Here is a 57671-nt window from a genome sequence, read left to right on the forward strand (position 1 = left end):
GAAGGATATTAGCCCTCACCGTTTCTTCCCTGACAAAAGAGCTTTACAACCCGAAGGCCTTCTTCACTCACGCGGCATTGCTGGATCAGGCTTTCGCCCATTGTCCAAAATTCCCCACTGCTGCCTCCCGTAGGAGTCTGGACCGTGTCTCAGTTCCAGTGTGGCTGGTCGTCCTCTCAGACCAGCTACTGATCGTAGCCTTGGTGAGCCTTTACCTCACCAACTAGCTAATCAGATATCGGCCGCTCCAGGAGCACAAGGTCCGAAGATCCCCTGCTTTCATCCTTAGATCGTATGCGGTATTAGCGTAACTTTCGCTACGTTATCCCCCACTCTTGGGTACGTTCCGATATATTACTCACCCGTTCGCCACTCGCCGCCAGGTTGCCCCGCGCTGCCGTTCGACTTGCATGTGTAAAGCATGCCGCCAGCGTTCAATCTGAGCCAGGATCAAACTCTTCAGTTCAATCTCTGTTTGTTGGCATTTCTGCCACCCTACCTTGCGGCAGGGGTCGCTCACTCAAAATACTGACCGTTACTCATTGCTGAGCAACGTATTTCTTTTTTGTGAACATTTGATAATTTAAGTAATCAAAGACCGAAGTCTTTGGCACCTTCATCAAACGCCCACACTTATCGACTGTTAATTTTTAAAGAACTTTATTCGGTGCTTCATCTGCCGTTTGCTTCGAATCGTTTTGTTCGCTGCAGCAGAGGAATGAGATTATGCTCGACCTGCTGAGCTTCGTCAACAGCTTATTTTTCAGTTGTGTGACAAATTTGACGCCATGTCTACACGAAACTGCTTCGCTACTCCCGCAGCGTGACGGTGGTGTAGTTCGGGTCAGCTTTGATCTTCTCTTGTGTAAAGGGAAGGCGTGGCCAGCTCTTGCGCGAATACAGCAGCGTCTGGTCGGCATACCACGGCGACGTGGGATCGACTGACTGCCCATACGTCAGCATCGCCTGCGCCACAGGCCCCTGCTCGTCGAACGTCACGGTCTGCAAATAGCTCTGACCCCAGTGCGCGCCGACATAGCCTTGTGCCGTCAAGCCACTGCGCATCGTCAGGGACCCATACGTACCTTCCTGATTCCCATTGCCGCCGTGCAGTGGAATACGCACGCCATTGCGTGGTTCGACCTGATAGTCGCCCAGGCGGCCATCAAGTGGCACGCCGAGCCATTGCAGCTTGTCGGCCGCTGTCCTGAGCGCTACCAGCATGGCAGGCATGGCCGCCGGCGCCACGCCGGCCGGCGTATTGACCGGATCCGCCGGATCGAACGGCCGTGCCCATTTGTTCGGGATCGCTGTTGCCAGCGCCCAGAATTCGCGGAACAGCACGGCGCCCCGGCTATCGAGATCGGCGCGCCGGTCCCACGCTTGCAGCGTCGTGCAGGCTTGATGCATCAGCGTGCTGCTCGCGCTGCTGCAGGCCGTCAACAACTCGGGCAACACCAGCTCAGCCGCATAGACGCGGTTCGAGAACGCCAGCGCCTGCATGTCAGCGAGGGTCAACTTGTTGCGCTGGGCCAGCAGATCCTCGACCTGGCGAAACCCGATCCGCGTGCGCAGGCTTTGCTCGGCATTCACGCGTCCGTACAGCGGCGAATAGCCCAGCGGCGCCGGACCAGTCAGCAGCGCCTTCGGATTGGTCAGCCAGTAACTGTCATTCGAATTGCCAACGTAATCGGTGCGCATCATCCACGGCGCCGTGGCCGGTGCGTAAATGCCGGCCGGCGCGCCCACATCCTGCCCCCAGCCGCAGCTGCTCTTTGATCCGTCGAACAGCAGCGCCGCCTGCAGCAACAGGCAACCGTTGACGAACTTGTCCGCATTCATGTGCGGCACGACACTGGCGTCCGCATACAGCGTATTGCCGTCACGGTCGGCCGCCACCGTGTTCACCCATGGCAATCCCACCACGTTGTCGAGCGAATCCTTCAGCGTGCGCACACTGGTGGCGGTGCCAATGCCCAGCCATTGCTCGAGCATCCGGGTATTGCTGCGATTCGGGTCTGCCAGCACATAAGCAGCCTGAGCGGTCCACGTCAGGCCCGCAGCCGGCCGGCTGATGACGGCACCCTGGTGGCTGAAATAAAAGGTTTTGGTACGCCGGCCGATCAGGCCATCGGGCAGCAGCGCCTCGACCGTCACCGTTTTCGACGTCATCGTGCGCCGCGCACCGTCATAGAGATACGTGGTGCCAGTGGCGTCGCCGGGATCCAGCGCCAGCCGGAACGTGGTGAAGTGATTGGCGAACGTAACCGTGTGACTCCAGGCGACGTCACGGTTGAAGCCGATGACGACGGCTGGCACGCCGCCGATGATCACACCCATCGCGTCGTAACGCCCCGGCACGGTCAGGTGGGCCTGATAGAAGCGGTCGGTCGTGGTCCACGGATAGTGCGGGTTGCCAAGCAATAGCCCGCGCCCATTGGCGGACAAGTCCTTGCCCACCGCCAGCGCATTGCTGCCGAAGCCTTGCCGGTTGAGCAGATCGAGCTGCGCGACCAGCGACGACGCGTCGATCTTTCGCGGCGCCAGTTTGGCCAGCGTCACAGGTACGCCGGGAACCCGGCCAGCCGCAACGAAGTCTCGGGCAAAGGCCTGGCCCGATGCGTGCAGTGCCTTCTCCGCCACCACCAGCATCATGTCGTCGAGTGAAATCGGGCGCACCCATTTCGTGTTGGCACAGGCCGCCGGCAGCTTGCTTCCCGCATCCTTCAGGTACCGGTTATAGCCTTCGACATAGCCTTCAAGCAGGTCGCGTGGCTCACGGGTGCCGCTGGCATACCCCGCGCGCAATTGCTCGATGTCGAGGTAACCCTTGAAGAAGAAGTCGCTGTCCTCGTTGTTCAGGTCCATGAACCCGCTGCCGCCGCCATACTCGTCCCCGGTACGCTGGCGTGGCCGTGCGTCGCCGCCAAAGAACAGCGAGCGCTCACCGCGCACGGTCAGCACCGCATCGGCGAACATACAGACATTGTCCTGGGCATAGGCATACGCCAGGCCATAGCCGAGGCTGCGGAAGTCGTCGGCCCGGACATGTGGCACGCCATGCGTGGTGCGGGCGACGTCCACGTTGATGCGGGCGGCGGTGGCTGGGGGCGGCGGCTGAACGGCGGGGTCGTCATCATGATCCCGACCACAGGCGCCCAGCGCCAGCACGAGTGACATTGCAAGGAGGCGACGGGGCGCAGCAGGATGACGACGTTGCATGAGAGACGCTTTCTGCGGCAGGCGCCGCGCGATCGAACCATGACGAAGTAAAACTAATGCAATACTTTAATCCTAAAATAGTGCCGATGTGCTATTTCTCTCGCATGGACGCGGCATCAACGCGACAAAGCGGCACGCCAAAGCAAAAAAGCCCACCAGACACCTGGTGGGCTTTCTCTATATAACTAGCCTGACGATAAACTACTTTCACACTGGTTGCAGCACTATCATCGTCGCAAAATCGTTTCACGGTCCTGTTCGGGATGGGAAGGGGTGGGACCGATTTGCTATGGTCATCAGGCATAACTTGCTGGAAAACTGTTCCTCTACTGGGCAACAGGCTTCCTGAATTCCGGCTCGCATTCTAACAAGCAATTTCCAATACCGCCAGTTTTATCGCACACCCCATCAAAAACGCGGCAACGGCTGCACCGCACCAGCCTGCAAGCCGGCCTGGCGCATCGCCACCTGCACGGCCTCGATGCGCGCGGCCATCGACGGATGCGACGCCAGGTAATGCACCACGGCCGGCGTTGCCCCCTCCTCGCGCTGCAAAGTGGCAAACAATTCGGTGGCGCCGCCAGCATGCCCGTAGCGACATTGCAGGATAGCCAGTGCCTTTGCATCCGCAGCGGCTTCGCGGCCCCGCGAATACCCCGACTCACCCAGATGCTGCGCTGGGGCCAGCACGCCTGCCGTCCCGCTGCCGTCACCCGTGAGCACGGTGGCAGCAGCAATCAGCACCACGCGCCGGCCGACTGCGCGCAGGTGATCGCGGTTGGCCATGTGCGACAGCTCATGGGCCAGCACGAACGCCATGCCGTTTTCGGACTGCACACTGTCGAACAGCGCCGAGAACACCACCACCACGCCGCCTGGCGCGACCATCGCATTGGGCGTGTCCGAGCGGTTCACCCGCACCGTGACCGGCCCGCTGACGCCGGCGCATTGGCGCATGCCATCAACCAGGCCCTGGGCCCAGGCTTCGCGCGAGCGCATCGCCGGCTCGCTCGCGGGCGGCGTCCATGCCACCATCTGCGTCAACTGTGCCTCGGTCTCCGGTCCCATCCGGTCCACCACCACATCGACCAGCCAGCCCAGCACCAGATAGCCCACCACCACCGCCGCCGACAGCCCGGCCAGAATCAACAGGAAATCCTTGAGCGGATGGCCAGGCGTGACGTTGTCGTTGTGTTCGGGCAGCGAAGCCTGGTATTTCATGGTGCGGCGCTCTGTTCTGCGTAATAGATGGCGGTGCCGTAGGCCAGGACCTCGACACCATTGATCTGCCGCTGGTTGCCCGTCAGCGGCATCGTTTCAAGGCGCACGTTGACGATCTCATGGGCGCCCGGACAGCTTTCCTTCAGCCGCAGCACCGCTTCACGCTTGGCGCGATCGAGCAGCGTTTCATACGACTGCACCGGCCCGCCCACCAGCGAGCGCAGCGCCGACGCCGCCTTCTTGAAGTGGTCGACTGCCACCACCACGCTACCCGTGACCAGTTCAGTGCGCGCCACCGGCCCAGACCCAAGCAGGGTTTTCAGCGACGTGGCCGGCAAGTGCAGCCACGTTTTTTCCCTGGCGATGATGGAGCGGTAATGCCTGGCTTCGGCCATGCGTCCGAAGACGTAGCCCAACCCGATCGGCACCGACCAGAAGACAATCAGGAAAATTAAGTCCATCAGCCCACCGTCACTGCAGTGCCGTAGACATAGATCTCGGCGGCGCCGGCTGCCACCGACGAGGTCGAGAAGCGCACATTGACGACGGCGTTCGCTCCCATCTGCGTGGCTTGCGCCTGCATGCGCTCGGTGGCCTGCGCGCGCGATTCTTCCAGCAACTCGGTGTAGCCCTTGAGCTCGCCACCAACCATGTTCTTCAGCCCCGCCATGATGTCGCGGCCCACGTGCTTGGAGCGCACCGAGCTACCGGAGACAACACCGTGGCACGCCGTGATGGTCTTGCCCGGAACGGTTTCGATATTGGTCATGAACATGGAAGGCACTTTCTGAATAAGGGGTCGCCGATTGTAGGCGCCAATCTTTATTAGAAGCAATGCCGAATGCATAGTCACGCGATTGACTGCAGCATCACAGTAAAATACCGCCTTCAAACCCCCTCAGCCTGCCGCCACCATGTCGATCCTGCTTACCACCCTGAACGCCCGCTACACGCACGCCTCGCTCGGACTGCGCTACCTGCTGGCCAATATGGGGCCACTGCAGGACCAGACCCGCATCCAGGAATTCGTCACCGGCGCCAAGACCGCCGATCTCGTCGAGCGCATCCTGGCGCATGCGCCGCGCATCGTCGGCTTTGGCGTGTATATCTGGAACGTCGAAGAAACCACGCGCCTGGTGGCAATGCTCAAGCGCGTTGCGCCTGCCGTCAAGATCATCCTGGGTGGCCCGGAAGTCTCGCACGAGACCGGCGAGCAGGAAATCGTCGGACTGGCCGACTATGTCATTACCGGTTGGGGCGACGTCACGTTCCCCAAGCTGTGCGGCGAGATCCTCAACGGCCCGAAGCCTTTGATGAAGATCCACGCCGGCGTGCAGCCGCCAATGGACGCGATCGTCCTGCCCTATGCGCTGTACAACGACGACGACATCGCCAACCGCACCCTGTACGTGGAAGCCTCGCGCGGCTGCCCGTTCAAGTGCGAGTTCTGCCTGTCCTCGCTCGACAAGACAGCCTGGCCATTCCCGCTCGACGCGTTCCTGGCCGAGATGGAAGCGATGTACGTACGCGGCGCGCGCCTTTTCAAATTCGTCGACCGGACGTTCAACCTGAACGTCAAGACGAGCCTGCGCATCATGGATTTCTTCCTCGATAAAATCGCGCAGTATCCGGACGACCCGATCTACGCCCACTTCGAGCTGGTCCCCGACCACCTGCCCGATGCACTGAAGGACACCATCGCCAAGTTCCCGGCCGGCGCGCTGCAGTTCGAGATCGGCATCCAGAGCTTCAATCCCGAGGTGCAGGCGCTCGTGAGCCGCCGCCAGAACAACGAGAAGGCGGCCGAGAACATTCGCTGGCTCACGCAGCATGCCACCGCCCACCTGCACGTCGACCTGATTGCCGGCCTGCCCGGCGAAGACGTGGCCAGCTTCGCGCGCGGCTTCGATCAACTGGTGGGCCTGGGCGCCGAGGAAATCCAGTTCGGCATCCTCAAGCGCCTGCGCGGTACGCCGATCATCCGCCACACCGAAGCCTTCGGCATGGTCTACGACCCGTACCCGCCGTACACCGTGCTGGCGACGGACAAGATCGACTTTGCGACCATGCAGCGCCTGGTGCGCTTTGCGCGCTACTGGGATCTGGTGGCCAACTCGGGACGCTTTGCCAACACCACGCCGGTGCTGCTGGGCGAGGCGCCGTTCGACAACTTCATGGCGTTCTCGGACTGGATCTACACGCGCACCGATGCGACGCACCGCATCGCGCTCGATCGCCTGGCCAAGCTGGTGGCCGAGTACTTACAGCTGCGCGGCATGGCGGCGCATGAAGCGGCCAGCCTGCTCGCCAGCGACTACGCCGGCAAGGTCGACGCGCCGGCGCGCACGCCGCAACCAGTGGCAGATGCAGCACGCGCGGTGGCCCCGTCGCGACAGGCGCGCCACCTCGCGGCCTGATCGCGAAACCAACAATGTGGCAGCGGGCGCGATTCTCTTTTACACTGCCGCAATGCAGATTGAAAATGCGCCAACATTAACCATTCAACAGGCCGGCCAGGGGGCGGGCCAATCTGTCGTCGCCAGCGGGGTCTGGCAAGTCCACGGCCTGTCGCAGCACGGTGTATTGAAGGGCATCACGCGCCAGCTCGCGAGCCTCAAGGATAAATCAGCCTGCACCTGGGACCTCTCAAACGTCGACAGCCTCGATCACATCGGCGCCCAGATGTTCTGGAATACCTGGAACAAACAGCGCCCGCCACGTCTCACGCTCGACCCGCGCCAGGAAGACCTGTTCAAGCGCATCGAAGCAGCCAGCAAGATCACGCTGCCGCGCCAGCGCGTCAGTCCCTTCGACTGGCTGATCAGGCTTGGCGCCGGCATGCTTGATTTCTTTGCGCACCTGCGCAGCTTCATTGGCCTGATCGGCATCGTGATCCAGGACCTGTGGCGCTTCGTGCGCCGCCCGGCCACCGGCCCGTGGCGCGAAATCTCGGCCAATATCTATCACTCCGGTTTCCAGGCGCTGGGCATCACGGCGATCGTGGGCTTTTTGATCGGGATCGTCCTGTCGTACCTGTCATCACAGCAGCTGCGCATGTTCGGCGGCGACGCCTATCTGGTCAACATTCTCGGCATGGCGGTGATCCGCGAACTGGGCCCGCTGCTGGCCGCAATCCTGGTCGCCGGCCGCTCCGGCTCGTCGATTACGGCGCAACTGGGCGTCATGCGCGTGACCGAGGAACTCGATGCGATGCTGGTGATGGGCGTCTCGCACGGCTACCGCCTGATCCTGCCGAAGGTGATCGCGCTGGCGATCTCGATGCCGCTGCTGGTGGTCTGGACCGATGCGATGGCCCTGCTGGGCGGCATGGTGTCGGCAAAAATCGAAATGGGCATGTCCTTCCGCTACTTCCTGCAAAAGCTGCCCGATGCAGTGCCGTTCGTGAACTACACCATTGGCTTGCTCAAGGGCGCGACCTTCGGCGTGCTGATCGCGCTGATCGCGTGCCACTTTGGCCTGCGCATCAAGGCCAATACCGAAAGCCTGGGCCGCGGCACCACGACCTCGGTCGTCACCGCGATCACGGTGGTGATCCTGGCCGACGCGGTCTACGCAATCATCTTCAGCAACACGGGATTCTGATGGCCGACACCCAACCACAATCCCCCCAGCGCCTGAACCTGCGGCCCGACGAAGACGTCGGCAAACCCGTCGTCGAGATCCGCAACCTGTGGACCCGGTTCGGCCGCACCGTCGTGCACCAGGACCTGAACCTCGAGATCTACGATGGCGAGATCCTGTCGATCGTCGGCGGATCGGGCACCGGCAAGACCGTGCTGCTGCGCCAGATGCTGGGCCTGGAGCGCCCGTCACAGGGCAGCGTGCACGTATTCGGCGAAGACATCAGCGCGGCCAAGCCCGAGCAGCTGCAACGCATGCGCAACCATTGGGGTATGCTGTTCCAGCAGGGCGCGCTGTATTCGGCGCTGAACGTGTTCGACAATATCGCCCTGCCCATGCGCGAGCTGCATGCGCTGCCCGAAGACGTGATCCGCGACGCGGTGCTGCTCAAGATGGACATGGTGGGCCTGGGGCCGGAGCACGCGGCCAAGATGCCGGCCGACCTGTCCGGCGGCATGGTCAAGCGCGCAGCGCTGGCCCGGGCACTGGCGCTCGAACCGCAGCTGCTGTTTCTCGACGAACCGACCGCAGGCCTGGACCCCGACCTGTCGGACGCCTTCGTCACGCTGATCCAGACGCTGCACCGCGAACTGAAACTCACGGTGGTGATGGTCACGCACGACCTGGACACGCTGTTCGCGCTGTCCTCGCGCATCGCGGTGCTGGCCGAAAAACACGTGCTGGCGGTGGGACCGTCGTGCGACGTGCTCAAGGTCGAGCACCCGTTCATCAAACACTTTTTCCTGGGCCCGCGCGGCCAGCGGGCACTGGAAGTGCTCGACGAGCGCCGGGCCCAGAACGAATCGGAGACACACTAGTATGGAAAACAGGTCACATGCGCTGATGACCGGCATCTTCACGATCGCTCTCCTGGTAGCGACGGTGCTGATCGGCCTCTGGTTCAACCGCGACAAGACCGAGCTGGTGCCGTACGAGATCGTCACCACCCAGTCGATTCCCGGCCTGAATCCGCAAGCGACGGTGCGCTATCGCGGCCTGGAAATCGGCCGCGTCGACACGATCATCTTCGATCCGCGCGTCACCGGCCAGATCCTGATTCGCCTGTCGGTCGATGAGGCCTCGCCCATCACCAGCACCACCTACGCCTCGCTGGGCTACCAGGGCGTGACGGGCATCGCGTTCATCCAGCTTAACGACGAGCGCACCGGGTCGCCGCGCCTGAAGACAGGCTCGGACGCGATCGCCCGCATCCCGCTGCGTCCGGGCCTGCTCGATCAGCTCGAGGACCGCGGCCTGGCCATCCTCGTCAAGGCCGAACAGATCACGACCAGCCTCGACGAGCTGCTCAGCCCGGAAAACCGCGCCACGATGCTCGGTGCGTTCGAGAGCGTGGACCGCGCCGCCGACGCCTACGCAGCGATCCCGCAGCGGCTCGACCCGGTGCTCGACCGCTTGCCGTCACTGATCACCAAGGTCGACCGCAGCATGGACTCGATCGACACGCTGGCCACCAGCGCCACCTCGATGACGCGCAACTACGACAACCTGGCCACGCGGCTGCAAGCGCCGGACGGCCCGATCGAACGCCTGAACAGCACCATCGGCGCGCTCGGCGCAGCCACCAGCGAGCTGGAACTGGAAACGCTGCCGCACGTAGTGCAGATGACCGACGAAGCACGCGCCTCGCTGCGCGCCGTGCGCCGTACCGCGAACTCGTTCTCCGACCGCCCGCAAAGCATCCTGTTCGGCACACCGGGCGACGCGCCCGGGCCGGGCGAGCCAGGCTTCGCGCCCCCGACCAAATGAGGACCCCCGTGAATCTCCGCCCCTACCGCCTCGCCGTTGCCGTTACCGTTGCTGGCGCCGCGCTGCTGGCCGGCTGCGCCAGCAACAAGGGCGCGCCCAATACCATCTATGACTTCGGCGCGCCGTCGGCCCAGGTGTCCACGCCCGTGCAACCGGCGTCGCTGCCCCCGATCGTGGTGATGGACGCCACCGGCGGCGCTGTCCTCGACAACGAGCGCATGGTCTACCGGCTGAATTACGCCGACCCATTGCAGGCCCGTACCTACGCCGGCAGCCGCTGGAGCGGCACGCCGCTCGACCTGGTCACGCGGCGCCTGAAGGTGCGCCTGGCGCAGGCCGGTGTCACGGTGCTGTCGGCCACCGACGCGGCCAACCGCGTGCCAATCCTGCGCATCGAAGTCGACGACTTCGTGCACGCGTTTTCCAGCACCAGCGCAAGCGAAGGGCAGATCCTGCTGCGCGCGTCGGTCCTCGCCGACCATCGCCTGGTGGCCCAGAAAAGCTTCGCGCACAATGCCCCTGCCCCGAGCCAGGACGCCGCCGGCGGCGTAGCCGCGCTGGCCGCCGGCACCGACCGGATCGCGCTCGATCTCAAGAACTGGCTGTCGACCCTCGACCTGCAGGGCAAATGAGCGACGGGGCCATCTCCGCCGAAGTCGCGGCCGGCCGCTCGCGCGGTTCGCCGATCGTGCGCGCCGCGCTGATGGCGTATCTGCTGCTGATCATCTATGCCAGCTGGTTTCCGTTCACCGGCTGGCGCGATACGGGCGTGGCGCCGCTGGCGTTTCTGAACCTGGTCAAGCAGCGCTACTTCACGGGCTTCGACGTCGGCGTCAATATCGCCGGCTACATCCCGTTCGGAATGCTGCTGGTACTGTCGTTCTATCCCCGCGTACGGGGCATCTGGGCGGTGCTGCTGGCCGCCCTGATCGGCATCTTCACCACGGGCGTCATGGAAACGGTGCAGAACTTTTTGCCCAGCCGCGTGCCGTCGAACCTCGATTTCGTCACCAATGCGGGCGGCGCGCTGCTCGGCGCCGTGCTGGGCGCCTTGTGGGCACCTGGCCTGCTCGATCGCAGCCGCCTGTTCAAGCTGCGCCAGCGCTGGTTCGCGCCGCATGCGAGCCAGGGCCTGGTGCTCGTGGCCATGTGGCCGCTGGCGCAGATCTACCCGCAAAGCTACCTGTTCGGCCACGGCCAGGTGCTGCCGATCGTCTCCGGCTGGCTGTCGTCGTGGTTCGATGCCGAGATCGACCTGGTGGCGATGCTACGCCCCGGCGTGACGATGAGCGTCGAGCAGTACTGGCTGTCCGAGACCATCATCACCGCCTGCGGCATGACCGGCGCCGCGCTCACGCTGATGTGCCTCGTGCGGCGCGGCGCCCCGCGCTTCTGGCTGATGATTGCCCTGCTGGCTGCCGCGCTGGTGCTCAAGGCATTTGCCAGTTCGCTGCTGTTCCGGCCCGATAATGCGTTCGTCTGGGTCACGCCGGGCGCCGAAGGGGGCTTTTTGATCGGCATGATCATGCTCTCGGGCCTGGTCTTCGCGCCACAGGTGGCGCAGCGGCGCCTGGCGGTGGTGACGCTGGTGCTGGCGCTGGTGGTCGTCAACACGATCCCGGTGAACCCGTATTTCTCGTCGACGCTGCAAGGCTGGGTGCAGGGCAAATTCCTGAACTTCAATGGCGCGGCGTGGTTCCTGTCACTGAGCTGGCCCTTCTTCGCGCTCTGGTTCCTGGTGCTGCCGTCACATAAACTCAATCGCCAGTAAGATAATACTTCTGCCTTTTTCGACGAGAACGCCATGACCGACCAACCGTTTTACCAGCACCACGTCTTTTTCTGCATGAACGAGCGCGAAGGCAAGGATGCGCGCCAGAGCTGCGGCAAGTGCGGCTCTGAAAAAGCCCAGAAACACGCCAAGAAGCGCATCAAGGAACTGGGCCTGAGCGGCGAAGGCAAGGTCCGCATCAACCAGGCCGGTTGCCTCGACCGCTGCGAAGAAGGCCCCGTGCTCGTGGTGTACCCGGAAGGCGTCTGGTACACCTATGTCGATAACGAAGATATCGACGACATCATCGATACCCACCTGGTCGGCGGCAAGGTCGTCGACCGTCTCAAGATCTGACCATGAACATCCACTCGCAAAAATTCTATCTGGACGGCGACGCCGGCAAGATGCAATGCCTGCTTGACCTGCCCGATGCCGCTCCGCGCGGCATCGCGCTGGTCGCGCACCCGCACCCGCTGTACGGCGGCACCATGGAAAACAAGGTCGCGCAGACGCTGGCGCGCACCTTCGTCACACTGGGCTACGCCGTGGCGCGCTTCAATTTCCGCGGTGTCGGTGAATCCGAAGGCGTGTACGACGACGGCAAGGGCGAAGTGGACGACATGGCCATCATGTACGAGCACATGCGTGCGCGCTACCCCGACCTGCCGGTAACGCTGGCCGGTTTTTCGTTCGGCACCTTCGTGCAGGCGCAGTTCGCGCTGCGCCTGGAAGCCGAAGGTCGCGCGCCCGAGCGCCTGGTGCTGGTGGGCACCGCGGCCGGCAAATGGCCGATGCCGCCCGTGCCGCAAGACACGATCCTGATCCACGGCGAGCAGGACGACACGATCACGATGCAGCAGGTATTCGACTGGGCGCGCCCGCTCGATATCCCGGTAATCATCATTCCGGGCGCCGACCACTTCTTCCATCGCAGGCTCGGCCATATTAAAAATCTGGTCGTTCAACTGTGGCGCCGTGACATTTAACGGTCACAGTCCCCTATAATCATTCCCTTCTCTTGAGGCAGTGCCCCCGGGCATTGCCTTGCGCTCTACCACCGCTCCACCTTTTACAATGACGAACGTTTCCATGAAAAAACTGTTAGCGGCCTTCGCCGCCAGCCTGGTAATGATCTCGGCCAGTGCGCAAACCGTACCGGCTCCATCCATCGCAGCCAAGTCGTGGTTGCTGCTCGACACCACGAGCGGCCAGGTCATCGCGTCGCAAGACCAGAACATGCGCATCGAACCGGCATCGCTGGCCAAGATCATGACCGCGTATGTCGCGTTTTCGGCGATCCGCGACAAGCGCCTGTCGATGAACCAGATGGTCAATGTGTCCGAGCGTGCCTGGAAAGTCGACAGCAGCAGCTCGAAGATGTTCATCGACCCGCGCGTGCCGGTCTCGATCAGCGACCTGCTGCATGGCCTGATGATCCAGTCGGGCAATGACGCCGCCGTCGCGATCGCCGAAGCCGTCGCCGGCGACGAAGCCACCTTCGTCACGCTGATGAACCGCGAAGCGCAGCGCCTGGGCCTGAAAAGCACACGGTTTGCCAATCCACATGGCCTGCCGGACGCGAACAACTACTCGACCGCCGCCGACCTGGCCAACCTGGCCTCGCACGTGATTCGCGACTTCCCCGAGTTCTACAAGATCGACTCGATCAAGCAGTTCACGTACAACAAGATCACGCAGCAGAACCGCAACCGCCTGCTGTGGCTCGATCCGACCGTCGACGGCATGAAGACCGGCCACACCGATTCGTCGGGCTACAGCATGATCTCGTCGGCGCGCCGGCCGAATGGCAGCACGGGCGAACGTCGCCTGGTCGCCGTCGTACTGGGCACCAGCTCGACCGAGGTGCGCACGCAAGAAAGCCAGAAGCTGCTGAACTGGGGCTTCCAGAACTTCGACACCGTCAAGCTGTATTCCAAAGGCCAGGCGATCCAGACCCCGCAGATCTGGAAGGGTTCACAGCCAACCGTGAAGATCGGCTTCACGCGCGATATCCTGGTGACCGTGCCGAAGGGCGTCGCAGGTAAACTCAAGCCGGTGCTGGAGCGCCGCGATCCGCTGGTCGCGCCGCTGGCGCGCAATGGCGCGGTCGGCACGCTCAAGATGACGGTCGACGGCAAGCCGCTGCTGGTGCTGCCGGTGGTCGCGCTGGAAGAAGTTCAGGAAGCGAGCATCTTTGGCCGCGCCTGGGATTCGATGCGTCTCTGGATGCAGTAATCCGGTCATCAGTGCCTGACAAGCCCGCCCACGCATCTGCGCCGGCGGGCTTTTTTCATGGGAGCCCGGCAAGGGGTTGGCGGTGGCAGGGCTATAATCGTGTAATCCTGTCATGACGAAAGAAACACGATGTCGCCTGCCCTTCCTGCCGATCTGCGCTGCCCCCGCACCCTCACGCGCGAAGGCGGCCCGACGCTTTCGCGCATCGTCGCCGGCATGTGGCGCATGACCGAATGGGCGATGCCGGTCGCGGCGCGCGTGGAGTTCATCGAACAATGCATCGCGCTGGGCGTGACCTCGTTCGACCATGCCGATATCTATGGCGACTACGGTGTCGAGATGCTGTTCGGCGAGGCGCTGCGCGCCCAGCCTTCGCTGCGCGCCCGCATCGAACTGGTGAGCAAGTGCGGCATCCGGCTCATGTCGGCCAAACATCCCGGCCACACGATCCAGCACTACGACACCGATGCGGCGCACATCATCGCGTCGGCCGAAGAATCGCTGCGCCGCCTGCACACCGATCACCTCGACCTGCTGCTGATCCATCGGCCCGACCCGCTGATGAACTTCGACGAGATTGCCGAAGCGTTTACGCGGTTGCAGGCAGCCGGCAAGGTGCGGCACGTGGGCGTGTCGAATTTCACGCGCCACCAGTTCGAGTCGCTCAATCGCCGCGTGGCGCTGAGCACCAACCAGGTCGAGTTCTCGCCGCTCGTGACCACGCCACTGTTCGACGAAACCTTCGACGGCCTGCAAGACCTGGGCATCGCGCCGATGGTCTGGTCGCCGCTCGGTGGCGGGCGCCTGTTCGACCCGGCCAACGAGCGCGCCGCCGTGCTGCGCCAGACGATCCAGACTATTGCCGAGCGTTTGAACCAGCCGTTTGCCAGCGTGGTGTTCGCGTGGATCATGCGCCTGCCAAGCCGCCCGATTCCTCTGACCGGCACCGGCCGCATCGCGGCGATTGCCGACGCGGTGGCCGGCACCACGATTGAACTTACGCGCGAGGACTGGTTCCAGATCCTGCGCGCCGCGCGCGGCCACGAGGTCGCCTGATGCTCGAGGCCCACGTCAAGATCGTCGAAGGCAAGGCGCTGACGGCACCGCAAAAGAAGGATCTGCTGAACCGGCTGGCGCGGATCGAGGGCCAGCTGCGCGGCGTGCAGAAACTGATCGCGCTGGCCGACACGCCACTGGACTGCGACGCGGTGGCGCAGCAGATGGCGGCAGCGCGCAAGGCGCTCGACCGGTCGTTCGTGCAGTTGCTGACAGCGTCGATCGTGACCCAGACCAGCGGCGCGGCCGACCTGCCCGAGGCCCGCGAACGGGCCGCACACCTGGCGGCGATGCTCGACAAGTTCGCCTGAACGAAAAAACGGCCCTTGTCAGGGCCGCCGCTTCACTCTTCGTCGTAGACTTTCGGCTGCGCCACCCCGCGCCAGCCCATCTTCCAGCCGATATTGAGCAGCAAGGTCAGGCTGATGTACACCAGGAAGAACAGCACGAAGAAGCGCGTCTGCAGCACGGCCAGCAAGGCCGCGCAGACGGCGACGATGATGATCATCAGCTTGCCGCTCGGGTGCTTGGAGCTGGGGAAGCGGATGGTCGAGACCATCAGCGCGCCAACCACCACCATCAGGCCCGCCACCATGAACGCCTGGGCCATCTGGGTGACCGGGTCGGGCCAGGCCACGACCACGGCCGACACGCAGGCCGCGCCGGCGGTGATCGGCATGCCGACGAAGTAGCGCGGGTCAGTGCGGCCCTGGCTGATATTGAAGCGCGCCAGGCGCAGCGCGCCGCAGGTGACGAACACGAAGCAGGCCAGGCCGCCCATGCGCACCAGCGTCGGATGCACGTCGGTCAGTTGCGTGAAGCCGTAGCAGTACAGCAGCAGGCCCGGGGCACAGCCAAAGTTCATCACGTCGGCGATCGAGTCGAGCTGCATGCCGAAGCTGGACTGGGTATTGGTAGCGCGCGCCACGAAGCCATCGAGCGCATCGAACACGCCGGCCAGCACCAGCAGGATGGCGGCCAGGCGGAAGTCGCCCGGGTCGCCCACGCGCGCATTGTCGACCGAGATCACGATACTGGCGAAGCCGCAGGCAATCGACAGCAACGTGACGGAACTCGGCAGGGCGAACTTGGCGCGTGCGAGGCGTTGTTGGTTAATAGGCTTCAATGGACGACTCGACAAGATAAATGATGGCTTATTCTACAGCCTGCAAAACAAGGTGGTTGCGCGTTGACGTCACCACCCGCCATGACGTCAAAATTTGCCCTAGAATATCGAATTGAGCCCGTATTGACAGGAGTTGTAAAATGAGCTATGCGCTCCGTTGGCAGCTGATCATCCCAGCCTTGGCGGCCGCCCTGGGCCTGGCTGGCTGCGGCAGCAGCGATAGCGACAGCCTGTCCGGCCAGGTCACTGGCGGCACCGCCGTCAATCCCGATTCGTCCGTGGCCCCCAACCCCACCGGTGCCACAGCGCCCACGCAAACTGGCAATATCGCCGTCGACGGGCGCAACTGGATCAACTACCGCCGCAGCCAGATCAAGGTGCCACAGGTACCCGAGAACGCGCAGATCAACAACGCCGCGCTCGGGCATGCCGAGTACCTGCGCGTCAATAACCTCATGAGCCACGACCAGGTCGCCGGGCGCCAGGGCTTTACCGGCGCCGACCTGGGCGCGCGCCTGAACGCGGCCGGCTACACGTTGCGCGCCGATCGTGGCTATGCCTACGGCGAAGTCATCGCGGGCAGCCGCAACGGCTCCGGCTTCTACATGGCCGAAGAACTGATCACCGCGATCTACCACCGCTTCGTGATCTTCGAGCTGATGTTCCGCGAGATCGGCACCGGCGCAGCCATCGCCAGCAGCGGCTACCGCTACTTCACGGCCGATTTCGCCAGCCGCGACGGCTACGGCCCCGGCATCGCACGCGGCACGCTCGTTACCTGGCCGTTCAATGGCCAGACCCAGGTCGTGCCGAACTTCTTCAGCAATACCGAGCAGCCCGACCCGGTCCCCGACGCCAACGAAGTGGGCTATCCGATCAGCGTGCACACCAACCTCGATACCAACGTCACGGTCACCAGCTTCAGCGTACGCCCGCGCGGCGGCAGCGACCTGACCGTGCTGCGCATCGCGCCGCTGTCCGACAACAAGCCTGCTGCCGCCATCATCCCGCTGCAGCCGCTGCGCGAGGCCACCGTCTACGACGTCAGCTTCGCTGGCACGGTCAATGGTGCGGCCGTCACGCGCACCTGGTCGTTCACTACACGGTGACGGGCGCCCCAAGCGGCCACGCCGCAGCTGTCATCGACCTGGACACCGCCCTGGACCGGGTCATGGGCGACCGTGCGATGTTCCTGCGCCTGCTGGCGCGCTTTGCCGGCGACTACCGCGACCTGATCGCACGCCTGCAAGCGGCCATCGATGCCGGCGACGCCGTGCTGGCGCAGCGCATCGCCCACACGCTCAAGGGCGCGGCCGGCATGATGGAGGCACTCCCGCTGCGCTACCTGGCGCTCGACGTCGAACTGGCGCTCAAGAAGGACGGCGCGGCGCCGGCTGCGCTGATCGACGCGCTGGACGTTGCGCTGACACGGGTGCTGATGGAAGTGGATGCGCTGCTGGTGGCGCCGGATGCTGCGGCTTTGCCGGTGGTGTCGTCAACCGCATTGCCCGCGCTGCCGGTCGATGCGCGCGACCTGACGCGGCTGCGCGCGATGCTCGACATCGGCGATGGCCGCGCGCCCGAGCTGGTGGCGCTGCTGCGGCCACGCCTCTTGGTCACGCTGGGCGCCGACCGCATGGCGGCGCTGGAGAAGTCCATCGAGCGTTTCGATTTCGAGCATGCGTTGCTGCTGCTGGCGCAGGCAGGCGCCGCAGCGGCGCCCGATCTCAACGCGTAAATTCGGCTTCTTCGTCGAAGGCGTCGGCGCAGGGCTTGCCACAGAACCGCCGCACGCTGTCGAGCGGCTTTTCGCAATACCAGCACGAGCCCTTGGCGGGCAGGTTGGCGCGGGTGGGCGCGGCGCTCACGGCAGCGGCAACCGAGACGGGCGGCGCCTGAAGCGGCCTGCCACCGGTCGGAAAACTTTCATAAGTCGTTTCCAAGATCCACCCCCTGATACGGCAACCTGAAGTCAGAGAAAGATTACTTCAGTGGAACTCCATGCCCATGAGAAAGCGCAAGCGTGAGCCCAACTGGCGAACCCATCACTGCGGTTCTTTGCGTATCAGTGTGCTCCCAATGCAATGTGGGTGCAATCCCTGACCTGCCATGCCGATGCAATTTGACGTAACTGCAACATGCGGATCGGGTTGCGTTACTTCGCCGGTTCGAGCGTGACGACAAGGCCCGTGCGGGTGGTCTGGATGCGCGTCGGAACGAACTGCACGCCGGCATAACGCAAGTCGCTCTGGTCGAACGCATACACCGGCATGTCGCGCGCGACAGTGTCGATCAGCGTATTGGCCACGCGCGCCAGCCGGCGCTCGGCCTCGGGATTGCCAAGCTGCAGGCGGTCGACGCGCGGCTCGGCCATCATGACGGCGGCGCGCCCCGGATCGATGTACAGGCGGCCCGAGAACGCAACGTTGCCAGCCCAGGCGCGCGCAAACGGCGGCGCGACCGACGCATCGACGGCGAGCGCAACCCGGTCCTGATCCGGCACCAGTGACAGTTGCGGACGCGTGAGCTGGACGTCAAAAATGTCGAGCAGGCGTTCGTTGATCGGGAAGCGCTTGTCGAGGCTGGATTGCAGCTTGTGCAGCGGCAGCTCGACCTGGCGCGGGCCGAGGACGCTGGCGCAGGATGAGAGTAAGCAGGCGCCAACGAATGCGGCAGTCAGGCGCAGCGCCGTGCGGCGCGCGGGATGAAGCTTGGAAGAGGTAATGTGCTGGTCCATGTTCCAAGCCTAGCATGCCGGGCCGCGGCGCACGCGACGCTTACTTTCCGATACAGAATCGCCCGAAAATCACCCCCAGCAAATCATCCGGCGTGAACTGCCCGGTGATGCTGGAAAGCTGATCCTGCGCCAGCCGCAGCTCTTCGGCAAACAAGTCCAGCGACTGGTCATCCTGCATTGCATGCTGGCGCGCCAGTTCCAGGTGCTCGCTTGCTGCCCGCAGCGCAATCAGGTGCCGCTCGCGCGCCAGAAACAGCGACTCGCCCGTCTGCTGCCAGCCGGCGATGCGCAGCAGTTCGGCGCGCAGCAGGTCGATGCCAAGCTTTTCGTGCGCCGACAGATACAAGTGCACGGCGTCCGTACTTTCATCCTTCGATGGCTTGTGGCCCGACAGGTCGATCTTGTTCCAGATGCGCACCACCGGCACATTGGCCGGGAAAGCGGCGACGATGGCTTCATCGGCCGCACTCGGGCCCAGGTTCGCGTCGAGCAGGTGCAGGATCACGTCGGCCTTGCCCACTTCGCCCCAGGTGCGCTCGATGCCGATGCGCTCGACCACGTCGATCTCGTCGCTGATCGCGCGGATGCCGGCGGTGTCGATGATGTTCAGCGGGATGCCCTCGATCTGGATCGTCTCGCTGACCTTGTCGCGCGTGGTGCCGGCAATCGGCGTGACGATCGCAACGTCGGCCCCGGCCAGTGCATTCAGCAGCGAGGACTTGCCCACGTTCGGCTGCCCGACCAGCACGACATTCAACCCTTCGCGCAGCAGCGCGCCTTGCGCCGCCTGGCGGAATACGTGTTCCAGCGCCGTGATGATGCCGGCGAGCTGGCCGCGCGCGTTCGACTTTTCGAGGAAGTCGATTTCCTCTTCCGGGAAGTCGAGCGTGGCCTCGACCAGCATGCGCAGATTGGTCGTCTGATCCACCAGCGTGTGCACCACCTGCGAAAACGCGCCCGACAGCGACTGCGACGCCGACTTGGCGGCAGCTTCAGTGGAAGCGTCGATCAGGTCGGCCACCGCCTCGGCCTGGGCCAGGTCGAGCTTGTCGTTCAGGAACGCGCGGCGCGTGAATTCGCCCGGTTCGGCCAGGCGCAGATCCATGCTGCTGCCCGCTTCGAGCACGCGTCCCAGCAGCATCTGCAGCACGATCGGGCCGCCGTGACCCTGCAGCTCCAGCACGTCTTCGCCGGTGTACGAATGCGGCCCCGGGAAGTACAGGGCCAGGCCTTCGTCGATGATGTCGCCGTTGGCAGCCTTGAACGGGATGTAGGTTGCGTGGCGCGGTGCGAGTGTCACGCCGGGGAACAGCGCGGCGATCAGCGCGCCCAGTTCCTTGCCGGAGGCGCGCACGACGCCGATGCCGCCGCGGCCAGGGGCAGTGGCGATGGCGGCGATGGGTGAGGTATCGAGTTTCATGGGGCGATTGTAAGGGATGCGCGCGGCCGGGCCTATCGGCGGACCGCGAAAAACAAAAAAGCCCGCGCACAAGGCGCGGGCTTTTCTCGATGACGCTGACAGCTTACTTCGCGGCGGCCGTCTCGAACTTGCGCGTGATGACCCACTGCTGCGCGATCGACAGGATGTTGTTGACCACCCAGTACAGCACGAGGCCGGACGGGAAGAAGAAGAACACCACAGAGAACGCGATTGGCATGAACAGCATCATCTTTGCCTGCACCGGATCGGTCGGCTGCGGATTGAGCTTGGTCGTGATGAACATCGACACTGCGTAGATCACCGGCAGGATGTAGAACGGGTCAGGCTGCGTCAGATCCTGGATCCAGCCGATCCATGGCGCGCCGCGCATCTCGACCGACGCCTGCAGCACCCAGTACAGCGCGAAGAACACCGGCATCTGCACCAGGATCGGCAGGCAGCCGCCCAGTGGATTGATCTTCTCGGTCTTGTACAGCTCCATCGTGGCTTGCTGCATCTTGACCGGATCGCTCTTGAAGCGTTCGCGGATTGCCTGCATTTTTGGCGTGACCACACGCATCTTGGCCATGCTGCGATAACCTGCCGCCGACAGCGGGAAGAACGCCAGCTTGATCAGGATGGTCAGCGCGACGATGGTCCAGCCCCAGTTGCCCAGCATTGCGTGCAGCTGCGTCATGACCCAGAAGATCGGCTTGGCGATCACGGTCAGCATGCCGTAGTCCTTCACCAGCTCGAGGCCCGGGGTAATGGTTTCCAGCGTCTGCTCGTCCTGCGGACCCGAATACAGGCGCGAATCAACCGACACGGTCGCGCCAGGCGCCACGGTGCCCATCGACTGCACGGTACCGATCGCATACAGGTTGGTGGCGATCTTCTTGGTGAAGATGTCGCGCGGGGTGCGGTCAGCCGGGATGAAGGCCGAGACAAAGAAGTGCTGCGAAATCGCGACCCAGCCGTTGTCGGCCTTCAGCGAGTGATCCGCACTGCCCTTTTCGATCTGCTCGAAGGTCAGCTTCTGGTACTTGTCGGCGCTCGTGTACATGGTCGGACCGGTGTAGCTTGGCATGAACCACGAATCGGTGGCCGGCTTGGTGCCGTCATGCTGCAGCTGCAGGTACAGCGATGGCTGGACCGGCGCGGTGCCGATATTGGTTACGTCGTGACGCACGCCGATCAGGTAGTCGCCCTTGCGGAACGTCAGCGTCTTGGTCAGGCGCACGCCAGCCTGCTCCGCATCCATCACGACCTGCACCTGGCCATTCGCGCCCAGCGTACGCACGCCAGGACGCACGGTGAACGGCGTGGTGTGGTTCGGCAGCACGCCGGTGGCGGTGGTGCCGATCAGGCCAGTCTGGCCCAGATACACGTTCGGACCGTTCACGCTGAACAGGACCTGGTTCTTGGTCTTGTCGAAGTGATCGCGGTACTTCAGCATCTCGAGGCGCTTGATCACGCCGCCGACCGGGTCGATGTCGACCTTGACGACGTCGGTGGTGACGGTGACGAGCGGGCTCGCCACGGCCGCCACTGGCGCGCCGCCAGGAACAGCAGCTGCACCTGGCGTGGCCGGCACACCGGGCACGGCATTGCTGCCCGCTTGCGGTGCAGCCGGCACATCGGATGGCTTTTGCTGGGCAACCTGCGCCGGACGCGCCGGTGCGAACATCGACTGTTTGCCGTTAGCCACCATCCAATTGTTCCAGAGAACAATCAGGGAAATGGCGAACACGATCCACAGGACAGTACGTTTATTGAATTCCATTGGAGTCTTCAGGAGTGGTTGCAACCGCAAGCGGCTGAATGGGATTCCTTGGTGCCTGCAGGCGGCACCGGGTCGAGGCCGCCCGCATGCCACGGATGGCAGCGGCCCACGCGGCGCGCGGCCAGCCATGAGCCGCGTGCAGTGCCGTGGACGCGCAACGCTTCGATCGCATAATTGGAACAACTGGGATAGAAACGGCAGCGCGGCCCGAGCATCGGCGAGATCAGCAGTTGATAACCGCGCAAAATCCCGACAAACAGCGAGACGAGCAGCGCTTTCATGCCGCGTCCACCGGCGCCGGGCGCCGCAGCTGCGACGCGAACAGGCGCGTCAGTTCCACCTTCAACGCGGCCTTTAGGGCCCGGTTCGTGGCCGGGCCATCCTTGCCATTGACCGGCCGCGACAAGCGGACGATGCAATCGACAGGCGGCAGGCCGGTGGTGCGGAACAGTTCGCGCGTGATGCGCTTGATCGTGTTGCGCGTGACCGCGCGCGGCGCAAAGCGCTTGGCCGCAACGACGCCCAGCCGCGCATGCGGCAGTGCGTTCGGTCGCGTATAGAGCACGAAATGCGCCGTTTTTTGCGCTGGCCGCAAACGAAAAACGGATGAAAATTCATCCGTTTTAACGATGCGCCGAACGCGCGCGAAGTCGTGCGAACCTTCGCCTGTCATCACTGACCGCAACGTGCGGTGTGTGACTTAGACAGCCAGACGCTTGCGGCCTTTGGCGCGGCGAGCGTTCAGGACTTGACGGCCACCACGGGTAGCCATACGTGCGCGGAAGCCGTGCGTGCGCTTGCGACGGACGACGGAAGGTTGGTAAGTACGTTTCATGGTGGTCTCGCTTAAAGCAAAATAAGATGCAAAATCGGGTCTGACTTGAGTCAGATTCGGCGCCGATGACAATTTCGCAGATTAAGCTCGCGTCATGCCACAGGTCTCTCTTCGCCCGACTACCAGCCGCTGAAATTATCAGCCTGACACGGTGCACGGACGGGGAACCCTGAATTAGACTCTAATTCGCGCATCAGTGTCAAGGTTGATGTTGTTTCGCAGGCCGCCTCCACCGCCCTTCCCGACCCGCCTGCCGGGCACCCCGACAGGCCGTTTCGGTGGAAAATATGTGTAGCGCCTGTGGATAACTTTGTCCGGTGCGGGTAAAATAGCGTGTTACGTATCAACAAGCGAAGTAATGGAAAATTTTTGGCAGACCTGTTCCGCGCAGCTAGAGCTCGAGCTCACGCCACAGCAATATAGCGCGTGGATCAAACCGCTGGTCGCCCTCGACTACGAAGACGGCAAGCTGCGCGTGGCCGCACCGAATCGCTTCAAGCTCGACTGGGTCAAGACACAGTTTGCCACCCGCATCACGGAGTTGGCAGCCCAGTACTGGGAAGCGCCGGTCGAGGTGCAGTTTGTGCTCGACCCCAAAACGCACCCATCGCGCAATACGGTTAGCGCCGGTGCGTCCGGCTCCACCGCGACCGTCGACTTCAACGCCCCGCGCCCGGCGCCCGGCGCTGAACACCCGAGTCCGAATAGCGGCAACGGTCCGAGTCACAACCAGAACCTGAACATCGCCAACTCGCCGAAACGCGAGCAAAGCCGCATCAACACCGAGCTGACCTTCGACAGCTTCGTGACCGGTAAGGCCAACCAGCTGGCGCGCGCCGCCGCAATCCAGGTGGCGAACAACCCGGGCGTGTCGTACAACCCGCTGTTCTTCTACGGCGGCGTGGGCCTGGGTAAGACTCACCTGATCCATGCGATCGGCAACCAGGTCATGGCCGACCAGCCGAACGCGCGCATCCGCTACATCCACGCCGAGCAGTACGTGCGCGACGTCGTCACCGCCTATCAACGCAAGGGCTTCGACGATTTCAAGCACTACTATCACTCGCTCGACATGCTCTTGATCGATGATATTCAGTTCTTCGGCGGCAAAAGCCGCACGCAGGAAGAATTCTTCTATGCATTCGAGGCGCTGATCGCCGCGAAGAAACAGATCATCATCACGTCGGATACCTATCCGAAAGAGATCACGGGCATGGACGACCGCCTGATCTCGCGTTTCGATTCCGGCCTGACGGTGGCGATCGAGCCGCCGGAGCTGGAAATGCGCGTCGCGATTCTGCTCAAGAAAGCGCAGTCCGAAGACGTGACGCTGTCGGACGACGTCGCCTTCTTCGTGGCAAAACACCTGCGCTCGAACGTGCGCGAACTCGAAGGCGCATTGCGCAAGATCCTGGCGTACTCGCGCTTCCACGGCAAGGACATCACGATCGACGTCGTCAAAGAAGCGCTGAAGGATCTGCTGTCGGTGCAGAACCGCCAGATCTCGGTGGAAAACATCCAGAAGACGGTGGCTGACTTCTTCAACATCAAGGTCGCTGACATGTACTCGAAGCGCCGGCCGGCCAACATCGCCCGCCCGCGCCAGATCGCCATGTACCTGGCCAAAGAGCTTACGCAAAAGAGCTTGCCGGAAATCGGCGAACTGTTCGGCGGACGCGACCACACGACCGTGTTGCACGCCGTGCGCAAGATCGCGGGCGACCGCCAGAAGAATCCCGAATGCAATCACGAGTTGCACGTGCTGGAACAGACCCTGAAAGGGTAATCCTGCAGCAGCCGGGCAGATGCCTTGTGTTTGCCGCAGGCAATGGCACAATATCGTTTTAGTAATAATTAACCAATCAAACGTACTGAGGATAAAATGCAACTGGTCAAATCCACCCGAGATACGCTTCTCCGGCCACTGCAGATCGTGAGTGGTATTGTCGAGCGTCGGCACACTATGCCGATTCTGGCCAATATCCTCATTCGCAAAGATGGCCAGAACGTGTCGTTCCTGTCGACCGACACCGAAGTACAGATCACCACGCACGCCAATATCGGCGCGGGCGACGAAGTTGCCGGCACGACGGTTGCGGCGCGCAAACTGCTCGACATCCTGCGCGCGCTGCCGGAATCGGGCGACGTCACGATGACGCTGCAAAACAAGCGCCTGGCCGTGCAGAGCGGCAAGTCGCGCTTCGCGCTGCAGACGCTTGCGGCCGAAGAGTTCCCGACTGTGTCGATCGCCGACACCTACAACGCATCGGTCACGCTGCCGCAAAAGACGCTCAAGCACCTGTTCAACATGGTGTACTTCTCGATGGCGCAGCAGGACATCCGTTATTACCTGAACGGCCTGCTGCTGGTGCTCGACGGCAGCAACATCATTGCCGTGGCGACCGACGGTCACCGCCTGGCCTTCTGCTCGGTGGAAACCGAACAGCAGTTCGAGCGCCAGGAAGTGATCATCCCGCGCAAGACCATCATCGAACTGCAGCGCCTGCTGGAAGAAAGCGATGAAACCGTCCGCCTCGACATCGCCGCGTCGCAAGTCAAACTGACCTTCGCCGACATCGAGCTGGTCTCGAAACTGGTTGAGGGCAAGTTCCCTGACTACACGCGCGTGATCCCGAAGGGTTACAAGAACGACTTCACGATCAGCCGCGATGAGTTGCTGCGCTCGCTGCAGCGCGCCGCGATCATGACCAGCGACAAGTTCAAGGGCGTGCGCTGCATCATCGAGCCGGGCGTCATGAAGATCAGCTCGACTAATGCCGACCAGGAAGAAGCGGTCGAAGAACTCGAGATCGACTACGGTGGCGATTCGATCGACATCGGCTTCAACGTGACTTACCTGCTCGACGTGCTCAACAACCTGAAGTGCGACCAGGTCAATATCGCCCTGGGCGACTCGAACTCGTCGGCGCTGATTTCGATTCCCGAGGTCGGCGACTTCAAGTATGTCGTCATGCCGATGCGTATTTGATGCCTCGAACGGGCCGCTCCGGCGGCCCGGATGCAGCGTACCGCACGCTTCGCGTGCCGGTCTGAAATACTCAGTTTTAAAGAAAGTAGTCCATGTCCGAGAATACCCCAGCAGAAAATATCCCCACCATCCCGGTGGATGATTATGGCGCCTCCTCGATCCAGATCCTGGAAGGCCTGGAAGCGGTGCGCAAGCGCCCGGGCATGTACATTGGCGACACGTCCGACGGCACCGGCCTGCACCATCTGGTCTTCGAAGTGCTGGACAACTCGATCGACGAATCGCTGGCCGGCCACTGCACCGAAATCCACGTCACGATCCACTCGGACAATTCGATCTCGATCACCGACAACGGCCGCGGCATCCCGGTCGGCCTGAAAATGGACGACAAGCACGAGCCGAAACGCTCGGCAGCCGAGATCGTCCTGACCGAATTGCACGCCGGCGGCAAGTTCGACCAGAACTCGTATAAAGTTTCCGGCGGCCTGCACGGCGTGGGTGTGTCGTGCGTGAATGCACTGTCAAAACTGCTGCGCGTGACGATCCGCCGCGACGGCAAAGTGCACCAGATGGAATTCGTGCGCGGCGTGCCGCAAAACCGCGAACTGGCGATGGTCAACGGCATCGAAGTCTCGCCCATCAAGGTCATCGGCGAAACCGACAAGCGCGGCACCGACGTGCACTTTTGGGCCGACGAGACCATCTTCAACCACGTCGAGTTCCACTACGAAATCCTGTCCAAGCGCATCCGCGAACTGTCGTTCCTGAACAATGGCGTGAGCATCAAGCTGACCGACCAGCGCTCAGGCAAGGAAGAAATCTATGCATTCGAGGGCGGCACACGCGGCTTCGTCGAATACATCAACAAGACCAAGAACGTGCTGCACCCGACCGTCTTCCAGGCGACCGGCGAGCGCATGTCGGACCAGAACACGAACATCTCGGTCGACGTCTCGATGCAGTGGAACGACGCGTTCAACGAGCAGGTGCTGTGCTTCACCAACAACATCCCGCAGCGCGACGGCGGCAGCCACCTGACGGGCCTGCGCGCGGCGATGACGCGCGTGATCAACAAGTACATCGACGAGCACGAGTTCGCCAAGAAGGCCAAGGTCGAAATCTCTGGCGACGACATGCGCGAAGGCCTGACCTGCGTGCTATCAGTGAAAGTGCCGGAACCAAAATTCTCGTCGCAGACCAAGGATAAGCTGGTGTCGTCCGAAGTGCGCGGCCCGGTCGAAGAGATCGTCGCCAAGACCCTGACGGACTTCCTGGCCGAAAAGCCGAACGACGCCAAGATCATCTGCGGCAAGATCGTCGAAGCCGCCCGCGCCCGCGAAGCCGCGCGCAAGGCACGCGACCTGACGCGCCGCAAGGGCGTCATGGACGGCCTGGGCCTGTCGTCGAAACTGGCAGACTGCCAGGAACGCGACCCGGCGCTGGCCGAACTCTACATCGTCGAGGGTGACTCGGCAGGTGGCTCGGCCAAGCAGGGCCGCGACCGCAAGTTCCAGGCCATTCTGCCGCTGCGCGGCAAGGTGCTGAACGTGGAAAAGGCGCGCTTCGAAAAGATGCTGTCGTCGGAGCAGATCACGACCCTGATCGCCACGCTCGGCACGTCGATCGGCCCGGACGAATTCAACGTCGAGAAATTGCGCTACCACCGCATCATCATCATGACCGATGCAGACGTCGACGGCGCCCACATCCGTACCCTGCTGCTGACGCTGTTCTACCGCCAGATGCCGCAACTGGTCGAGCGCGGCCACATCTACATCGCGCAACCGCCGCTGTACAAGGTCAAGGCCGGCCGCGACGAACGCTATCTGAAGGACGACATCGAAGAAGCCAGCTACATGATGACGTTCGCGCTCAACACCGCGTCGCTCATCCCGCGCGATGGCGCCGAGCCGATCAGTGGCGAAGCGCTGGGCGAACTGGCACGCCAGTACAACCTGGCCAACACCATCATGATGCGCCTGACGCGCGTGATCGACCGGGCAGCACTGACCGCGATCTTCAGCGGCGGCGTGGCACTGGACCTGACCACGCTCGAGAACGCCGAAGCATCGGCGCAGGCGATGGAAAAATCGATCAACGACCCGGCCGTGAAAGTTAAAGTCCGCTCGGACGACCTGTCCGAAAAGCACGCGCTGCGCATCGAACGCATCTACCACGGCAACGTACAGGTGACGTCGATCGACGCCGACTTCGTGGCAGGCGCCGATTACGCGGTGCTGGCCAACTCGGCAGCAACGTTCCAGGGCCTGATGGGCGAAGGCGCGATCGTGCGCCGCGGCGAAGGCGAGCGCATGAAGGAATTCGCAGTGCGCGACTTCCACGCAGCGATGCTGTGGCTGCGTGAAGAAGCTGAACGCGGCGTGTCGAAGCAGCGTTATAAAGGTCTGGGCGAGATGAACCCATCGCAGCTGTGGGAAACCACGATGGATCCGACCGTACGTCGTCTGCTGAAGGTGCAGATCGATGATGCAATCGCGGCGGATCAGATCTTTACGACGTTGATGGGGGATGACGTGGAGCCACGTCGGAACTTTATTGAGGCGAATGCGTTGAGGGCGGGGAATATTGACGTTTAAGATGTTTGCTTGAACGATCGTCCAGAAAGGGCTAACCATTCGGTTGGCCCTTTTCTATTGGATGCGCGCCAGGCACCGCTATATGCCGTGCAACCCGTGCTAGTATTGACGCTGGGCAGTGCAGGCGGCCCAGCTCTCGCGAAAGCCAACGCACCTGCTCAGGAAAATCCGTTTCAGGAGTCATACCTGTTCAATCACAGTCACCGTAGCGAGAGCGGCAACATCATGTGAATAGGATCAGGCATGCGCCCCCAAACTCAGCAACAAATCCCGCTCGACACCAACACCGACTTTTTGCGCCGCCACGCCCGTGGCATGTTGCGCAGCGCGCACTCGGACCAACCCAGCAAGGCGCTCCCTATCGTCCGCCGTGTCCACACGGCGCGCGCGTTTCCCATGCCACGCCTGACCGAGCTTTACCATGCTCGCGCCAAGCTACAACTCAAGCATATGTTTCGCACGCTGGCAGCGGAACTGGGCTATGCGAGTTGGGATGCCTGCAAACGCGATATCGATCGTCGCCCGAGCGAGATTCTGGATCGGTTCCGGCTCGACCTCGGCGCGTTCGGCGACCATGAGCATGTCTGGTTCGCAGACCAGCCTACCGCAGCTGCGTGGCAGCGCCAGCACGGCGGCCGGATGGTTGTATATGGAAGTCAGGCTGTCATGATGCCGGCTTGAACTGTCAATATCCGGGATGGTCGGCCGTCTGACTGGCCATCCTGCCTAGTTTGCCTTAAACGACCACGACGGCAACTCGCAAATGTTGTTGCCGGGATATTGAACAGTGGATAGACTGAGGAGAACGCTACGTTCTTCCCGTCATGTCCGAATCCGTCCACGAGTCACCCGTTATTAATAACAGCCCATGGACGGACGATGAGTTGTTGCGTGCTATCGAAGCATACCTCGACATGCTGCGGGCCGAATTGAATGGCCAGCCATACAGCAAGGCCCAGATAAACCGTGATTTAAGGGCCGGTCCACTTGCGACGCGGACCAAGGGCTCCATTGAGTTCCGCATGCAGAATATATCGGCGGCGCTGTACGAGCTGAAAATGCCCTGGATCGTGGGCTACCTACCCGCGAAAAACATTGGCACCACCGTCAAGGAAAAGATGATCACGCTGCTGCATACGAGCGGCATCGAATTTCTTGAGCCGTTCGTTGCAACAGCCGATCCGGCAAGATTGGCCAGGAACGTGACGGCATTACGGCAGCAAACGCTTGCTACGCGTCCGCTCGGCAGCTTTCAACCAGCCATGGTGTCGACGATTGCAACCTCTTACGTGCGAGACCCGGCGGTGAAAGCATGGGTGCTGCAAGTCGCAAACGGTCGCTGCGAAGGTTGTGATGCTCCCGCACCATTCATGGGCAGCGACGGCCTGCCCTACCTCGAAGTCCATCACGTCATGCCACTGTCGAGCCACGGTTCCGACACTACAGCAAATGCGGCCGCCCTCTGTCCGAATTGCCATCGACGATGCCATTCATCGATTGATCGCGACGAATTCAAGCTCGCCTTATATCAGAAAATTTCCCGGCTGGTCGTCGAGGTGCCCGAGTTGGATTGACGTTCCAGCCAACGCTGATTGTCTCGCGGCTCGATCTGTTCGTCGTAGACGTTAAGCCGCTTTTTCACGTTGGCATCGCTGCCATATTTCTTTTTGAGCAAGCGCAGTCGCCGATCGGTGCCGCGACAGCGTTTCTCGATCTGGCCAGTGACTTCTCGCATCCGCTCCGCCTCTTCAGGATCGGGTAGCTCGCCGCGAAAATGATCGCACGCGTCGCGTTGGGCAATAAACTGTCGGACGTCGTTTGGCAGTTTTTCCGCTGCGAAAATGGACGAGCAGGAGAACAGAAGAAGAACAGGAACGAGGACAAACGTCTTCATCAATCTTCCTATCGCTGACGCGCCGCTTACCGCAGCCGAATCTTGACCACCACATTCCCCGACGTCACATACAGCAGCCCTTTACCGTCCGTAACGATGCCGCGAACATCGCCCAAGCTGCCTGGCAAATCACCAACCCGCAACGTCGTCGCCCGCGCCGTCCCCGCCACTGTCGTCACCACACCCGCCGGCGTAATCTTGCGCACCAGGTTATTCACTGCATCAGCCGCATACAGGTTGCCCTGCGGATCAACCGTCAGTGCCACGACCTGCTCGAAGCGCGCCGCGTTGCCGGTGCCGTTCACCGCGCCGCGAACGTTCGGTGCACCAGCGATCGTGAACAGATTGTCCGACCCAAAATTGGCAGTCGGATTCCAGCGACTGATCTCGCGCTCGAGGTCGAACAAGTACACGACATTGCTGCTATCGACCGCCACCCCGCGCGGTGCCAGCGTGCGCGTTCCGAACAGGTCGCCCACCGTGTTCTGTCCTTCCAGAATCCCCGTCCCGCCCGCACCGATGGCGAAGCGGCGCGTGCCGTAGTTGTTGGTGATGTAGAGATTGTTGTTAGCATCGACGGCGATCCCACCTGGCGTGACGTCAGGCCGGCTCGCTGTCGCGACGTTGCTGCCAACCGGGATCGGGGTCACCGTCGCGACCTGACCACCCGTTGTGATGCTGCGGATATTTACATCATCCGCCACATACACCGTGCCACCGCTCCCGACCGTCAACGCGACCGGATTGACGAAGCGCGCATTGGCGGCGGCGCCATTGGTCAGCCGGCTCTGCCCTGCGCCGCCGGCCAGCGTTGTCACCACACCGTCCGGCGTGATCTTGCGGATGACGTAGTTGCCGCGATCTGCCACATACACGTTGCCACTGCTGTCGATCGCCAGCCCGTGCGGATTGTTGAAGCGCGCCGCCGTGCCGGTGCCGTCCATCGTCCCGTCGGCAGTCGGATCGCCCGCGAACACCGACAGCGCCGCCGTTGGTGCTGGTGGCGGCTTGTCATCGTCCTTGTCCTTGTCTTTCGGGATGCCGTCGCCGCAACCGGCCAGCAGCGCCATCAAACCAAGGGCGCCAGGCAGATTCAGGCGCGAACGGGACACATCGTTAACAGTGCGGCGCATTGGCAAAATCTCCAGAAAGTATCCCCGTCGATGCTATCACGCGCCATCCTGGGAGCAGGTGCTCTCTTCCATGGCAACTGCATAAACGACAGCCCCAAAGCCGTATGATCCACTCAAACTGCGGCAGAGAACTCGCCCGAATTCCCGTACTTTCTTTTCCACACGCGCCTATTGTCCGCTTGACATACGGCGCCGAGTTCCTTAAAGTCGAAATTATGTCTTTCACCCTGCATCTGTCGAACACTCTCCCAGCCGCTGGCGCGCTATCGCTAGCTGCACTGCTACTACGCGCCTGATCGTTCGGCCGTACGCCCGGCACACGCCGGTCCCCACCGCAGCAGGAAAGTCGCAGATGTCTACCACGCCAATTTTCGCTTCATCGTTTTTCCTCACCGGGTCCATCCTGGCGGCGAGCGCTTGCGTCCCATTTGCAGCGCTAAACCTACCGACCGGTTGCCGGGCCTCGCGTTTCGTGGCCCGTCCGGCAGCCTCCGCCACCCTCAGGCGCATCCGCGCCGCCCAGTGACCAAACCAATCAGGAGCACCCGATCATGTTGACCAATCCCGCCGCCAAGTACCGTCCCTTCCCTGCCATCGACCTGGCAGACCGCCAGTGGCCAAGCCGCACCATCACCACACCGCCGATCTGGATGAGCACCGACCTGCGCGACGGTAACCAGGCATTGATCGAGCCGATGAGCCCGGAGAAGAAGCTGCGCTTCTTCAAGATGCTGGTCAAGATCGGCATCAAGGAGATCGAGGTGGGCTTCCCGTCCGCCTCGCAGACCGACTTCGATTTCGTGCGCATGCTGGTCGACGACAAGCATATCCCGGACGACGTCACGATCATCGTGCTGACCCAGTCGCGCGATGAGCTGATTCGCCGCACCGTCGAATCGGCTGTTGGCGCCAAGCGCGCGATCGTCCACGTCTACAACTCGGTCGCCCCGGTGTTCCGCCGTGTGGTCTTCAATATGGAGCGTGACGAGATCGTGCAGATCGCCGTCAAGGGTACGCAGCTGATCAAGGACCTGACGTCCCAGCATCCGCAGACCCAGTGGGGCCTCGAGTATTCGCCGGAATCGTTCTCGACGACCGAGCTGGACTTCTCGAAGCAGATCACCGATGCGGTCAGCGCCGTCTGGCAGCCGACGCCGCAGAACAAGATGATCGTCAACCTGCCGTCGACCGTCGAAGCGGCCACGCCGAACGTCTACGCTGACCAGATCGAGTGGATGTGCCGCAACCTGAACAACCGCGAGTCGCTCGTCATCAGCGTCCACCCGCACAACGACCGCGGCACCGCCGTCGCCGCCGCTGAACTGGCCGTGATGGCCGGCGCGGACCGCGTCGAGGGCTGCCTGTTCGGTAACGGCGAGCGCACCGGTAACGTCGACCTCGTCACGCTGGCGATGAACCTGTACACGCAGGGCGTGCACCCGGGCCTGGACTTCTCGGACATCGACGCCGTGCGCCAGCTGGTCGAGGATTGCAACCAGTTGCCGGTGCACCCGCGCCATCCGTATGCGGGCGATCTGGTGTTCACGGCGTTCTCGGGTTCGCACCAGGATGCGATCAAGAAGGGCTTTGCGAAGCAGCAGGCCGACGCGATCTGGGAAGTGCCCTACCTGCCGATCGATCCGGCCGACCTGGGGCGCAGCTACGATGCGGTCATCCGCGTCAACAGCCAGTCGGGCAAGGGCGGCATGGCGTATCTGCTCGAGCAGGAATACGGCCTGCAACTGCCGCGTCGTTTGCAGATCGAGTTCTCGCGCGTCGTGCAACGCCAGGCTGACGAGAGCGGCCGCGAAATCAACCCGGCCGACTTGCACGCGCTGTTTGCGCGCGAGTACCTGGACCAGCAGGAGCCGTATCACTACATCGCGCACCGCATGACCGAAGACAGCGCGCATGACGTGCAGCTCGAAGTCGACGTGGCGCGCCACCATGCGCCGCAGGTGTTCTCTGGCCGCGGCAACGGCCCGATCGATGCGTTCGTCACGGCGCTGGGCCTCGAGATTCGCCTGATGGATTACCACGAGCATGCGATCGGCTCGGGCGCCGATGCCCGTGCAGCGTGCTATGTCGAGCTGCGGGTGGGCAATGGCCCGACGTTGTTCGGTGTCGGCATCGACAGCAATATCGTGACGGCGTCGTTCAAGTCGGTGCTGTCGGCAGTGAACCGCCATGTGGTGAGTGCGGAGCCGAATTCGGACGCTCTGGCGGCATAACGACATCGCGTGGACGGGGCAATCCCGTCCATGTCACCGCCCGCTCATCCGATCCACAATCTGCAACGACGCGCGCTCGCTCATCACCAGCACGAGCTTGAGCCGCGCGCGCGTCATCCCCACGAACAGCTTGCGCAGCGTCTGCTCATCGAGCTCTTCGAAATCGATCTCCGTAAAAATCAGCGCCGGCGCTGACTGCCCCTTGAAGCGGTACACCGATTCGGCCAACAACCCGCCTTCGCGGAACACCGGCGTGCCGAACAAGTCATACGCCCCCGTGAACGAACGCAGCGAGTGCGCGTCGCTCAACCGATCGAGCTGCAAAATCGCCGACTTTTCGCGGCCGCGAAACGCGCAGATCGCGATGTCCTGGCGCCCGAAGCCGGCTGCCAGGCACGACGTCACGGCGCGCCGCGTCTGCGCCAGCATCGCTTCGACGTCGCCTTCGGGATAGGTCAGCTCTTCGATGTCGGCGCCCTTGAACGGGCTGCCCGCCTCCACCGGCTGGTGCGATGCGCCGATCGACGTGAGCATGTCGACGATCTGGCGCGGGCTGCGATAGTTGACATGCGAATGCAGCGTCACCCAGCCCGGCAGCGGCACCATCCCGCGGCCGTACAGGTTCTGGTCCGGGTCTTCCATCCAGATCGCGCGCCCGCCCTCTTTCAGCATGCGCAGCACGATATCGCGCCACGCCACTGAAAAATCCTGCCCTTCATCGACGATGACGACGTCGAATTGCCAGGTTTCGGGCAACGTGGCGTCGGCCATCGACGCTTCGATCTTTTCCCACACATCCGCCGCCGCGTAATCGGGCGTGATGTCCTGCGCGCGCAGCCAGGCGTCCGACAGCATGTGGAAGGTCGCCACCCGGCCGCCGGCCGGCACCAGTCGTTCGATGTGGTCGGCCAGCGGCCGGTTGAAGCAGACGTACAGCGGGCGCAGGCCAGCATCGATGGCGGCGCTGTATTCGGCCAGCGCCAGCTGGGTCTTGCCGCTGCCGGCGGTGCCGATCACGTGCAGCCGGAATGGCGAGAAATCGAGCCGCCGCGCCCAGGTGGCCAGGCCGCCCGAGAGTCTGGTGACCATCGCCTCGGCATTGCCGATCATGGCGCTTGGATCGGGCCGCAAGTTCAGCGTGTCCCCCAGGAAGCGCGTGACCTTGTCGAAGTCGTCGGTGCGCTCGGTGATGGGCAGCGCCTCGCGGATCACGCGCGCCAGCTTGGGTTTGTTCGACGCGTCGATGATGTGGTCGGCATCGATGCCGGCCAGCGGCTGGTCGCGCACGATGTAATCGGGGCAGTACAGCAGATAGTCGATCGACAGCGTCCCCTGGAAACGCTTGGCCAGGCCCTCGATCGTGGCCAGGATCTGCGTGCGGACCTTGCGCGGCTTGCCCTGGTAGCTTTTGACCAGGCCGTCCGGCGTCTCGTTCAAAAAGCCGGCGACCTGCTCGATGACCACCATGCGGCCATTCGGCGCGAGCACGATGAAGTCGACGTCGCCATACACCGAATAACCCTGCTCGACATTCGTCCAGTGCACGCCGTGGTAGATCACGTAGGGGGTGTCGGCCAGGCGCTGCTCCAGGTAGGCGAGCGTCTCGATTTCGCGGGCGGCGGCGCCCGTGACGGACAGTTCGCGCCAGCCGCTTGGTTGGATATGGGCCATGGTGTCCGCTAACGTTAATAAGGTGGAAACTATTGTAAGACTGTTTGCATGATAGTCACACACCGTTGTCCATAGCACGCACTGGGCGTGTGGAAAGCTGTCGAATGGTTGCCTGAGTGAAAAATCTATTGTGGCCGTACGGCAATCCAGTGCACACTTTCGTTCATCCCGTTTCGTGCAGGTTTCTTTGTGTATTTCACTTTCCCGTTCTCGCTGATCCTGCGCACGGCGCTGGTCCTGATCGGCCTGCTGCTCGCGGCCGGCGCCGCCCAGGCCGGCGCGACGTACCGCTTCGGCGGCGCGGCGGTACCGGGCTGCTCGCTGTCGGGCAAGGTGTACACCTGCCCCAGCAGTGCAGGTATCGCAGCAGACGACAAGATCGTCATCGAGACGGGCTACACCGTCAGCGTGCGGTCCGATTTCACGTTCGGCTACAACCAGGGCCTGACGATGTCAGGCACCGCGCGCCTGACCAGTACGGGCAATCTGAGCATTGCCGATCTTCCGCCCTCCAACCTGAATGTGTCCGGTGGTTCGTTCAGCTCAGCCAAAACCTTCACCGCTGGCAACCAGGTGCAGACCTTCAAGGCCGACATCAGCGCCGCGTCGCTGGTGCTGGGCAGCGGGTCGACCTTGCAGATCACCGGCACGCTGTTGTCCACCGGGCCAGTCACCATCGGATCGAACACGACGATCACTGGCCCCGTCACCGGCACCACGGTCTCCATCGGTACACCAGTGAGGATTACGGGCGACGTCAAGGCGTCCACGAGCCTGTTCCTGGGCTCGGGCAGCACGATCGACGGCAACGTCGACACCGGTCAGATGACGCTGCAAGCCTCGGAAGCGCTCATCACGGGCAACGCAGCGGTCGACTTTGCAAAGCTGGACTGGCACGGCCGCGTAGCCAAGAAAATCATCTGCAAATCGGGCACGAGCCCTGGCCAGTGCGACTGCGTGAACAACCAGAGCGGCTATCCGGTCAACACCCCCGAAGGCCCGACCTGTGAGTCGGCCAAGCCGGCGACGGCCCCCTTGCACCATTTTCAGATCACCCATGACGGCAGCGGCCGCACCTGCGCGCCGGAAAGCGTGACCGTGACGGCCTGCGCCAACGAGTCTTGCAGCGCCTTGTACAAGGGCGGCGCACAAATCACGTTGTCGCCGGGTGCAGTGGCGGCCACCATCGACAGCTCCGGCACCACGCTGGCGCAGGTGTCGCGCAACACGGCCGGCGCGGACACCCTGCAACTGACGCAAAGTGGCGCCAAACCGGCCACCACCTGCTACAACAGCACGAGCAAGACCACCAGCTGCGCGATGACGTTCGCCAGCGGCGTGAGCTTCCGGATCGATGCGAACCACCACAAGGCCGGTCTTAGCGCAGGCGCAATCGTCACGGCACTCGCGCCCGACCCTGCCACGGGCCAGTGCGTGGCGGCCTTCAAGAAAACCAGCAAGGATATCGCGTACGCCTGCCAGCATGTCACGACCAGTGTCGACACCAAGGGTTTGCTGCTGACCGATACCACGACCAAACGCGCCGCCACACTGGTGTGTTCCAACGGTGCGGCGCAAGCCGTCAGCAGCTATTTCGATGACTACGGCAAGGCAGTGCTGACGCTGGCCTACCAGGATGTAGGCACGCTCAAGCTTCTGGCGTCGTTCGACGACGCCCAGGGCGACACCACGGTAACCGTTGTGCCCAACAAATTCATCTTTTCACCATTGCCTTCCTCACCCATTCGCGCGGGCGACAATTTCCAGGTCACCGTCACGGCAGTCAATGAGGCCGGCGCCACCACGCCAAGTTTCAACCGCAGCACCCTGGCAGCTGGCGCCACCCTCACCGACATTGCGGTGTCCTGCGTGGGCAAGGGAAGCGCGAACCTGTTCACCGGCGCCAGAATGGAATTCAATAGCGGCGTCGGTGTGGCGACCCTGGCGTGGGGCGACGTCGGCATGCTGGACCTGAAAGCGACGTTGAGCGATTTTTTGGGTAGCAAGGTAGAAGTGTTGAGCACCAGTGGCAAGTCAGCGACATGCACGCCGACCGTCGGCCCCTTCATCCCCAAGTATTTCAAGGTCGATTATCCGACTGCAAGCACGACACGCACGTTCTATTATGCCGGCGAGCCCATCCCTGTCGAGGTGGCGGCGATGAATGCGCAAGGCGCCATGACCACGAACTATTCGGGCGACCTGGGCCTGAGCGAAACGGTGACGCTGACTGCGCTCAATCCGGCCGACTATGCTGCAATCAAGGACACCAGTGCCGAACTGAAGGACTTCACCGTGCCGGCGAGCGCCTTCAAGGCCGGGCTCGCCCAGGCCAGGCCGGCCTATGGGCCGACAACCGCGGCGCCGATCGCTGCCAGCATTTTGCTCAGGGCCAGCAACAGCGGGGGCGTGGTGACATCGGGCGATGGCAAAGGTACTTATGAAAAAGCCCGGCCTGCAGTCCATAGTGGCCGCCTGCGTATCGCCAATGCATTCGGTCGCACCAACACGCCACTGCCGATGCGCATTGAAGCCTATTACTGGACCGGCAAAAGCTGGCTGTTCAATCAGAAGGATGACTTCACCGTGATTCCGGCCAGCGCGTTCGTGCAAGCGGCCCGGCCCAAAGTGACGGGCGGCGTGGCGCCGACAATTGGCGCCGTCAAGAGTGCCGTGGTACTGGCCAGCGGCCGCGGGCAAGTCGATCTGACGGGTGACCGGCCCGGCTGGATCGACCTGGCGATCAATCTGGGCAATGACACGCAGCCCCTGCCGTGCAACAAGGCCGTGTATCCCACGAACACCGGCGCCCGGCTGGCCTGGCTGCGCCTGCCCACGGGCTGCGCCGATCCATCGGCGCGCGCGACCTTTGGCGAGCAGTCGGCCGAAGAGCGTCGCATCATCCATGTGCGCCAGGTGTTCAATTGAGCCGCCAGCAGGGTTTCACGATGGTTGAACTGATCACGGTGATGGTGCTGATCGGCGTGCTGGCAGCCTTCGCTGTCCCGCGCCTGATGGGAGACAGCGCGACCGGCGCGGCCCTGTTTGGCGACCAGGTGGCCAGTGGACTGCGCATGGCCCAGAAAAGCGCGGTCGCGCGGCGCCGCACGGTATGCGTGACCACGACGGCAACCACGCTGACGCTGCGCGTGCGTACCGCCGTCGGCAACGGACTCTGCGGCAACGTGCAGCTGCAGGGCATCACCGATGGTCTGTACGACAGCAAGGAAGCAGGCATCGTCATGAGCGGCGCGCCCACGCTGCTGCTGTTCCGGCCCGACGGCACCATCGATGACGGCAACGGCGTACGCCTGGGCAGGGTCGACATCGCCATCAAGGGTGCTGACGCCATCCGGCGCACCATCACGCTCGACGGAGGCACTGGCTATGTCCATTAAGCGCATGGCAGGCACCACGCTGATCGAACTGATCGTCGCAATCGTGATCGTGGGCACCGCCCTGGCAGGACTCGTGGCTGCCTACAACCGCGCCAATATCGCCTCGACCGATCCCTTGGTTACCCAGCAAATGCTGGCGATCGCCGAATCGATGATGGAAGAGGTCATGCAAAAGCCGTTCGTCGCCCAGCCGAATCAGGCGGGCCGCCTGTTTTTCAATGACCTCATGGACTACAACGGCTACGGGCCTGTCGCCGTCAGCAATGTCAACGGCGGCGCTGTCCCGGGCCTGGGCCGCTATACCGTGCAGGTGCAGGTCAACCAGCAGGGCATCACCGGCGTGGCCGCTGCCGACGCCATGCGCGTTCAGGTCATCGTGCGCGCGCCTGGCGCCCAGGATCTGCGTCTGGTCGGCTGGAGGACGCGTCCATGAGCCTTTCCATGCGCCATTCCATGCGCCGGGGCGTGCAGCGCGATGGCGGCTTCTCGCTGGTCGAGCTGATCCTGGTCATCGTCCTGATCGGCATCATCGGCGGCGTGCTCACGATGCAGCTGGCCCCGGCGATTCAGAGTTACCTCTTGATCAGCCAGCGCGCAGGCCTGACGAGTCAGGCTGACACCGCGCTGCGCAGGATCACCACCGAGGTGCGCGCCGCCGTGCCCAATTCGCTGCGCCTGAATAATCCGCAATGCCTGGACCTGGTGCCGACCCGCGATGGCGGCCGTTATCGAATGGGCCCTGACACGGTCAATCCCGACGACGCCCATATCAACGATGCCGAAACCGGTACCGCGTTCGATGTGCTCACGCCGCTCAATGCGATGCCGACGCCAGGCGATGCGATCGTGATCGGCAACCGCAGTCCGGACGATGTGTATAACGACTCAAATGTCGGTACGGTCAGCGCGCTGGCCGGGCCATCGCCGAATGCGCAGGCCGGCATCAGCCGCATCATGCTGAACGCGCCGATCCAGATTCCCCAAGGGTACGATGGCGGCCGCTTCCTGGTCGTGCCAGGAAACGAGCGCGTCGTTACTTACGTCTGTACGCAGGGCGTCGACAAAGCAACCGGCAACGGCACAGGCTTCCTGACACGGTTTTCCCGTACCACGTCTGGCGCAACGACGTGCAATGCGCCGGCCGGCACACCGGCCATCGTGGCCACCCGGGTGTCGGCCTGCAGCTTCGTCGTCTACACCAACCAGGGCGCGACCCAGGACAGCGGCTTCGTACAGCTCCAGCTCACGCTGACCGAGCGCGGTGAATCGGTCCCGCTCACGATCGGCACCCACGTCGACAACCTGCCATGAGCCGCTCCCCCATCCTTCCCCGGCGCCAGTCGGGCTTCGCCTATATTGCTGCCGTGATCTTCCTGGTGGTGATTGCCGGCATTGCGGTCGTGCTGTTGCGCCTGACCGATACGCAGCAGAGCACCGTCAACCAGGCCTTGCTGGCTTCGCGTGCCAGCCTGGCGGCGCGCGGTGGCCTTGAATGGGTTTTCAACAACCCGGCGCAGCGCTGCTCCCAGGCCCCTCTGTCGACCAGCAATGCAGCGCCAGCGGGAACGGTCAACCATCTCAATGACTTCCGTGCCGAGTCCGGATTTCTGGTCAGTGTCAGCTGTTCGTTCCGCGCCTATAACGAGGGCGAAGCGATCGATGACAGCGGTAACTCGTCGCCGGTTGTCAAACGCATCTACCGGATCGAGGCCGTGGCCTGCAATGGCACTGCCACAACCTGCCCGGACCCCGGCAGCGTGCCACGGGCCGATTACGTCGAGCGCGCGCAAGTGGCCACCATCTGCCTGCTGACCAACGGCGCGCCTTGCGTGTGAGTGTTATCGTCGGAAGCGGAGGCCTTGCCGGAGGATCGTGCAATCTTCCCGGACCATCGCACGCCGCGCCGGTGGTCTAATGGCATGTTGTTCACCGACCCGAGAAACTGCCCATGCAAGCGATCCGCGACCTCGCCACCCAGATTGCGCAGCACGCCCCCGGCGACGGCATGCACCGGAGCCCGATCCCCGGCGTGTGGCTGATCCGCAGCGGCCAGACCACCGAACCGCTGCGTGTCGTGCACACGCCGGCGGTGTGCATCATCGCGCAGGGCGCCAAGCTGGTCTCGCTGGGCGGCACTGACTACCGGTACGATACGGCCAAGTTCCTGGTAGTGTCGGTCGATTTGCCGGTGACCGGCTGCGTGACGCTGGCGACCGAGGATGAACCCTATCTGTGCCTGCGGGTCGATCTCGACGCGCAGTTGCTCGCCGCGCTCGACCTCGAACTGCCAGCCCGGCCGGCCGCCCGCGGCACGCCCCCTGCGCGCGGGCTGTTCCTGAGCGAGACCACGCCCGCGCTGCTCGAGGTCGCCAACCGCCTCGTGCGCCTGCTCGATGCGCCCCACGACATCGCGGTGCTCGCGCCGCTGCTGCTGAAGGAATTTCATTATCGCCTGCTCACCGGCGAGCATGCCGACACCGTGCGCCATTGCGCGCGCGGCGATGGCCGCATCGCGCAGGTCACGCGGGCCATCTGCTGGATCAAGGATCATTACAACCGGCCACTGAGCGTCGAGCGCCTGGCTGGCGAGGTGGGCATGAGTTCGTCGACGCTGCACGAGCACTTCAAGACCGTGACCTCGATGAGTCCGCTGCAGTACCAGAAGCAGCTACGCCTGCAAGAAGCGCGGCGGCTGATGCTGGCCGGGTCGATCGACGCGGCGCGCGCAGGCCATGCGGTGGGCTACGAAAGCAGCTCGCAGTTTTCGCGCGAATACGCGCGCTTCTTCGGCCTGTCGCCAGGGCGCGATGCGACGCGGCTGCGCCAGTCGCTCCAGGCGGGCGGCCTGCAGGCGATGCGCTGACAGGGGCGTGCCGGCGACGTGCCGGCGCGGCGGTCTCTATAATCGTCGCATGACTTCGACTCCACTGACCCGCGCATGAGCTATCGCCTGGCGATCTTCGACTTCGACGGCACGCTGGCCGACTCGTGGCCTTTCTTCATGAGCGTGTTCAACGAGATCGCCGATCAGCACGGTTTTCGGCGCGTCGACGCGGCGCAGGCCGAGCAGCTGCGCCACTACGGCCCGCGCGACATCATGCGCCATGTCGGGATGCCGGCCTGGAAGCTGCCGATTGCCTCGCGCTCGTTCATCGACCGCATGCGCGGCGCCACCGGCCGCATCGCACTGTTCGACGGCATCGCCCACACGCTGCGCGAGCTCGACCGTAATGGCGTGCGGCTGGCGGTGGTCTCGTCCAATGCCGAAGACAATGTGCGCGACGTGCTGGGGCCGGAACTGGCAAGCCTGGTGGGGCAGTATGAATGCGGCATGTCGATCTTCGGCAAGGCGGCGCGCATCCGCAAGGTCGTGCGCCGTGCCACGGTGCCGGCGATCCAGGCGTTGTATGTCGGCGACCAGACGACCGATGGCGACGCCGCTCGCCGGGCCGGGATCGCGTTCGGGGCGGTCGGCTGGGGCTATGCGTCGATGGAAGCGCTGCGCCGGGTGGCGCCGGAGCGCGAGTTCGGGACGCCGGCGGATCTGCTGTCGCTCGCAGGCCAGGCGTGCCCGCCACGGAATTGCCCGGACGCATAGGCCAGTTGCTATACTCGGCAGCAACTGCATCAATGAACAACGGACCTTTCATGCGCCTTCCACTCATCTTCCTGGCTCCGCTGCTGCTGAGCGGCTGCTTCATCGAGACGTCGACATACGTGATCGACCTGAATACCGATCATGCAATCACGCTGAAGGTGGAAAAGGACAATTTCTGGACGAAAGAAGGCACGCTGCGCGTCGTCATGTCGCGCCTGCCGGATTGCCAGCGCCAGTATGAGCTGGGCTCGGTGTGGCTGGCCGACTTGCAGGTTGAGCTGTTCGGCAACGGCAACAACGTTTATACGCTGCGCGCAGACGACCAGGCATGGCAGATCGACACCACGACCTGTAGTGAACTGAAGGCACCCGACCCCGATGCCGTCACCGGCCTGCCGCTGGGCATGTTTACGCTAAACAGCGATAACAAGCTGAACTTCGAAAAGCCGGAAGCAGCCAGCGAATAAGGTTCAGTAGCGCTGCGTCAGTGCGCGCAATCGGGTGAGCTCGACGTCACGACCCGATTTCTCGAGCACGCTTTCGAGCAGCGACTGGCCGTTTTCGCGTTGCATGGTCCACTGCGTGAAATACTCGTGTACCGTGCGCCACGGTGGAAAATCGGGTGGCATCGCGCGCCAGGTGGCGCCCGTGTGCAAAAAATACAACACGGCGCAAAACACGTCGTACAAATCGTGCTTGCGCGGGCGCGTCTTGCGGCGCGCCGCTTCAAGCATGGCGCGCACGACCTCGAAGTGTTCGCGGGGTATATCGCTGGGGTAGACAGCTCGGTCCATGGGTGACCTCCAAAACAGCTTGGAGGCCCGGATCTGGAACAGGTTCCCTAGCTGTATTTACAGTCTACCCAAAATAATTGAACCTCGCTAGTCCCGCGCTAGCGCCAGGAACTCGGTTCGCAGTGCCAGGTTCGGCTGCAGCTCGCCCAGCAGGGTCGAGGTAATGGTTTCTTCGCCAATGGCGCGGATGCCACGGCTTTCCATGCACAGGTGGCGGCACTTGATGACCACGCCCACTGCTTTCGGTTCCAGCACTTCCATCAGCGCATTGGCGATCTGCATCGTCATGCGTTCCTGCACCTGCAGGCGCTTGGAAAAGATATCGACCAGGCGGGTCAGCTTCGACAGGCCGACGATTTTGCCGTTCGGCAGGTACCCAACGGTGGCTTTGCCAAAGAACGGCGCCAGGTGGTGCTCGCAATGGCTGTAGACCGGAATGCCACGCACGACGATCAGCTCGTTGTATTCCTCGGCGCCGTCTTCAAACGCCTTGAGCACTTCCACCGGATTCTGGTCGTAACCCGAAGTCCAGTGCTTCCAGGCCTTGGTCACGCGCGCAGGCGTTTCGATCAGGCCGGGACGGTCCGGATTTTCGCCCAGCGTTTTCAATAGACGACGCCAGTCGTGTTCGGTGAAAGCTTCTTTGTCAGACATGGTGCACCCTAAAATAACGATTGCCGCCAGTATATAGAAAACGTCTGGCCCCGGTCGGGTGGCCTTATTCTTGCGCTAAATCATCCCCTGCATGCGACATATCTCATAACGTTGAGCACTGTCATGATTCAGGGAGAGCGTCATGTTCGGCAGCACGGTCATGGAAGTCGTCATCGGCATGGCATTCTGCTACGGCTCCCTGGCACTGACGGTCACTACCTTGCAAGAGGCGTTGTCAGCCGCGTTCAGCCTGCGCGCCGGCATGCTGCGCGCCGGCATCCAGCGCATGCTGCGCGACCCGCAGTTCACCGGCACTGCGCGCGCGGTCTACGCACATCTTTTGATCAGTGCGCATGACGACCTTACCGACCCGCACGCACCGCCGCATCCCGGCCCATCCTACATCGAACCGGCCAACTTCGCGATTGCCCTGATCGACGCCATCAGCGGGGGCGGCATAGCGCTCGACAGCGCCATCGCCGCCGTGCCCGATCCGCAATTGCGGCGCGTGCTGAACACGCTGTACGTGCAAACGGGCGGCGACGTGCAGCGCTTTCAGGCGGCGCTCGGCGGCTGGTTTGACAGCACCATGGCGCGCCTGTCAGGCGCTTATAAACGGCGCCAGTTGCTGGTGTCGTTCCTGCTGGCGCTGCTGCTGGCAATCCTGCTCAACATCGACAGTATCCATCTGTTCCAGACACTGTGGCGGCATCCGGCCCTGGCTGCCGGCATCGGCGCCGTGCCTGCCGCGCTCGACGCGAATCTGGTGAGCGATCTGGCGACACTGCCGATCGGCTGGGCCAGCTTTCCGCCGGTGCTCGACGCCGCGTTTGTGCTGCAGGTCGCCGGCTGGCTGATCACTGCCAGCACGACGCTGTTCGGCGCGCCGTTCTGGTTCGACATCCTGCAACGCGCGATCAACCTGCGCAGCACGGGCGCCAAGCCGGCCCGGGTACAGGTCGGGCAAACCATGGCGCACCACGCCGGTCCGGCAGCGCCGTAGCGCCACGTCAGGTATTACGTGCCGGGTGGCCGGTGCGCGTCGATCAGTACGCTCGAGATCGACATCTGCGGTATCCGCTCCGGCCACGCGTCATCCGGGCCGAACCAGCGCGCCTCGGCGATTTCGGCCGGGTCCACGCGGATCTCGCCGTCGAGATAATCGGCCGTGAAGGCCAGCATCAGCGAGTGCGGGAACGGCCACGACTGGCTGGCGAAATAGCGTGGATTGTGCACGCGCAGCCCTACTTCTTCGAACACTTCGCGCATGATGCATTCTTCGATCGACTCGCCCGCTTCCAGGAAGCCCGCCAGCGGCACGAAGCGCTGCGTGGCATGCAGCACGTGTTTGGCCAGCAGTACCTGATCGCCCTTGCGGATCAACACCATCATGGCCGGCGAGATGCGCGGATAGGCCATGTGCCCGCACTGCGGACACTTGAAGCAGCGCTCGCCATTGGCCAGCACCGTGCCGCTGCCGCACACGCCGCAGAAACGGTGGGTACGCGCCCATTCCGCGACTTGGGCGGCGCGCCCGGCGAGGCCGACCAGCGACTCATCCATCACGCCAAACAGTGCGCGCAGGCCACGCCAGGCATAGCCTGCCGGTAGCGCGGGTTCGGCATCGAGCCAGCCGGTCTGGCAATACCGGCCATCGAGCAAGCCAAGTGGCTGCAGGTGTTCGCGCACCGCGCCGACCTGTTCAAGCACGGCGACGTCGGGCAGCGCGGGCCCGTCTTCACGCACCAGCAATTGGCCCTTGTGGAACAGGAAGTTCAGCGGCGCCGGATCGGGATGCGGCGCAAACAGTGGCGTGAAGGAAGCAGGCGTATGCAGCATGGTCGATGGGTGGTCAATGAGATCGTGAAATGATACTGCCTTTCACGGTTCGGGATTCGGTGTGGCCCCCGCCGCTTGCCGACGGCGCCAATGTGGTAGCCGCCGGCAAGCGCGCCTTTCAGGACGCGCCTTTCACGCTGACGAAAGCGTGGAACCGGCGTTGCCTGCATGCGACGGGCAAATGTATTGAACTGCTCTTGAACCGATATTGATAATGAAATCGCCGTGCAAGTTGTCTAGTCAGGTTATGTTGCAATTTGCCTACCCGCGTACCGATATCTGACGGCTTGACTATTCCGTAAGTCATTAATTTATTAGGGAAAATAGTTGGGCGCTGGTATCCAGAAAGCGTTGTATTCGCGCTGAAATGTCACCAATTTCCACACAGAAATATCGCTTTTCGTCCAGAATAGGTGGCTATCTATCTAAATCGTACTGTCATGGACAAACTGTCATCGCTGGTCGGTCGCCATTCATTCAACGCCCGTATTTTCTATAACGGCGCGTTTTGCGACGCCAATCAATTCACCGAAAACGGTGTCTCCGGTCAGCTGCACGTGGTGCGCGAAGGGCCGGTCGATTTCATCCATGACGATGGCGAGGTCATCACCGTCACCGAACCGACGCTGCTGTTTTACCCACGCGGCGCCAGCCACCGTCTGCAGGTGCATCCCGGTCACACGGCCAACCTGCTGTGCGCCCATATCCAGTTCCAGGACGAGATGAGCAATCCGCTGTCGCGCGTGCTGCCCAATTGCCTCGTCATGCCGCTGAGCGAAATTGCCGGACTGCGCTCGACGCTCGACCTTCTGTTCAGCGAAGCCAGCCAGGCCGAGCCGGGCCGCGAAGTGATCCTGGATCGCCTGTGCGACGTGTTGCTGATCCAGGTGATCCGGCGCGAATTCGACAGCGGGCGCCTGTCGCTGGGCCTGCTGGCCGGCCTGTCGGACCGTCAGTTGTCGCTGGCACTCACAGCCATCCACGAGCGCCCGCATGAGCCGTGGAGCCTGCAATCGCTGGCCAAGGTGGCCTGCATGTCGCGCGCCGCATTCACCGAACGCTTTCGCGACGTGATGGGCATGCCGCCGGGCGAATACCTGACGCGCTGGCGCATCGGCGTCGGCAGCCGCCTGCTGCGCCAGGGCATGCCGGTCAAGCAGGTCAGCAGCCGCGCCGGCTATACCAGCCCGTCCACGTTCACGCGCGCCTTCACGACCATGATGGGCGCCTCACCGCGCGAGTGGCTCAAGCAAGCCGCCGGCTGATTTAGAAACGACAACGCAGACGGGCCTTGCGGCGCCGTCTGCGTTGTCGTTTGTATTTTTAGGTCAGGCATGCGGCCATCCAGGCCGCAGCGCACTCAACTCACTTCAGCATGCGGGTACGGCACGCCACCATCGCGATCACGATCGACAGGCCGCCGATGTAGGCAATGGCTGCCTGCATGCCGATGAAGTGCGCGACGGCGCCGATGGCTGGCGGGCCCATCAGGCTGCCGCTGTACGCCATGCTGGCCACCGCGGCCAGGGCTGCCGGGCCTTGCGCGCCGGCCGCGCTGAACACGAACGGGAACACCAGCGCCAGGCCAACACCGGCAACAGCGAAACCGATCAGCGCCACATAGGCATTCGGGGCCAGCACTGCGAAGAACAGGCCGGCCGCTGCGATCATGGCGCCGGTGCTCACCAGGCGCTTGGCGCCATGGCGTTCTTTCAGTTTGTCGCCGAACATGCGCGAGATCAGCATCATCACCGAGAAGGCGGACAGCGACAGCGGCGCCAGACCATCGGATGCACCGAAGTGTTCTTTGAGGAACATGCCGCTCCAGTCAGCGATGCTGCCTTCAGCCATCGAACCGAAGAAGCCCAGCAAGCCCAGCAGCACCAGCGGACCGCGTGGCAATGCAAACGATTTCTTCTCGACCTGGACGCCGACTTCATCCGCTTCCAGCACGCTGTAGGCCATCCACAACACGACGGCCAATGGACCAGCCAGCATCAGGAAGTGCGTTGCCGGTGCAATCTTGAGGCTGGCCATCAGGCTGCCCAGCGTGGCGCCGACCAGGCCACCGGCGCAGCACAAGCCATGCAGGCGCGACATTTCGGACTTGCCGCTGACTTTTTCGCGGCGCGCTGCCGCCGAATTCATTGCCACATCGAAGATGCTGGCGGTCACGCCCAACATCAGCACCGACATCATCAGGCGCGGCACGGTCGGCGCCATGCCGATCGACACCAGCACGCTCAGCAGCGCCAGACCGGCGAGCAGAATGGTCTTGCGGGCGCCGAATCGGCCCATCATGAACGACGACACCGGATACGACAGCACGGCGCCCAGGCCGCCGCACACCAGCACCATCGACAGTGCTGCATGCGACACATTGACGCCGGCGGCCAGCGCAGGGATACGGCCAGCCCACGATCCCATGATCAGGCCGAACAATGCGAAGACGAGTGGCAGGGAATATTGCTGGGCTTGTACAAGGACAAACGACGAACGGCGCGGCGCAGAAACAGAGGTGTGCATGAAAGCGGTGAAATGTTAAATTTATTGAGGTGTCAAAGGATTGCCAAAGTGCTCTTCAGAAGCCAGCCGCGCGTGAAATATTTACTTCAGGCATCTGATGGACCGCAATTCTAAACACCTTTGTTCGCTATGGTTTTCTAAGAGAAAAAATATTTGCTACCGTTGTTTTGCACTCACACATAAATGATGAAATCATTGACTTGGACACATCACAAGATAGTGATTAAACATCAAATATGATGGAAAAACCTTATAAATCGCGGAATATGTAACGATTTATTGCGACACTTGCGGTGTTCAAAGGATTTCCATTCTCAATGCTCATTTGTTGCGACGCACCAAAATAGCCCGCATCCTAATGCTAATGCAGCATCCCAAGAACTTGCCGAAAGAAGAAAATGTTGTGACAGAAGTTTTGCCCAGGAAAGTACCTGGCCGCGACCAGAGCATCATCTGAAGCACACGCCAATTGTTAAATAACGAGTGAAAAACGACATTAGTTTTTAGTGCGTTGGCACGAAAAAAAGGCTGCCCTCAGGCAGCCTTTCTGGTCGTCGGCACGAACTTGGTTTCCCAAGCGGCCTTGTCTTAAATCATTTGCAACACGTCAAAGCCGGGGTCAGGTCTGACATTCAGACACGACCTCAGCTTTGACGACTTCCAAAAGTGCCATGCCCAATCAGGCTGACCCGGTACCAGCCCGTTCCAACTACCCGACTGTCGAGACCGTGTCCGAATGTCAGACCTGACCCCGGCTTCGCGGCTTCGACTGTCGAGATCGTGTCCGAATGTCAGACCTGACCCCGGCTTTTTATCTTGGTTTCCCAGGCAGTCGTGCCTTACACCAGTTGCAGCGTCACATCGATATTGCCGCGGGTTGCGTTCGAATACGGGCACACGATATGCGCGCGGTCGATCAGCGTTTGCGCTTCATCGGCTGGCACACCTGGCAGGCTGATCTTGAGCAGCACTTCGATGCCGAAGCCGGTCGGGATCGGACCGATGCCGACCGTACCTTCCACTGCGACGTCTGGCGAAATCTTCAGCTTGTCGCGGTTGGCGACGAATTTCATCGCGCCCAGGAAGCAGGCTGAGTAGCCCGCAGCGAACAATTGCTCAGGGTTCGTGCCAGCCAGACCATTACCGCCGAGCTCTTTCGGGGTGGTCAGCTTCACATCCAGTGCGCTGTCGGACGACACGGCGCGGCCTTCGCGGCCACCCGTTGCGGTGGCGTTGGCGCGGTAGAGAACGTTTTCGATTGCCATGATGAGACTCCTTGAGAGGGGTGGCGGAAGACCGCCGAACTATTTAACGCTATTATATAGCGCGCTATTTAAATGGGTTGTTGCCTTGGCCCGCCGACCCGATTATCTGTTGTTGAGTACGTTCGGCGCTGCCATGAACAACATATTACATAGCTGACTATTTAATAGCAAGCGATTTTATTCAACCATGTTGCGCGAGCTTTCCAGCAATACGGAACCTACACCAGCCGCACCGACTCCCGCACCACCAGACTCAACCCCGGCACATCGGCCGCCGGCTGCTGATGCCCCAGCATCGCCAGCATGCGCCGCCCGATCCCAGTGCCGACTTCGTACAGCGGCTGGCGAACGGTGGTCAGTGGAGGCGTCGTGTACATCGAGCTCTCCAGATCGTCGAACCCGACCAGCGAGATGTCTTCGGGTACGCGGATATTGCGCCGGTACAGCGCCAGACGCGCGCCGTAGGCTGTCAGATCGTTGGCGGCAAAGATCGCGCTGAAACGCACGTTCGCCACGAGCAGGCTGTTGAGTGCCAGCAGGCCGCTGGACTCGCTGAAATCGCCCGTCACGACCAGCCTCGGGTCGCTCGCGATGCCGTGCTTGGCCAGTGTGTCGTTGTAGCCCGCCAGGCGCTCGCGCGCGTCGCGATGATCGGGTGGCCCGGCGATATGGGCAATGCGCCGGTGCCCCTGGCTGATCAGGTATTCCACCGCTTCGCAGGCGCCACCGTAATTGTCCAGGCAAAAGGCCTGCGTGCGCTCGCCCTGCACTTCGCGCCCGAACGCCACGATCGGTACGCGGCGCGAAAAGTCGAGGATCTGCTTGTCGCTCATATTGCCGGTCAGGATCGCCACGCCATCCACACGGCGTCCGATCAACAGCTCGACCCGCTCGGCTTCTTCATCGGCATGCCAGTGGCCGCTCATGATCAGGAGCGCGTAGCCGGATGCCTTGACCGCATCCTCGATGCCGACCATGGCGCGGTTGAAATAACCGCTCTCGAGCGACTGGGTCAGCACGCCGATGGTGTTGGTACTGCCCATCTTGAGGCTTTGCGCCAGACGGTTGGGTTTGTAGTTGAGCTCGTCGATGACGCGCTCGATCGTGCGCCGCTTGTCGTCCGACACCTTGGCGGTCCCGTTCAGGAAACGCGAGACGGTCGCCGGCGACACGCCTGCCCTGCTGGCGACCTGGTACAGCGTGGTGATACCGCTCTCGATGTTTTTCATGAAGCGTTCTGGACAGGTCCGGGGCAATTTGTTGCTTGAAGTATATCACGCAGCTCTCAGATAAAACGGCGGCTGGAAGATGCTTATGAAACGCTTTCATAAACAATCCGTCGTTGACCTGCAACAAACCCGTTACTACCTATCATAAATACTAATTGACATTTTTTTACCGTTGAAATTACTATGAAACCGTTTTCAAGATTGATGAAACCGATTTCTTATCAGTCCTAACGCAAGCAGCATCCATAAAACTATATCGGAGACAAGCATGACAACCATGACGCCCCAACTGGCAGGGGTCCGCACGCCCTCGTCCGCCCCTATCCGCCTGGCCATCCTGACGCTGCTCGCCAGCATCGGCACGGCACACGCCCAATCGGCTGCCGATCCGGCGTCGCCTGCCGCCGCCACCCCGGCAGCAGTCGTCGACAATGGCCGCATCGCCGAAGTGGTCGTGACCGCCACCAAGCGCTCGACCTCGCTACAGCGCACCCCGATCGCGGTCACCGCGCTGACCGCCGCCACGCTGGCCGACAACCATGTCCAGACCCTGCTCGACGTCGTCGCGCTGGTCCCGGGTTTCCAGGCCACGGCCCAGGGTGACCACGGCGTGACCACGATGACGCTGCGCGGCATCGGCAACGACAGCGCCAAGACCGAGTACGCCGATCCTGAAGTCGCCTCGTTCGTCGACAACGTGTATTCGCCGCGCGCCGAAGGCGCCACCGCCCTGCTGTTCGACGTCGAAGGCATCGAAGTGCTGCGCGGCCCGCAAGGCACGCTGTGGGGCCGCAACTCCACCGTCGGCGCCGTCAATATCCAGACCGTCAAGCCAGAGCTGAACAGCCGCTCGGGCTATGTTGAAGGCGGTATCGGCGACTACAACCGCATCGGCACGCGCGGCGCGGTCAATGTGCCTCTGTCCGAAACGGCAGCACTGCGCTTTGCCGTCGTGCACGAGCGTCATGATGGTTACGTCGATTACCAGCAATTCCCCAACCCGTCGGTCGCGCAACAGCGCGCTGCCTACCTGGCCGCCGGCGGTGCTGCTGCTGGCTTCCGCCCGATCAATCCAAACAACTATGTCTCTGGCGGCGACAAGTACAGCGCCCAGGACCAGACTGCAGCGCGCATGTCGCTGCTGTGGCACCTGGCGCCGAACCTGCGCTGGAACATCGCCTACGAAAAATTCATCGACCGCGGCACCCCAAGTGCCAACCTGATGCAGACGCCGCGTGCGGGCCAGGACCACTGGTCGACGCTGTCCGACTCGTCGCCATGGGTCAACCGTGACAGCGACAACGTGCGCAGCCGCCTTAGCTGGGACATCAGCCCCGACCTCGCGCTGCAATACGTGGCTGGCTGGTCCAAGTACAGCGGCGACATGCGCTTCGACCAGGACGGCGGCACGATCGTCCCAACCTCGATCATCTCGGGCGGCAAGTTCCAGGAACACACCACGACCGACTCCAACTACCGCAGCTACAGCCACGAAGTGCTGCTGCAGTCGGTCGGCACGCGTGCCATCGACTGGCAGGTCGGCGCCTACTACGGCAAGGAAAAGAACAATATCCGCTTCGACATCGGCGGCATGAACGGCACCGAAGACGGCACCGTGGCATGGCAGGGTTCGTTCATCCAGCCGGACCAGACCGTGGAAAACTCGGCCGTCTTCGGCCAGGCCACCTGGAACATCACCGACGCCTGGCACCTGACCGGCGGCGTGCGCTATACCCACGACAAGCGCGTCCACATTGGCGGCCGCGGCTACACCTGGGCGTACGACGCCAGCGCGCCACAACTGCCGCTCAATCCGCAGATCGATCCACGCGATCCGGTCAACGGCTACCAGTCCGGCGTCCCGAACGATGGCCGCTACAGCGACAACAAGGCCACCGGCCTGGTGCGCGTGAACTACGACATCGACCGCAGCAACATGGTGTATGCGAGCGTGTCGACCGGCTACAAGGCGGGCGGCGTGCAGGATCGCGGCTTGCCATACCAGCCAGAGACGCTGACCAACTTCGAGATCGGTTCGAAGAGCACCTTCATGGATGGCGCACTGCGTATCAACAACGCACTGTTCTACATGGACTTCAAGGACTTCCAGTTCAATTCGCCGGTCAGCTTCTCCGACGGCAGCCGTGGCCTGGCCATCGAGAACGCCGATGGCGCCAAGGTCATGGGTCTGGAAACCGAGATCGCCGCCCGTATCGCGAAAGACGGCCGCCTGTCGATCGCACTGGCCGTGCTCGACACCAAGCTCGGTCACCTGGTCGCCGGCTCGAACGACTATGCGCTGCCACCGTGCACGGTCGACACCCGCATCGAGACCTGCCTGGACGTGAGCGGCCACAAGCTGCCGCACGCACCGAAGTTCTCGACCACGGTGCAGTACCAGCACACGTTCCGCCTGGCCGATGGTGCTACCCTGGTGCCGCGCATCACGGCGCGCTACGAGGATGAAGTCAGCCTGAGCGTGTTCGACCTGGGTCCGGAAGACCGCCAGAAAGCCTACGCCAGCGCCGACCTCGGCCTGCGCTACGCGAAGGACAAATGGTGGGTCGACGCCTTCGTGCGCAACGTCGGCGACAAGAAGATCAAGACCAGCGCCTTCAACGGCTTCGGCCCGTGGCTGGCGCAGTACAAGCCACCACGTACGGTTGGCGTGAATACCGGCTTTGATTTCTAAAAGCTGAAGCATGGCAAGCGCGCCCGGTGGGCGCGCTGCTTTTTTTGTTTGACCTGAATCTGCCCCAGCAGTGATCCGAGAGTTCCATGACCAACAGCCCCGACTTCGACTTCCGCAACAACTTTCCTTCCGACTTCACCTGGGGCGTGGCCACCAGTTCCTTCCAGATCGAGGGCGCTGCCGCCGTCGATGGCAAGGGGCCGTCGATCTGGGACACCTTCTGCCTGGACCAGAACAATATCAAGGATGGCAGTGACGGCATCATCGCCTGCGACCACTACCACCGCTACCAGGAAGACGTCGGCATCATGGCCTCGATCGGCGTGGACGCCTACCGCTTCTCGTTCGCCTGGGCGCGCGTGCAGCCGGATGGCAAGGGCGCCTGGAACGAAGCGGGCTTTGCTTTCTATGACCGCCTGCTGACCGAACTGGAAAGCAAGGGTATCCGCGCCCACGCGACCCTGTACCACTGGGACCTGCCGCAAGGCCTGCAGGACGATGGTGGCTGGCTCAATCGCGAGACCGCCTACCGCTTCGCCGATTACGCACGCGAAATCGCGCGCCGCTTCGGCAACCGGATCGAGGCCATCGCCACCCACAACGAACCGTGGTGTACGGCCAACCTGGGCTACGGCAATGCGCAGTTCGCGCCTGGCGTGGCCGACCTGAAGCAATCGATCCAGGTCTCGCACCACCTGCTGCTGTCGCACGGCCTGGCCATGAGCGCGATGCGCGAAGTCGGCAGCAGCGCGCAACTGGGCATCGTATTGAACCAGTGGACCGCCGATGCGGCCACCGATTCGCAGGCCGACCGCGACATGGCTGAATTCGAGTATGCACGCTCGGTGCAGTGGTTCATGGACCCGATCTTCAAGGGCCGCTACCCGGAACTGGCGCTGCGCGGCCATGGCGAGAACGCCCCCGTCGTTGCTGATGGCGACCTGGCGATCATCCACCAGAAGATCGACTTCCTCGGCTCGAACTATTACTTCCGCTCGTGGTGCAGCGCCAGCACGCCGCCCGTACCGGCGCCGGCGCGCCACGGCGTGACCGACATGGGCTGGGAAATCTTCCCCGAAGGCCTGTCCGAACTGCTGCTGAAACTGAAGGCCGAGTATCCCGACCTGCCGCCGGTATACATTACCGAAAACGGCATGGCCAATCCGGACGTGCTGGAAAACGGCCGCGTCCACGATACGGCGCGCATCGCCTACGTGCGCAGCCACCTGGCCGCGCTCAAGGATGCGATGGATGCAGGCGTCGACGTGCGCGGCTACTTTTTGTGGAGCCTGCTCGACAACTTCGAGTGGAATTCGGGCTACGCCAAGCGCTTCGGCATCGTGCACGTGGATTATGCGAACCAAGAACGCACGCTGAAGGACAGCGCGCTGTGGTACCGCGAATTCATCGCCAGCCGCATCAAGGCTTGATCAACGGGATCGATCATGCGCCCTGCCAAAACCGTATCACCGCTGCTGTGGGTCCCGACCGGCTACTTCACGATGGCGCTCGGCTACGTGATGCTCACCAGCGTCACCGCCATCATGTTCAAGAATCTGGGCATGGACAACGGCCGCGCGGCCCAGTATTCGAGCCTCCTGATCCTGGCCTATACGGTCAAACCGCTGTTCGCGCCGTTCGTCGAGATGTACCGCACCAAGAAGTTCTTTGTGTTGTGCTCACAGCTCGCCATCGGCGCCGGCTTTGCCGGCGTGGCGCTGCTGATGGAACTGCCCGGCTACATGACGTTTTTGATGGCGATCTTCTTTGCGCTGTCGTTCATCGGCGCGACGCAGGACATCGCCAGCGACGGCGTGTATGTCACGTCGCTCGACGCGCGCGCGCAGTCGCTGTACTGCGGCATCCAGAGCCTGTCGTGGAATATCGGGCCGATCGTCGCCGCCGGCGGCATGGTCTATCTAAGCGGCTACCTGCACACCCACGTGTTCGGCCATGATCCGGGCGTGTTCGGCCCGGACTGGATCGACGCCTGGCGCATCATCTTCCTGCTCGTCGGTGGCCTGACGCTGCTGATGGCGCTGTGGCACTGGCGCTTCATGCCCGACGGCGCGCGCGCCGCCGATACGCCATCGAGCGCGAAGGACGCCGGCCGCATCCTGGTCGATGCCTTCGTCACGCTGTTCCAGAAGCGCGGCGTGTGGCGCATGATCGCGTTCGCATTCCTGTTTCGCTTCAGCGTCGGCCTGCTGGAAAAGATCGGCCCATTCTTCATGGTCGACCCGGCCTCGAAAGGCGGCCTCGGTTTGTCCAACGAGATGCTGGGCCTGATCTACGGCACCTATGGCCTGGCCGCGGTGCTGGTCGGCTCGCTGCTGGGCGGTCTGTATGTCGCCAAGCGCGGTCTGAAGTCGACGCTGTTCGTGCTGTGCTGCGCGATCAACATCCCGAATGTCGCCTTCCTGGTCATGAGCATCTACACGCCATCGAGCCTGGTGCTGATCACGCTGGGCGTGGCCATCGAAAAGTTCTTCTTCGGCTTCGGCGCGGTCGGCTTCATGATCTACCTGATGCAGCAGCTCGCACCGGGCAAGTACACGACCACCCACTACGCGTTCGGCACGGGCCTGATGGGCCTGTGCGGGATGGTCACGGGCGTCATCAGCGGCCACCTGCAGGAGATGATGGGCTACGTCGCCTACTTCGGCCTGGTGATGGTCGCGACCATCCCGTCGTTCATCGCCACCTGGTACGCGCCGTTCTATCACGATGACGGCAGCACGCCGGCGGCGGGCGTCGGCACGGATGGCAAGACGGTGCCGGCATGAAGCGCACGGTGCTCGCCACGGCGCTGCTGATGCTTGCTGCCGGTGCTGGCTCTGCGGAGATCAAGGTCAATGCGGTGGGCTTCCTGCCGCAATCGCACAAGCTGGCCGTCATCCCGCAAACCGCTGGTGCAAACCGGTTCGAGGTCGTCGACGCTGACGGCAAGGTCGTGCTGGATGGCGCGCTGGGCGCGGCGAGCCGCTGGGCGCCGTCGGGCGAGACCGTGCGCGTGGCCGACTTCAGCGCGCTGACGCAGGCCGGCGCCTACCGTGTCCGCGTGGACAGCCTGCTGTCCGATCCGTTCACGGTCGCCCAGGATGGCTACCGCGCACTGGGCGCCGCGGCCCTGAAGGCGTTCTACTTCAACCGCAGCGCGCTCGCCCTGACGCCGGAATATGCCGGCGCATGGGCGCGGCCCGCCGGCCATCCGGACGACAAGGTGCTCGTGCACGCGTCGGCGGCATCGACCGCCCGCCCGCAAGGCACGGTCATCGCCAGTCCCAAGGGCTGGTACGACGCCGGCGACTACAACAAATACGTGGTCAACTCGGGCATCTCGACCTACACGCTGCTGGCCGCGCTCGAGCACTTCCCGGAAGTCTTCAAGCGCGACATCGGCATTCCCGAATCCGGCAACGGCGTGCCCGACATCCTCGACGAGGCGCTGTGGAACCTCGACTGGCTGCTGACGATGCAGGACCCGGCCGATGGCGGCGTGTACCACAAGCTCACCAACCTGCGCTTCGACGCGATCGTGATGCCGCACGCGGCGTCCACCACCCCGCGCTACGTGGTGGCCAAGAGCACGGCGGCGGCGCTCGATTTCGCCGCCACGATGGCCACCGCCAGCCGCGTGCTGGCGCCCTACGACGCAAAGTGGCCCGGCCTGTCGCAGCGCATGCTGGCGGCGGCGCAGGCCGCGTGGCGCTGGGCCGAAGCGCACCCGAACGTCGTCTTCAAGAACCCGAAGGATGTCGTCACCGGCGAATACGGCGACGCGCAGCTGGCCGACGAATTCGCCTGGGCGGCGGCCGAACTGTTCATCGCGACCGGGCAGGATCGGTATGCGCAAGCATTCATGCGCCGTGATGCTGCATTGAGCACGCCGGCCTGGGGCGATGTGGCCGCGCTGGGCTGGATGTCGCTGGCGCACCACCGCGCCCGCCTGAAACCCGGCATCGACCGCGCCCTGATCGAACGTCGCATCGACGCGCTGGCCAGCCAGCTCGCGAAACATGCCAATGGCGGCTATCGGGTGCCGCTGGCATCAAAAGACATCGTCTGGGGCAGCAATGCGGTGATCCTGAACCAGGGCATGATGCTGCTGCAGGCCTATCGCATCAACGGCACGCCGGCCTATCTGCAGGCGGCGCAGTCGAGCCTTGACTACGTACTGGGCCGCAATGCCACCGGCTATACGTTCGTGACTGGCTTCGGCGCTCGTCAGGTGATGCATCCACACCACCGGCCATCGATGGCCGATGGCGTGGCCGCACCGGTGCCGGGCTGGCTGGCCGGCGGCCCGAATCCGGGCCAGCAGGACGCCAAGGATTGCCCGC

54 protein-coding genes, 2 rRNA genes and 1 pseudogene (1 of these 57 running past the window's edge) are annotated in these 57671 nt (G+C 62.9%); 34 read left to right on the top strand and 23 right to left on the bottom strand.

Going from position 1 to position 57671, the window contains the following annotated elements:
* The 6 genes from AC56LW_RS11765 to AC56LW_RS11790 all read right to left on the bottom strand — a co-directional run.
* Positions 1-466, bottom strand: a 16S ribosomal RNA gene (locus AC56LW_RS11765); the annotation flags it as partial.
* Between the two features lie 344 nt (positions 467-810).
* Complete coding sequence (locus AC56LW_RS11770; protein ID WP_499634463.1) at positions 811-3222, bottom strand: penicillin acylase family protein; 2412 nt, start codon at positions 3220-3222, stop codon at positions 811-813.
* Between the two features lie 188 nt (positions 3223-3410).
* Positions 3411-3523: ribosomal RNA gene (rrf, locus tag AC56LW_RS11775) — 5S ribosomal RNA — on the bottom strand.
* A gap of 107 nt (positions 3524-3630) precedes the next feature.
* Entirely contained in the window at positions 3631-4443 is an 813-nt protein-coding gene (locus tag AC56LW_RS11780; protein WP_499634465.1) for a M48 family metallopeptidase, read from the bottom strand.
* Positions 4440-4904 (bottom strand): YbjQ family protein, encoded by a 465-nt coding sequence (locus AC56LW_RS11785; RefSeq protein WP_332531369.1) that lies wholly within the window; start codon positions 4902-4904, stop codon positions 4440-4442. Before AC56LW_RS11785 ends, AC56LW_RS11780 begins: the two co-directional genes overlap by 4 nt.
* The gene (locus AC56LW_RS11790; protein WP_183555251.1) at positions 4904-5218 is read right to left on the bottom strand and encodes a YbjQ family protein; all 315 of its coding nucleotides are present in this window, start codon (positions 5216-5218) and stop codon (positions 4904-4906) included. The genes AC56LW_RS11785 and AC56LW_RS11790 overlap by 1 nt, the downstream gene beginning before the upstream one ends.
* Before the next feature lie 139 nt (positions 5219-5357).
* On the opposite strand from AC56LW_RS11790, the gene AC56LW_RS11795 reads away from it, so the two are divergent.
* From AC56LW_RS11795 to AC56LW_RS11845, 11 genes are all read left to right on the top strand, one after another.
* Positions 5358-6860 (top strand): B12-binding domain-containing radical SAM protein, encoded by a 1503-nt coding sequence (locus AC56LW_RS11795; RefSeq protein WP_499634468.1) that lies wholly within the window; start codon positions 5358-5360, stop codon positions 6858-6860.
* Between the two features lie 52 nt (positions 6861-6912).
* Complete coding sequence (locus AC56LW_RS11800; RefSeq protein WP_499634470.1) at positions 6913-8046, top strand: MlaE family ABC transporter permease; 1134 nt, start codon at positions 6913-6915, stop codon at positions 8044-8046.
* A complete protein-coding gene (locus AC56LW_RS11805; RefSeq protein WP_499634473.1) occupies positions 8046-8903 on the top strand; it encodes an ABC transporter ATP-binding protein in 858 nt (285 codons plus the stop codon). The genes AC56LW_RS11800 and AC56LW_RS11805 overlap by 1 nt, the downstream gene beginning before the upstream one ends.
* Before the next feature lies 1 nt (position 8904).
* Positions 8905-9852: an MlaD family protein gene (locus tag AC56LW_RS11810; protein ID WP_332531365.1), complete on the top strand. Its 948-nt coding sequence runs from the start codon at positions 8905-8907 to the stop codon at positions 9850-9852.
* A gap of 8 nt (positions 9853-9860) precedes the next feature.
* A complete protein-coding gene (locus tag AC56LW_RS11815) occupies positions 9861-10484 on the top strand; it encodes an ABC-type transport auxiliary lipoprotein family protein (RefSeq protein WP_332531364.1) in 624 nt (207 codons plus the stop codon).
* Complete coding sequence (locus AC56LW_RS11820) at positions 10481-11623, top strand: VanZ family protein (RefSeq protein ID WP_499634476.1); 1143 nt, start codon at positions 10481-10483, stop codon at positions 11621-11623. The genes AC56LW_RS11815 and AC56LW_RS11820 overlap by 4 nt, the downstream gene beginning before the upstream one ends.
* A gap of 33 nt (positions 11624-11656) precedes the next feature.
* Complete coding sequence (locus AC56LW_RS11825) at positions 11657-11980, top strand: (2Fe-2S) ferredoxin domain-containing protein (RefSeq protein ID WP_183555244.1); 324 nt, start codon at positions 11657-11659, stop codon at positions 11978-11980.
* Positions 11981-11982: 2 nt separating this feature from the next.
* The gene (locus tag AC56LW_RS11830) at positions 11983-12612 is read left to right on the top strand and encodes an alpha/beta hydrolase (protein ID WP_332531362.1); all 630 of its coding nucleotides are present in this window, start codon (positions 11983-11985) and stop codon (positions 12610-12612) included.
* 103 nt (positions 12613-12715) lie between these two features.
* A complete protein-coding gene (locus AC56LW_RS11835) occupies positions 12716-13861 on the top strand; it encodes a D-alanyl-D-alanine carboxypeptidase family protein (protein WP_183555242.1) in 1146 nt (381 codons plus the stop codon).
* A gap of 129 nt (positions 13862-13990) precedes the next feature.
* Positions 13991-14917, top strand: a complete 927-nt coding sequence (locus tag AC56LW_RS11840; protein WP_499634480.1) for an aldo/keto reductase — start codon at positions 13991-13993, stop codon at positions 14915-14917.
* Positions 14917-15228 (top strand): metal-sensitive transcriptional regulator, encoded by a 312-nt coding sequence (locus AC56LW_RS11845; RefSeq protein ID WP_183555322.1) that lies wholly within the window; start codon positions 14917-14919, stop codon positions 15226-15228. Before AC56LW_RS11840 ends, AC56LW_RS11845 begins: the two co-directional genes overlap by 1 nt.
* A 32-nt stretch (positions 15229-15260) precedes the next feature.
* Here the strand turns inward: AC56LW_RS11845 and pssA are convergent, their stop codons facing one another.
* Positions 15261-16043: a CDP-diacylglycerol--serine O-phosphatidyltransferase gene (gene pssA, locus AC56LW_RS11850; protein ID WP_499634482.1), complete on the bottom strand. Its 783-nt coding sequence runs from the start codon at positions 16041-16043 to the stop codon at positions 15261-15263.
* A gap of 140 nt (positions 16044-16183) precedes the next feature.
* Here pssA and AC56LW_RS11855 point away from each other — a divergent pair, with 140 nt between their 5' ends.
* Both AC56LW_RS11855 and AC56LW_RS11860 read left to right on the top strand, forming a co-directional pair.
* Positions 16184-17152, top strand: coding sequence for a CAP domain-containing protein (locus AC56LW_RS11855; RefSeq protein WP_499634485.1), 969 nt, complete (start codon positions 16184-16186; stop codon positions 17150-17152).
* Positions 17149-17781, top strand: a complete 633-nt coding sequence (locus tag AC56LW_RS11860; protein ID WP_499634488.1) for an Hpt domain-containing protein — start codon at positions 17149-17151, stop codon at positions 17779-17781. The genes AC56LW_RS11855 and AC56LW_RS11860 overlap by 4 nt, the downstream gene beginning before the upstream one ends.
* Here the strand turns inward: AC56LW_RS11860 and AC56LW_RS11865 are convergent.
* The 7 genes from AC56LW_RS11865 to rpmH all read right to left on the bottom strand — a co-directional run bounded on the left by AC56LW_RS11865 (position 17771) and on the right by rpmH (position 22818).
* Positions 17771-17986, bottom strand: coding sequence for a hypothetical protein (locus tag AC56LW_RS11865; protein WP_499634491.1), 216 nt, complete (start codon positions 17984-17986; stop codon positions 17771-17773). The two genes, AC56LW_RS11860 and AC56LW_RS11865, sit on opposite strands and share 11 nt — an antisense overlap.
* 212 nt (positions 17987-18198) lie before the next feature.
* Complete coding sequence (locus AC56LW_RS11870) at positions 18199-18780, bottom strand: DUF1439 domain-containing protein (protein ID WP_499634494.1); 582 nt, start codon at positions 18778-18780, stop codon at positions 18199-18201.
* Between the two features lie 40 nt (positions 18781-18820).
* On the bottom strand, positions 18821-20200 hold the full coding sequence (gene mnmE, locus AC56LW_RS11875; protein WP_499634496.1) for a tRNA uridine-5-carboxymethylaminomethyl(34) synthesis GTPase MnmE: 1380 nt from the start codon (positions 20198-20200) through the stop codon (positions 18821-18823).
* Between the two features lie 103 nt (positions 20201-20303).
* Complete coding sequence (yidC, locus tag AC56LW_RS11880) at positions 20304-21983, bottom strand: membrane protein insertase YidC (RefSeq protein WP_499634497.1); 1680 nt, start codon at positions 21981-21983, stop codon at positions 20304-20306.
* 8 nt (positions 21984-21991) lie between these two features.
* A complete protein-coding gene (yidD, locus tag AC56LW_RS11885) occupies positions 21992-22264 on the bottom strand; it encodes a membrane protein insertion efficiency factor YidD (RefSeq protein ID WP_499634500.1) in 273 nt (90 codons plus the stop codon).
* Positions 22261-22656, bottom strand: coding sequence for a ribonuclease P protein component (gene rnpA / locus AC56LW_RS11890; protein WP_258838052.1), 396 nt, complete (start codon positions 22654-22656; stop codon positions 22261-22263). Before rnpA ends, yidD begins: the two co-directional genes overlap by 4 nt.
* Before the next feature lie 27 nt (positions 22657-22683).
* Positions 22684-22818 carry a 50S ribosomal protein L34 gene (rpmH, locus tag AC56LW_RS11895; protein WP_040378179.1) on the bottom strand — a complete coding sequence of 45 codons (135 nt, stop codon included), beginning with the start codon at positions 22816-22818 and terminating at the stop codon, positions 22684-22686.
* A 358-nt stretch (positions 22819-23176) separates the two neighbouring features.
* Here rpmH and dnaA point away from each other — a divergent pair, with 358 nt between their 5' ends.
* The 5 genes from dnaA (at position 23177) to AC56LW_RS11920 (ending at position 29978) form a co-directional block, all read left to right on the top strand.
* On the top strand, positions 23177-24604 hold the full coding sequence (dnaA, locus tag AC56LW_RS11900; RefSeq protein ID WP_183555234.1) for a chromosomal replication initiator protein DnaA: 1428 nt from the start codon (positions 23177-23179) through the stop codon (positions 24602-24604).
* 96 nt (positions 24605-24700) lie between these two features.
* Positions 24701-25807 carry a DNA polymerase III subunit beta gene (gene dnaN, locus AC56LW_RS11905; protein ID WP_183555233.1) on the top strand — a complete coding sequence of 369 codons (1107 nt, stop codon included), beginning with the start codon at positions 24701-24703 and terminating at the stop codon, positions 25805-25807.
* A 92-nt stretch (positions 25808-25899) separates the two neighbouring features.
* Positions 25900-28404 (top strand): DNA topoisomerase (ATP-hydrolyzing) subunit B, encoded by a 2505-nt coding sequence (gene gyrB / locus AC56LW_RS11910; protein WP_499634503.1) that lies wholly within the window; start codon positions 25900-25902, stop codon positions 28402-28404.
* Between the two features lie 243 nt (positions 28405-28647).
* The gene (locus AC56LW_RS11915; RefSeq protein ID WP_332531352.1) at positions 28648-29085 is read left to right on the top strand and encodes a hypothetical protein; all 438 of its coding nucleotides are present in this window, start codon (positions 28648-28650) and stop codon (positions 29083-29085) included.
* Between the two features lie 143 nt (positions 29086-29228).
* Positions 29229-29978, top strand: a complete 750-nt coding sequence (locus AC56LW_RS11920; protein ID WP_499634506.1) for an HNH endonuclease — start codon at positions 29229-29231, stop codon at positions 29976-29978.
* Here AC56LW_RS11920 and AC56LW_RS11925 read toward each other — a convergent pair.
* Positions 29933-30298: a hypothetical protein gene (locus AC56LW_RS11925; protein ID WP_499634508.1), complete on the bottom strand. Its 366-nt coding sequence runs from the start codon at positions 30296-30298 to the stop codon at positions 29933-29935. The genes AC56LW_RS11920 and AC56LW_RS11925 overlap by 46 nt on opposite strands.
* A gap of 26 nt (positions 30299-30324) precedes the next feature.
* The gene (locus AC56LW_RS11930; protein WP_499634511.1) at positions 30325-31431 is read right to left on the bottom strand and encodes an NHL repeat-containing protein; all 1107 of its coding nucleotides are present in this window, start codon (positions 31429-31431) and stop codon (positions 30325-30327) included.
* A gap of 548 nt (positions 31432-31979) precedes the next feature.
* Here AC56LW_RS11930 and leuA point away from each other — a divergent pair.
* Positions 31980-33662, top strand: a complete 1683-nt coding sequence (gene leuA / locus AC56LW_RS11935; protein ID WP_499635281.1) for a 2-isopropylmalate synthase — start codon at positions 31980-31982, stop codon at positions 33660-33662.
* A gap of 33 nt (positions 33663-33695) precedes the next feature.
* Here leuA and AC56LW_RS11940 read toward each other — a convergent pair whose 3' ends face one another.
* Positions 33696-35333, bottom strand: a complete 1638-nt coding sequence (locus AC56LW_RS11940; protein ID WP_499634514.1) for an ATP-binding domain-containing protein — start codon at positions 35331-35333, stop codon at positions 33696-33698.
* A gap of 189 nt (positions 35334-35522) precedes the next feature.
* Between AC56LW_RS11940 and AC56LW_RS11945 the strand changes: the two genes are divergently transcribed.
* From AC56LW_RS11945 to AC56LW_RS11980, 8 genes are all read left to right on the top strand, one after another.
* On the top strand, positions 35523-38261 hold the full coding sequence (locus tag AC56LW_RS11945; RefSeq protein WP_499634517.1) for a DUF6701 domain-containing protein: 2739 nt from the start codon (positions 35523-35525) through the stop codon (positions 38259-38261).
* Complete coding sequence (locus AC56LW_RS11950) at positions 38258-38731, top strand: pilus assembly FimT family protein (RefSeq protein ID WP_332531346.1); 474 nt, start codon at positions 38258-38260, stop codon at positions 38729-38731. The genes AC56LW_RS11945 and AC56LW_RS11950 overlap by 4 nt, the downstream gene beginning before the upstream one ends.
* A complete protein-coding gene (locus tag AC56LW_RS11955; RefSeq protein WP_332531345.1) occupies positions 38721-39164 on the top strand; it encodes a type IV pilus modification PilV family protein in 444 nt (147 codons plus the stop codon). The genes AC56LW_RS11950 and AC56LW_RS11955 overlap by 11 nt, the downstream gene beginning before the upstream one ends.
* Before the next feature lie 8 nt (positions 39165-39172).
* Positions 39173-40042, top strand: coding sequence for a prepilin-type N-terminal cleavage/methylation domain-containing protein (locus AC56LW_RS11960; protein ID WP_499634522.1), 870 nt, complete (start codon positions 39173-39175; stop codon positions 40040-40042).
* Complete coding sequence (locus AC56LW_RS11965; protein WP_499634525.1) at positions 40039-40566, top strand: pilus assembly PilX family protein; 528 nt, start codon at positions 40039-40041, stop codon at positions 40564-40566. Before AC56LW_RS11960 ends, AC56LW_RS11965 begins: the two co-directional genes overlap by 4 nt.
* Positions 40567-40679: 113 nt before the next feature.
* Positions 40680-41594, top strand: a complete 915-nt coding sequence (locus AC56LW_RS11970) for an AraC family transcriptional regulator (protein ID WP_332531342.1) — start codon at positions 40680-40682, stop codon at positions 41592-41594.
* A gap of 75 nt (positions 41595-41669) precedes the next feature.
* Complete coding sequence (locus AC56LW_RS11975) at positions 41670-42329, top strand: HAD hydrolase-like protein (protein ID WP_499634528.1); 660 nt, start codon at positions 41670-41672, stop codon at positions 42327-42329.
* Positions 42330-42379: 50 nt separating this feature from the next.
* Positions 42380-42796: a hypothetical protein gene (locus tag AC56LW_RS11980; RefSeq protein WP_499634531.1), complete on the top strand. Its 417-nt coding sequence runs from the start codon at positions 42380-42382 to the stop codon at positions 42794-42796.
* 51 nt (positions 42797-42847) lie between these two features.
* On the opposite strand, the pseudogene AC56LW_RS11985 reads toward AC56LW_RS11980, so the two are convergent.
* Together AC56LW_RS11985 and folE are read right to left on the bottom strand one after the other, a co-directional pair.
* Positions 42848-43123, bottom strand: a pseudogene (locus tag AC56LW_RS11985) (transposase); the annotation flags it as partial.
* 87 nt (positions 43124-43210) lie between these two features.
* The gene (gene folE, locus AC56LW_RS11990; RefSeq protein WP_258838037.1) at positions 43211-43777 is read right to left on the bottom strand and encodes a GTP cyclohydrolase I FolE; all 567 of its coding nucleotides are present in this window, start codon (positions 43775-43777) and stop codon (positions 43211-43213) included.
* A gap of 142 nt (positions 43778-43919) precedes the next feature.
* On the opposite strand from folE, the gene AC56LW_RS11995 reads away from it, so the two are divergent.
* Positions 43920-44780 (top strand): hypothetical protein, encoded by an 861-nt coding sequence (locus AC56LW_RS11995; protein ID WP_499634534.1) that lies wholly within the window; start codon positions 43920-43922, stop codon positions 44778-44780.
* A 14-nt stretch (positions 44781-44794) separates the two neighbouring features.
* Here the strand turns inward: AC56LW_RS11995 and nudC are convergent, their stop codons facing one another.
* Positions 44795-45616 carry an NAD(+) diphosphatase gene (gene nudC, locus AC56LW_RS12000; RefSeq protein ID WP_499634536.1) on the bottom strand — a complete coding sequence of 274 codons (822 nt, stop codon included), beginning with the start codon at positions 45614-45616 and terminating at the stop codon, positions 44795-44797.
* Positions 45617-45645: 29 nt separating this feature from the next.
* Between nudC and AC56LW_RS12005 the strand changes: the two genes are divergently transcribed.
* Together AC56LW_RS12005 and AC56LW_RS12010 are read left to right on the top strand one after the other, a co-directional pair.
* Positions 45646-45828, top strand: coding sequence for a hypothetical protein (locus tag AC56LW_RS12005; protein WP_499634538.1), 183 nt, complete (start codon positions 45646-45648; stop codon positions 45826-45828).
* 228 nt (positions 45829-46056) lie between these two features.
* Complete coding sequence (locus AC56LW_RS12010) at positions 46057-46881, top strand: AraC family transcriptional regulator (RefSeq protein ID WP_332531337.1); 825 nt, start codon at positions 46057-46059, stop codon at positions 46879-46881.
* A gap of 100 nt (positions 46882-46981) precedes the next feature.
* Here AC56LW_RS12010 and AC56LW_RS12015 read toward each other — a convergent pair whose 3' ends face one another.
* From AC56LW_RS12015 to AC56LW_RS12025, 3 genes are all read right to left on the bottom strand, one after another.
* Positions 46982-48142, bottom strand: coding sequence for an MFS transporter (locus AC56LW_RS12015; protein ID WP_499488475.1), 1161 nt, complete (start codon positions 48140-48142; stop codon positions 46982-46984).
* 839 nt (positions 48143-48981) lie between these two features.
* Positions 48982-49407: an organic hydroperoxide resistance protein gene (locus AC56LW_RS12020; protein WP_183555210.1), complete on the bottom strand. Its 426-nt coding sequence runs from the start codon at positions 49405-49407 to the stop codon at positions 48982-48984.
* Positions 49408-49625: 218 nt separating this feature from the next.
* A complete protein-coding gene (locus tag AC56LW_RS12025) occupies positions 49626-50636 on the bottom strand; it encodes a LacI family DNA-binding transcriptional regulator (protein WP_332531334.1) in 1011 nt (336 codons plus the stop codon).
* Positions 50637-50904: 268 nt separating this feature from the next.
* Between AC56LW_RS12025 and AC56LW_RS12030 the strand changes: the two genes are divergently transcribed.
* The 4 genes from AC56LW_RS12030 to AC56LW_RS12045 all read left to right on the top strand — a co-directional run.
* Positions 50905-53328 (top strand): TonB-dependent receptor, encoded by a 2424-nt coding sequence (locus AC56LW_RS12030; protein WP_332531333.1) that lies wholly within the window; start codon positions 50905-50907, stop codon positions 53326-53328.
* An 86-nt stretch (positions 53329-53414) separates the two neighbouring features.
* Positions 53415-54758, top strand: a complete 1344-nt coding sequence (locus tag AC56LW_RS12035; RefSeq protein ID WP_499634550.1) for a GH1 family beta-glucosidase — start codon at positions 53415-53417, stop codon at positions 54756-54758.
* A 15-nt stretch (positions 54759-54773) separates the two neighbouring features.
* Positions 54774-56114, top strand: coding sequence for an MFS transporter (locus AC56LW_RS12040; protein WP_499634552.1), 1341 nt, complete (start codon positions 54774-54776; stop codon positions 56112-56114).
* Positions 56111-57671, top strand: the 5' portion of a protein-coding gene (locus AC56LW_RS12045) for a heme-degrading domain-containing protein (RefSeq protein ID WP_499634553.1). 617 nt of this gene lie beyond the right edge of the window; the window shows 1561 of its 2178 coding nt (coding positions 1-1561); it begins with the start codon at positions 56111-56113; the stop codon falls past the right edge of the window. The genes AC56LW_RS12040 and AC56LW_RS12045 overlap by 4 nt, the downstream gene beginning before the upstream one ends.

This window comes from Telluria sp. LT2P80 (assembly GCF_059685955.1).

Excerpts from the sequence above, each read along its gene's own strand:
- AC56LW_RS11800 (WP_499634470.1), top strand. The coding sequence starts at position 6,913 with ATGCAGATTGAAAATGCGCCAACATTAACCATTCAACAGGCCGGCCAG.
- nudC (WP_499634536.1), bottom strand. The coding sequence starts at position 45,616 with ATGCTGCATACGCCTGCTTCCTTCACGCCACTGTTTGCGCCGCATCCC.
- AC56LW_RS12015 (WP_499488475.1), bottom strand. The coding sequence starts at position 48,142 with ATGCACACCTCTGTTTCTGCGCCGCGCCGTTCGTCGTTTGTCCTTGTA.
- AC56LW_RS11790 (WP_183555251.1), bottom strand. The coding sequence starts at position 5,218 with ATGTTCATGACCAATATCGAAACCGTTCCGGGCAAGACCATCACGGCG.
- AC56LW_RS12040 (WP_499634552.1), top strand. The coding sequence starts at position 54,774 with ATGCGCCCTGCCAAAACCGTATCACCGCTGCTGTGGGTCCCGACCGGC.
- AC56LW_RS11925 (WP_499634508.1), bottom strand. The coding sequence starts at position 30,298 with ATGAAGACGTTTGTCCTCGTTCCTGTTCTTCTTCTGTTCTCCTGCTCG.
- AC56LW_RS11955 (WP_332531345.1), top strand. The coding sequence starts at position 38,721 with ATGTCCATTAAGCGCATGGCAGGCACCACGCTGATCGAACTGATCGTC.
- gyrB (WP_499634503.1), top strand. The coding sequence starts at position 25,900 with ATGTCCGAGAATACCCCAGCAGAAAATATCCCCACCATCCCGGTGGAT.
- AC56LW_RS11960 (WP_499634522.1), top strand. The coding sequence starts at position 39,173 with ATGCGCCATTCCATGCGCCGGGGCGTGCAGCGCGATGGCGGCTTCTCG.
- AC56LW_RS11780 (WP_499634465.1), bottom strand. The coding sequence starts at position 4,443 with ATGAAATACCAGGCTTCGCTGCCCGAACACAACGACAACGTCACGCCT.
- AC56LW_RS11770 (WP_499634463.1), bottom strand. The coding sequence starts at position 3,222 with ATGCAACGTCGTCATCCTGCTGCGCCCCGTCGCCTCCTTGCAATGTCA.
- AC56LW_RS11995 (WP_499634534.1), top strand. The coding sequence starts at position 43,920 with ATGTTCGGCAGCACGGTCATGGAAGTCGTCATCGGCATGGCATTCTGC.
- AC56LW_RS11805 (WP_499634473.1), top strand. The coding sequence starts at position 8,046 with ATGGCCGACACCCAACCACAATCCCCCCAGCGCCTGAACCTGCGGCCC.
- yidC (WP_499634497.1), bottom strand. The coding sequence starts at position 21,983 with ATGGAATTCAATAAACGTACTGTCCTGTGGATCGTGTTCGCCATTTCC.
- AC56LW_RS12035 (WP_499634550.1), top strand. The coding sequence starts at position 53,415 with ATGACCAACAGCCCCGACTTCGACTTCCGCAACAACTTTCCTTCCGAC.
- AC56LW_RS11825 (WP_183555244.1), top strand. The coding sequence starts at position 11,657 with ATGACCGACCAACCGTTTTACCAGCACCACGTCTTTTTCTGCATGAAC.
- AC56LW_RS11845 (WP_183555322.1), top strand. The coding sequence starts at position 14,917 with ATGCTCGAGGCCCACGTCAAGATCGTCGAAGGCAAGGCGCTGACGGCA.
- AC56LW_RS11785 (WP_332531369.1), bottom strand. The coding sequence starts at position 4,904 with ATGGACTTAATTTTCCTGATTGTCTTCTGGTCGGTGCCGATCGGGTTG.
- mnmE (WP_499634496.1), bottom strand. The coding sequence starts at position 20,200 with ATGAAACTCGATACCTCACCCATCGCCGCCATCGCCACTGCCCCTGGC.
- AC56LW_RS11920 (WP_499634506.1), top strand. The coding sequence starts at position 29,229 with ATGTCCGAATCCGTCCACGAGTCACCCGTTATTAATAACAGCCCATGG.
- AC56LW_RS12020 (WP_183555210.1), bottom strand. The coding sequence starts at position 49,407 with ATGGCAATCGAAAACGTTCTCTACCGCGCCAACGCCACCGCAACGGGT.
- AC56LW_RS11835 (WP_183555242.1), top strand. The coding sequence starts at position 12,716 with ATGAAAAAACTGTTAGCGGCCTTCGCCGCCAGCCTGGTAATGATCTCG.
- AC56LW_RS11965 (WP_499634525.1), top strand. The coding sequence starts at position 40,039 with ATGAGCCGCTCCCCCATCCTTCCCCGGCGCCAGTCGGGCTTCGCCTAT.
- rnpA (WP_258838052.1), bottom strand. The coding sequence starts at position 22,656 with ATGACAGGCGAAGGTTCGCACGACTTCGCGCGCGTTCGGCGCATCGTT.
- AC56LW_RS11915 (WP_332531352.1), top strand. The coding sequence starts at position 28,648 with ATGCGCCCCCAAACTCAGCAACAAATCCCGCTCGACACCAACACCGAC.
- dnaN (WP_183555233.1), top strand. The coding sequence starts at position 24,701 with ATGCAACTGGTCAAATCCACCCGAGATACGCTTCTCCGGCCACTGCAG.
- AC56LW_RS12030 (WP_332531333.1), top strand. The coding sequence starts at position 50,905 with ATGACAACCATGACGCCCCAACTGGCAGGGGTCCGCACGCCCTCGTCC.
- AC56LW_RS12025 (WP_332531334.1), bottom strand. The coding sequence starts at position 50,636 with ATGAAAAACATCGAGAGCGGTATCACCACGCTGTACCAGGTCGCCAGC.
- folE (WP_258838037.1), bottom strand. The coding sequence starts at position 43,777 with ATGTCTGACAAAGAAGCTTTCACCGAACACGACTGGCGTCGTCTATTG.
- dnaA (WP_183555234.1), top strand. The coding sequence starts at position 23,177 with ATGGAAAATTTTTGGCAGACCTGTTCCGCGCAGCTAGAGCTCGAGCTC.
- AC56LW_RS11840 (WP_499634480.1), top strand. The coding sequence starts at position 13,991 with ATGTCGCCTGCCCTTCCTGCCGATCTGCGCTGCCCCCGCACCCTCACG.
- AC56LW_RS11870 (WP_499634494.1), bottom strand. The coding sequence starts at position 18,780 with ATGGACCAGCACATTACCTCTTCCAAGCTTCATCCCGCGCGCCGCACG.
- AC56LW_RS11930 (WP_499634511.1), bottom strand. The coding sequence starts at position 31,431 with ATGCGCCGCACTGTTAACGATGTGTCCCGTTCGCGCCTGAATCTGCCT.
- AC56LW_RS11855 (WP_499634485.1), top strand. The coding sequence starts at position 16,184 with ATGAGCTATGCGCTCCGTTGGCAGCTGATCATCCCAGCCTTGGCGGCC.
- yidD (WP_499634500.1), bottom strand. The coding sequence starts at position 22,264 with ATGAAAGCGCTGCTCGTCTCGCTGTTTGTCGGGATTTTGCGCGGTTAT.
- AC56LW_RS11820 (WP_499634476.1), top strand. The coding sequence starts at position 10,481 with ATGAGCGACGGGGCCATCTCCGCCGAAGTCGCGGCCGGCCGCTCGCGC.
- AC56LW_RS11980 (WP_499634531.1), top strand. The coding sequence starts at position 42,380 with ATGCGCCTTCCACTCATCTTCCTGGCTCCGCTGCTGCTGAGCGGCTGC.
- AC56LW_RS11795 (WP_499634468.1), top strand. The coding sequence starts at position 5,358 with ATGTCGATCCTGCTTACCACCCTGAACGCCCGCTACACGCACGCCTCG.
- AC56LW_RS11830 (WP_332531362.1), top strand. The coding sequence starts at position 11,983 with ATGAACATCCACTCGCAAAAATTCTATCTGGACGGCGACGCCGGCAAG.
- rpmH (WP_040378179.1), bottom strand. The coding sequence starts at position 22,818 with ATGAAACGTACTTACCAACCTTCCGTCGTCCGTCGCAAGCGCACGCAC.
- AC56LW_RS12005 (WP_499634538.1), top strand. The coding sequence starts at position 45,646 with ATGATACTGCCTTTCACGGTTCGGGATTCGGTGTGGCCCCCGCCGCTT.
- AC56LW_RS11940 (WP_499634514.1), bottom strand. The coding sequence starts at position 35,333 with ATGGCCCATATCCAACCAAGCGGCTGGCGCGAACTGTCCGTCACGGGC.
- AC56LW_RS11810 (WP_332531365.1), top strand. The coding sequence starts at position 8,905 with ATGGAAAACAGGTCACATGCGCTGATGACCGGCATCTTCACGATCGCT.
- AC56LW_RS12010 (WP_332531337.1), top strand. The coding sequence starts at position 46,057 with ATGGACAAACTGTCATCGCTGGTCGGTCGCCATTCATTCAACGCCCGT.
- AC56LW_RS11970 (WP_332531342.1), top strand. The coding sequence starts at position 40,680 with ATGCAAGCGATCCGCGACCTCGCCACCCAGATTGCGCAGCACGCCCCC.
- AC56LW_RS11975 (WP_499634528.1), top strand. The coding sequence starts at position 41,670 with ATGAGCTATCGCCTGGCGATCTTCGACTTCGACGGCACGCTGGCCGAC.